This window comes from Mycobacterium sp. M23085 (genome assembly GCF_045343915.1).
GTDB lineage: Bacteria > Actinomycetota > Actinomycetes > Mycobacteriales > Mycobacteriaceae > Mycobacterium.
The window spans coordinates 1,826,898-1,884,568 of the sequence record NZ_CP174280.1 but is presented as its reverse complement, the minus strand read 5'-3'; the positions used below and the strand labels follow the sequence as shown (position 1 = coordinate 1,884,568).

The 57,671-nt window shown below is 66.4% G+C and carries 38 protein-coding genes, 1 tRNA gene and 2 pseudogenes (2 of these 41 cut by a window edge); 28 read left to right on the top strand and 13 right to left on the bottom strand.

Annotation, left to right across the window (positions count from 1 at the left end; all coding sequences use genetic code 11):
- On the bottom strand, nt 1-773 hold the 5' portion of the coding sequence (locus ACIUM1_RS08425) for a hypothetical protein (protein ID WP_406816739.1). 13 nt of this gene lie to the left of the window's left edge; the window shows 773 of its 786 coding nt (coding positions 1-773); its start codon is at nt 771-773; the stop codon falls past the left edge of the window.
- Between the two features lie 354 nt (nt 774-1,127).
- On the opposite strand from ACIUM1_RS08425, the gene ACIUM1_RS08420 reads away from it, so the two are divergent.
- Nucleotides 1,128-1,364 (top strand): DUF2510 domain-containing protein, encoded by a 237-nt coding sequence (locus ACIUM1_RS08420; protein WP_406816738.1) that lies wholly within the window; start codon nt 1,128-1,130, stop codon nt 1,362-1,364.
- Nucleotides 1,365-1,370: 6 nt separating this feature from the next.
- Here ACIUM1_RS08420 and ACIUM1_RS08415 read toward each other — a convergent pair whose 3' ends face one another.
- From ACIUM1_RS08415 to ACIUM1_RS08405, 3 genes and pseudogenes are all read right to left on the bottom strand, one after another.
- Nucleotides 1,371-1,544: a DUF3761 domain-containing protein gene (locus ACIUM1_RS08415; protein WP_406816737.1), complete on the bottom strand. Its 174-nt coding sequence runs from the start codon at nt 1,542-1,544 to the stop codon at nt 1,371-1,373.
- Between the two features lie 44 nt (nt 1,545-1,588).
- A pseudogene (locus tag ACIUM1_RS08410) lies at nt 1,589-2,182 on the bottom strand (cyclodehydratase); the annotation flags it as partial.
- 36 nt (nt 2,183-2,218) lie between these two features.
- On the bottom strand, nt 2,219-3,613 hold the full coding sequence (locus ACIUM1_RS08405) for a zinc-dependent metalloprotease (protein ID WP_406816736.1): 1,395 nt from the start codon (nt 3,611-3,613) through the stop codon (nt 2,219-2,221).
- A 104-nt stretch (nt 3,614-3,717) separates the two neighbouring features.
- Here ACIUM1_RS08405 and ACIUM1_RS08400 point away from each other — a divergent pair, with 104 nt between their 5' ends.
- Nucleotides 3,718-4,740, top strand: coding sequence for a PDZ domain-containing protein (locus ACIUM1_RS08400; RefSeq protein WP_406816735.1), 1,023 nt, complete (start codon nt 3,718-3,720; stop codon nt 4,738-4,740).
- A gap of 74 nt (nt 4,741-4,814) precedes the next feature.
- The gene (locus ACIUM1_RS08395; protein WP_406816734.1) at nt 4,815-7,796 is read left to right on the top strand and encodes a UPF0182 family protein; all 2,982 of its coding nucleotides are present in this window, start codon (nt 4,815-4,817) and stop codon (nt 7,794-7,796) included.
- Between the two features lie 3 nt (nt 7,797-7,799).
- Here ACIUM1_RS08395 and ACIUM1_RS08390 read toward each other — a convergent pair whose 3' ends face one another.
- Nucleotides 7,800-8,780: a GlxA family transcriptional regulator gene (locus ACIUM1_RS08390; RefSeq protein WP_406816733.1), complete on the bottom strand. Its 981-nt coding sequence runs from the start codon at nt 8,778-8,780 to the stop codon at nt 7,800-7,802.
- Between the two features lie 100 nt (nt 8,781-8,880).
- Here ACIUM1_RS08390 and ACIUM1_RS08385 point away from each other — a divergent pair, with 100 nt between their 5' ends.
- The 3 genes from ACIUM1_RS08385 to ACIUM1_RS08375 all read left to right on the top strand — a co-directional run bounded on the left by ACIUM1_RS08385 (nt 8,881) and on the right by ACIUM1_RS08375 (nt 9,873).
- The gene (locus ACIUM1_RS08385) at nt 8,881-9,531 is read left to right on the top strand and encodes an HD domain-containing protein (protein WP_406816732.1); all 651 of its coding nucleotides are present in this window, start codon (nt 8,881-8,883) and stop codon (nt 9,529-9,531) included.
- A 33-nt stretch (nt 9,532-9,564) separates the two neighbouring features.
- Nucleotides 9,565-9,717, top strand: coding sequence for a hypothetical protein (locus ACIUM1_RS08380; protein WP_406816731.1), 153 nt, complete (start codon nt 9,565-9,567; stop codon nt 9,715-9,717).
- A gap of 79 nt (nt 9,718-9,796) precedes the next feature.
- Nucleotides 9,797-9,873, top strand: a tRNA-Met gene (locus ACIUM1_RS08375).
- 113 nt (nt 9,874-9,986) lie between these two features.
- On the opposite strand, the gene ACIUM1_RS08370 is transcribed toward ACIUM1_RS08375, so the two are convergent.
- Nucleotides 9,987-11,198, bottom strand: coding sequence for a hypothetical protein (locus ACIUM1_RS08370; protein ID WP_406816730.1), 1,212 nt, complete (start codon nt 11,196-11,198; stop codon nt 9,987-9,989).
- Between the two features lie 584 nt (nt 11,199-11,782).
- On the opposite strand from ACIUM1_RS08370, the gene ACIUM1_RS08365 reads away from it, so the two are divergent.
- The 3 genes from ACIUM1_RS08365 (at nt 11,783) to ACIUM1_RS08355 (ending at nt 15,579) form a co-directional block, all read left to right on the top strand.
- Nucleotides 11,783-12,244 (top strand): Hsp20/alpha crystallin family protein, encoded by a 462-nt coding sequence (locus ACIUM1_RS08365; RefSeq protein WP_406816729.1) that lies wholly within the window; start codon nt 11,783-11,785, stop codon nt 12,242-12,244.
- 89 nt (nt 12,245-12,333) lie between these two features.
- Nucleotides 12,334-13,305, top strand: coding sequence for an SDR family oxidoreductase (locus ACIUM1_RS08360; protein WP_406816728.1), 972 nt, complete (start codon nt 12,334-12,336; stop codon nt 13,303-13,305).
- A gap of 279 nt (nt 13,306-13,584) precedes the next feature.
- Nucleotides 13,585-15,579 carry an erythromycin esterase family protein gene (locus ACIUM1_RS08355; RefSeq protein ID WP_406817594.1) on the top strand — a complete coding sequence of 665 codons (1,995 nt, stop codon included), beginning with the start codon at nt 13,585-13,587 and terminating at the stop codon, nt 15,577-15,579.
- Nucleotides 15,580-15,648: 69 nt separating this feature from the next.
- On the opposite strand, the pseudogene ACIUM1_RS08350 reads toward ACIUM1_RS08355, so the two are convergent.
- Both ACIUM1_RS08350 and ACIUM1_RS08345 read right to left on the bottom strand, forming a co-directional pair.
- Nucleotides 15,649-16,136, bottom strand: a pseudogene (locus ACIUM1_RS08350) (glutathione peroxidase).
- A gap of 20 nt (nt 16,137-16,156) precedes the next feature.
- On the bottom strand, nt 16,157-16,693 hold the full coding sequence (locus ACIUM1_RS08345) for a hypothetical protein (RefSeq protein ID WP_406816727.1): 537 nt from the start codon (nt 16,691-16,693) through the stop codon (nt 16,157-16,159).
- Nucleotides 16,694-16,910: 217 nt separating this feature from the next.
- Between ACIUM1_RS08345 and ACIUM1_RS08340 the strand changes: the two genes are divergently transcribed.
- The 5 genes from ACIUM1_RS08340 to ACIUM1_RS08320 all read left to right on the top strand — a co-directional run bounded on the left by ACIUM1_RS08340 (nt 16,911) and on the right by ACIUM1_RS08320 (nt 34,758).
- Nucleotides 16,911-18,209 carry an MCE family protein gene (locus ACIUM1_RS08340; RefSeq protein ID WP_406816726.1) on the top strand — a complete coding sequence of 433 codons (1,299 nt, stop codon included), beginning with the start codon at nt 16,911-16,913 and terminating at the stop codon, nt 18,207-18,209.
- A 260-nt stretch (nt 18,210-18,469) separates the two neighbouring features.
- Entirely contained in the window at nt 18,470-19,783 is a 1,314-nt protein-coding gene (locus ACIUM1_RS08335) for an MCE family protein (RefSeq protein WP_406816725.1), read from the top strand.
- Between the two features lie 396 nt (nt 19,784-20,179).
- Nucleotides 20,180-21,118: a methionyl-tRNA formyltransferase gene (locus ACIUM1_RS08330; protein ID WP_406816724.1), complete on the top strand. Its 939-nt coding sequence runs from the start codon at nt 20,180-20,182 to the stop codon at nt 21,116-21,118.
- Nucleotides 21,115-22,629 (top strand): DHA2 family efflux MFS transporter permease subunit, encoded by a 1,515-nt coding sequence (locus ACIUM1_RS08325; RefSeq protein WP_406816723.1) that lies wholly within the window; start codon nt 21,115-21,117, stop codon nt 22,627-22,629. The genes ACIUM1_RS08330 and ACIUM1_RS08325 overlap by 4 nt, the downstream gene beginning before the upstream one ends.
- 72 nt (nt 22,630-22,701) lie before the next feature.
- A complete protein-coding gene (locus ACIUM1_RS08320; protein WP_406816722.1) occupies nt 22,702-34,758 on the top strand; it encodes an amino acid adenylation domain-containing protein in 12,057 nt (4,018 codons plus the stop codon).
- 20 nt (nt 34,759-34,778) lie between these two features.
- Here the strand turns inward: ACIUM1_RS08320 and ACIUM1_RS08315 are convergent, their stop codons facing one another.
- Nucleotides 34,779-35,696, bottom strand: coding sequence for a DMT family transporter (locus tag ACIUM1_RS08315; RefSeq protein WP_406816721.1), 918 nt, complete (start codon nt 35,694-35,696; stop codon nt 34,779-34,781).
- A 113-nt stretch (nt 35,697-35,809) separates the two neighbouring features.
- A complete protein-coding gene (locus tag ACIUM1_RS08310) occupies nt 35,810-36,691 on the bottom strand; it encodes an oxidoreductase (protein ID WP_406816720.1) in 882 nt (293 codons plus the stop codon).
- Between the two features lie 194 nt (nt 36,692-36,885).
- Between ACIUM1_RS08310 and ACIUM1_RS08305 the strand changes: the two genes are divergently transcribed.
- The 7 genes from ACIUM1_RS08305 to ACIUM1_RS08275 all read left to right on the top strand — a co-directional run bounded on the left by ACIUM1_RS08305 (nt 36,886) and on the right by ACIUM1_RS08275 (nt 47,082).
- The gene (locus ACIUM1_RS08305) at nt 36,886-37,878 is read left to right on the top strand and encodes a diacylglycerol/lipid kinase family protein (RefSeq protein ID WP_406817593.1); all 993 of its coding nucleotides are present in this window, start codon (nt 36,886-36,888) and stop codon (nt 37,876-37,878) included.
- A 383-nt stretch (nt 37,879-38,261) separates the two neighbouring features.
- Entirely contained in the window at nt 38,262-41,507 is a 3,246-nt protein-coding gene (locus ACIUM1_RS08300) for a thioester reductase domain-containing protein (protein ID WP_406816719.1), read from the top strand.
- A 49-nt stretch (nt 41,508-41,556) separates the two neighbouring features.
- Nucleotides 41,557-42,465 carry a metal-dependent hydrolase gene (locus tag ACIUM1_RS08295; protein WP_406816718.1) on the top strand — a complete coding sequence of 303 codons (909 nt, stop codon included), beginning with the start codon at nt 41,557-41,559 and terminating at the stop codon, nt 42,463-42,465.
- Between the two features lie 2 nt (nt 42,466-42,467).
- Nucleotides 42,468-43,394 carry an alpha/beta fold hydrolase gene (locus ACIUM1_RS08290; protein WP_406816717.1) on the top strand — a complete coding sequence of 309 codons (927 nt, stop codon included), beginning with the start codon at nt 42,468-42,470 and terminating at the stop codon, nt 43,392-43,394.
- Nucleotides 43,395-43,396: 2 nt separating this feature from the next.
- Nucleotides 43,397-44,479 (top strand): PDR/VanB family oxidoreductase, encoded by a 1,083-nt coding sequence (locus tag ACIUM1_RS08285; protein ID WP_406816716.1) that lies wholly within the window; start codon nt 43,397-43,399, stop codon nt 44,477-44,479.
- 33 nt (nt 44,480-44,512) lie between these two features.
- Entirely contained in the window at nt 44,513-45,697 is a 1,185-nt protein-coding gene (locus tag ACIUM1_RS08280; RefSeq protein ID WP_406816715.1) for a cation:proton antiporter, read from the top strand.
- 98 nt (nt 45,698-45,795) lie between these two features.
- Entirely contained in the window at nt 45,796-47,082 is a 1,287-nt protein-coding gene (locus ACIUM1_RS08275) for a hypothetical protein (RefSeq protein ID WP_406816714.1), read from the top strand.
- 20 nt (nt 47,083-47,102) lie between these two features.
- On the opposite strand, the gene ACIUM1_RS08270 is transcribed toward ACIUM1_RS08275, so the two are convergent.
- Together ACIUM1_RS08270 and ACIUM1_RS08265 are read right to left on the bottom strand one after the other, a co-directional pair.
- Complete coding sequence (locus ACIUM1_RS08270) at nt 47,103-47,834, bottom strand: PAS and ANTAR domain-containing protein (protein WP_406816713.1); 732 nt, start codon at nt 47,832-47,834, stop codon at nt 47,103-47,105.
- Between the two features lie 135 nt (nt 47,835-47,969).
- A complete protein-coding gene (locus tag ACIUM1_RS08265) occupies nt 47,970-48,416 on the bottom strand; it encodes an Hsp20/alpha crystallin family protein (protein WP_406817592.1) in 447 nt (148 codons plus the stop codon).
- Between the two features lie 157 nt (nt 48,417-48,573).
- On the opposite strand from ACIUM1_RS08265, the gene ACIUM1_RS08260 reads away from it, so the two are divergent.
- Both ACIUM1_RS08260 and ACIUM1_RS08255 read left to right on the top strand, forming a co-directional pair.
- The gene (locus ACIUM1_RS08260; protein WP_406816712.1) at nt 48,574-48,939 is read left to right on the top strand and encodes a helix-turn-helix transcriptional regulator; all 366 of its coding nucleotides are present in this window, start codon (nt 48,574-48,576) and stop codon (nt 48,937-48,939) included.
- Nucleotides 48,940-49,003: 64 nt separating this feature from the next.
- Nucleotides 49,004-49,540: a DUF1360 domain-containing protein gene (locus tag ACIUM1_RS08255; protein WP_406816711.1), complete on the top strand. Its 537-nt coding sequence runs from the start codon at nt 49,004-49,006 to the stop codon at nt 49,538-49,540.
- A gap of 23 nt (nt 49,541-49,563) precedes the next feature.
- Here the strand turns inward: ACIUM1_RS08255 and ACIUM1_RS08250 are convergent, their stop codons facing one another.
- Entirely contained in the window at nt 49,564-50,874 is a 1,311-nt protein-coding gene (locus ACIUM1_RS08250) for an NAD(P)/FAD-dependent oxidoreductase (protein ID WP_406816710.1), read from the bottom strand.
- A gap of 306 nt (nt 50,875-51,180) precedes the next feature.
- On the opposite strand from ACIUM1_RS08250, the gene ACIUM1_RS08245 reads away from it, so the two are divergent.
- The 5 genes from ACIUM1_RS08245 to ACIUM1_RS08225 all read left to right on the top strand — a co-directional run.
- Nucleotides 51,181-51,888, top strand: a complete 708-nt coding sequence (locus ACIUM1_RS08245) for a GAF and ANTAR domain-containing protein (protein WP_406816709.1) — start codon at nt 51,181-51,183, stop codon at nt 51,886-51,888.
- 114 nt (nt 51,889-52,002) lie between these two features.
- The gene (locus ACIUM1_RS08240; protein ID WP_406816708.1) at nt 52,003-53,184 is read left to right on the top strand and encodes a zinc-dependent alcohol dehydrogenase; all 1,182 of its coding nucleotides are present in this window, start codon (nt 52,003-52,005) and stop codon (nt 53,182-53,184) included.
- Between the two features lie 91 nt (nt 53,185-53,275).
- Nucleotides 53,276-55,426 carry a glycogen debranching protein GlgX gene (gene glgX / locus ACIUM1_RS08235; RefSeq protein ID WP_406816707.1) on the top strand — a complete coding sequence of 717 codons (2,151 nt, stop codon included), beginning with the start codon at nt 53,276-53,278 and terminating at the stop codon, nt 55,424-55,426.
- Between the two features lie 191 nt (nt 55,427-55,617).
- Complete coding sequence (locus tag ACIUM1_RS08230) at nt 55,618-57,372, top strand: diguanylate cyclase domain-containing protein (protein WP_406816706.1); 1,755 nt, start codon at nt 55,618-55,620, stop codon at nt 57,370-57,372.
- 92 nt (nt 57,373-57,464) lie between these two features.
- Nucleotides 57,465-57,671, top strand: partial view of an SDR family oxidoreductase gene (locus tag ACIUM1_RS08225; protein WP_406817591.1) — the 5' end (the start) only. It continues 561 nt past the right edge of the window; only the first 207 of its 768 coding nucleotides appear in the window; the start codon lies at nt 57,465-57,467; its stop codon lies beyond the right edge, outside the window.

The window sequence follows — 57,671 nt, the reverse complement described above, 5'->3', positions numbered from 1 at the left end:
ATGTTCCCGGTCGCCACGGGGTCGATAAGGCCATTCAAGACGAATGATTCGCAGATCGTCATCCGTCGACCGAGGTCGACCGTACTCATTGGCGGAGCGGCGCCCGCTGCCCATTCCGTGACGTCGATTTCGTTCGTCAAGGCGTCGCTGATGTCCATATGCTCCCTGACCTGAAATACCTCCCAGTCCGCCGGAGCCTCGAAGTCAATGATTGGCATGGGTGCCCACTCGTCGATCGGTACGCGCTGCGTGGCCAGCTGCGGCAGATGTTGGCTGATAAGTCGCAGCGGTGGTTTCAGTCCGATACGCGATTTGACGATATGCGGGGCGAGAGCATGTCCACGACGGTGCCGATCGATGCGCGCCAATTCCTCCAGCCACCACAAGACATTGGCGCGGTGGTCGGGGTGCGCGTTGAACGGCTGTACATAACGCAGGTGCCCGAATGTCGTATCCGATAGCGCTTGCAGCTTTCCGCGGTGGTCGGTGCCGTCGTATTTCACGGAGTCGAGCATCACGGGGAATTGGAGGCTGCGCTCGGCGGGCGGCGGGTTCTGCCCGCTGTCGCGCACACCGAGGTAAAAGACGAATCCGTCGAGCGCCGCTCGGAGCTGGTACAGCCATTCGCCGAACAGGGTGCTCAACCGGACCGGCATGGGCACATGAGTTTTGACGAAGAACGTCCAGGTGTTAGCTTCCGTATCGGATTTGGCGAGGTCGAATTGGCGCGGTCGTTCATCCGCGCCCATGTACTCGTTCCACCCATCGGTCATTTGCCGCCGGGTTTCCGCTGCGCGCTTTACACGATCACGACAGATTTCGAGGTACCAAGCGAGGGGGTTGCTAGGGCTCACGTTGTCGGATGGTACGGCGAACGTCCGACCGTCCTATCCCAGGCGTGCCGGGTTAGTGCAGGCCCTCGTCCTTCTGGTCTGAGGCGTTCATCCGAGACCGCTCGAGGAACCGGCGGCCCGCAGTGACCCGGCAGGTGGGCCGGTCCGACCAGACCAGCGACTGAACCGCGGGGGCGTCGAGCAGGCACCGCTCGCGCACCAAGGGCCCCCGGATGGCGCCCCGCCCCCACGGCTGGGAGTAGCCTTCAACCGGTCAACCGAAGGGTGGGGATGATGAGCCCGTGGCACTGGGTGATTCTGCTGCTGCTGTTTGCCGTGATTGTAGCGGTGATCAGCGGCATTGTTCTAGTGATCGTCAAGCTGGCCAAGCCCAAAGTGCCCCAGGGTCAGCGAGTCTCCGGCGTGCCCAGTGCGAGCGTGCCCGGCTGGTACCCCGACCAGCAAGATCAAACTGTCGAACGCTACTTCGATGGTGATGCGTGGACGCCCTCTACGCGCCCCCGTTGCTGACGGAATTCACGCAAGGCCACCGTGGTGGGAGCACGCGCCCTGGCGATGCGTCGAGTGCGTGTAGGTCCCATCCCAACATGGAAGCTCAAGCCCACCACCGTGGGACCTGTCGGAATTCGGCGATAGTCGGCACTGATTGTCGACATCACGCCGGTTGGGAAAAGTGTGGGCTCCCGCCAACTCGGTAAGGGACCCCTTGGGGCCGTGTGTACTTCCCCCTAGTAACAGCCCAGACAGCTGGTCACACCGGGAATCACCAGCGGACCCACCAGCCCGATGCCGTCGCGCACCCGTACCAACAGATGCGCGACGCCCCGGTGGTGCAGGTCGCGCACCACCCGCGGGTCGGCGACCAGGAAGTCCGCCAACACCACCAGGTCGACGTCGTCGGCCGCCACCGCTGCGTGCGGTTGGCTACTGTGTGCGATCCGGGCGCCCGAGCAGCGCAGCGCTTCCATTAAGAGCTCGGACAGCGGGCCGCGGCCGTGGATCCGCACCGAGGCCGCCCGGGCGCGCGGCCGCCCGCATTCGGTCGCGACCCCGGCATCGACCAATTGCGCGACCAGGTTCCGCAGACCGTCGGCGTCGGTCAGGCCGCGCTCGAGCGCGCGGCGCCGCAACTCGGGGAGCGGGGTCGGCGACCACATGGTCCGCAACAGCGCGGCCAGCTCGGCCGCGGCCAAGCCGCCGGGCGGGCGGACCAGCACGGCGCGGCGCGGATCCCAGCCCACCTGGACCGCGCCGTCGGGCCGCAGCAGCACCGGCAACGCCGGATCCAGCGCATAGCTGGAAAGGACGGCCTGACACCGCTGAGTCACCGCGCAACTGTGTCACGGCGACGGCGACGACTCCCGTCAGTTATCCACAGAGCCGCTGTCGGGTCCGGGGCCGTCGGGACCCTGGCCCTCGCGCTCGAGTTTGGCGATGGCCTCGTCGATTCCGCTGGTGTCACCGCCGATGACGCGGTCGATGAAGCCCGCCGGCTCGTCGAGGTCGTCGGCGTCGGGCAGCAGGTCCGGGTGTTGCCAGATGCCGTCGCGGGCGTCGATCCCGGCGGCCTCCGTCAGGCGCTCCCAGAACGCGGCGGCCTCCCGCATCTTGCGGGGCCGCAGCTCCAGCCCGACCAGCGTCGCGAAGGTCTGCTCGGCGGGGCCGCTGCTCGCCCGGCGGCGGCGCATCGTCTCGCCCAGCGCGGCCGCGCCGGGAATCCGGTCGCCGAGCGCGCCGGCCACCACCACCTGCACCCAGCCCTCGATCAGCGCGAGCAGTGTTTCCAGGCGTTCCAGCGCCTGGGTCTGCGCGGGTGTTGCCTTGGGCTCGAAAACGCCCTGCCCGAGCAGGTTTTCGATAGCGGCCGGATCGGACAGCGACGCCGGATTGAAGTCGCGGGCCAGCTCCTCGATGCCGGACATGTCGATCTGCATGCCCATCGCGTATGCCTCGACGGCGCCCAGCAGTTGGCTCGCCAGCCACGGCACGTGACTGAACAACCGGTGATGGGCGGCCTCCCGCGCGGCCAGGAACGTCAGGACCTCGCTGCGCGGCCGCTCCAGCCCGGAGGCGAACGATTCGACGGCGTCGGGCATTACCGCGGCAATCCCCTTGGGCCCCAACGGCAAACCGATGTCCGTCGACGTCAGCACCTCGCGGGACAACCGGCCCAACGCCTGTCCGAGCTGCGAGCCGAACGCCATGCCGCCCATCTGCGACATCATCTGCAGCAGCGGCCCGGCCATGCTCTTGGCTTCTTCGGGCAGCGAAGCCGCCCACACCGTCGAAATCTGTTGGGCCATCGGGTCGCACAGCCGCTTCCACGTTTCCAGCGTGTTGTCGACCCAGTCGCCCGGTGTCCACCCCACCGCCTTGGTGGTGCCCGCCGGCAGCGCCGTGGCCCCGTCCAGCCAGGTCTCGGCCAGGTGCACCGCGTCGGCGATCGCCGAGTTGGTGGTGTCCGGGACCGGCGCCACGAAGCCGATCGAATTCGTCGCAACGCGGCGCGCCAAGTCGTAGTTGACCGGTCCCGACGCGGATCCGCCGGGCCCGACAGTGCCCGCGCTGCTGAACATCTGACCCAGCTGGGTGAAGATCTGCCCCAAGTCGCCCATGCCGAATTCGCCGCTCATGCCGAAGGCCGCGAACGGGTCGGACGGGTTCGAGCCCGAATCGGGATCTTTTTTCCCGTGTTTGTCGGGGTCGTCTCCGGAGGAGAAGCCGAAAGGCAGGTCAGCCATACCCTCAACGGTACTCACCACAAGGTCAGACGGCGCGACCTCGGGTCAGCTTGTAGCTGAACCCTCCGCACCGGACGTTGTGGCTGAACACCGCGCCGCGAGCGCCGTCTAGTGTGATCGGCGTGAACAGGCGCATCCTGACCTTGGTGGTCGCGCTGGTGCCGATCCTGGCGTTCGGCGTGTTGCTGGCGGTGGTCACGGTGCCGTTCGTGTCGCTGGGCCCCGGGCCCACCTTCGACACGCTCGGCGAGGTGGACGGCAAGCAGGTGGTGGCGATCGAGGGCACCCAGACGCACCCGACGACCGGCCACCTCAACATGACCACGGTGTCCCAGCGCGACGATCTGACGCTGGGCGAGGCGCTGACGCTGTGGCTTTCCGACCAGGAACAGCTGGTGCCGCGCGATCTCATCTATCCGCCGGGCAAGTCGCGGGAGGACGTCGACAAGGCGAACAACGCGGACTTCAAGCAGTCCGAGGACAGCGCCGCCTATGCGGCCCTGGGCTACCTCAAATATCCGGCAGCGGTGACGGTCGCCAAGGTCCCCGAGCCGGGTCCGTCTGCGGGCAAGCTCAAGACCGGTGACGCCATCGACGCGGTCAACGGCGTCCCGGTGGCCACCGTCGACGAGTTCACCGGATTGCTGAAGAACACCAAGCCCGGCCAGGTCGTGACGATCGACTACCGCCGCAAGAATGAGCCGGCCGGCGTGGCACAGATCACGCTGGGCGCCAACAAGGACCGCGACTACGGCTTTTTGGGCGTCGCGGTGCTCGACGCGCCGTGGGCGCCCTTCACCGTGGACTTCAACCTGGCGAATGTGGGCGGGCCGTCCGCCGGACTGATGTTCAGCCTGGCGGTGGTCGACAAATTGACCACCGGCGACCTGGCCAAGTCGAACTTCATCGCGGGCACCGGGACCATCTCCTCCGACGGCAAAGTCGGCCAGATCGGCGGCATCACCCACAAGATGGTCGCCGCGCACGCGGCCGGCGCCACCGTATTTCTGGTGCCGGCGAAGAACTGCTACGAGGCCAGCACGGACAATCCGTCCGGCCTGCGGTTGGTCAAGGTCGAGACGCTCGCCCAGGCAGTGGATGCGTTGCACGCCATCGGGTCGGGTGGGCAGCCGCCAAGCTGCTAGCGAACCGTGGCGATCACAGGTAGTGCCATGCGTAGAGTTGTCACCGTCTAGCAATCGATCAGGGAGCGTAGCCAGTGGGGATGCGGCCCACCGCACGGATGCCGAAGCTGACTCGGCGTAGCCGGATTCTGATCCTGATCGCACTGGGTGTGATCGCTCTGCTGCTCGCGGGTCCGCGGCTGATCGACGCCTACGTCGACTGGCTGTGGTTCGGTGAGCTCGGCTACCGCTCGGTGTTTTCCACCGTGCTGGTCACCCGGTTCGTGGTGTTTTTGATCGCCGGTCTGCTGGTCGGGGGCATCGTGTTCGCCGGGCTCGCGGTGGCCTACCGCACCCGCCCGGTGTTCGTGCCGAGCAACGACAACGATCCGGTGGCGCGCTACCGCGCCCTGGTGCTGTCCCGGCTGCGGCTGGTGAGCGCCGGAATCCCGGTGGCGGTCGGCCTGCTGGCCGGCATCGTGGCCCAAAGCTATTGGGTGCGCATTCAACTGTTCCTGCACGGCAGCGACTTCGGCATCAGGGACCCGCAGTTCGGCAAGGACCTCGGCTTCTACGCGTTCGAGCTGCCGTTCTACCGGCTGCTGCTGAGCTACCTGTTCGTCGCGGTCTTCCTGGCGTTCCTGGCCAACCTGTTGGCGCACTACATCTTTGGCGGCATCCGGCTGTCGGGTCGGGCCGGTGCGCTGAGCCGTTCGGCGCGGATCCAGCTGGTCACCCTGGTCGGGGTGCTGGTCGTGCTCAAGGCGATCGCGTACTGGCTGGACCGCTACGAGTTGCTGTCGCACACCCGCGGTGGCAAACCCTTCACCGGCGCCGGGTACACCGACATCAATGCGGTGCTGCCGGCGAAGCTGATCCTGATGGCGATCGCGCTGATCTGCGCGGGCGCGGTGTTCTCGGCGATCGTGCTCAGAGATTTGCGGATTCCGGCGATAGGGCTGGTCCTGTTGCTGCTGTCGTCGCTGATCGTGGGAGCCGGCTGGCCGTTGATCGTCGAGCAGATCAGCGTCAAACCCAATGCCGCGCAAAAGGAAAGCGAATACATCAGCCGCAGCATCACCGCGACCCGGCAGGCCTACGGCCTGACCGCCGACCAGGTCACCTATCGCAACTACACCGGCGACGCGCAGGCCACCGCCCAGCAGGTCGCCGACGACCGCGCGACCACGTCGAACATCCGGCTGCTCGACCCGACGATCGTCAGCCCGGCGTTCACCCAGTTCCAGCAAGGCAAGAACTTCTATTACTTCCCCGACCAGCTGTCCATCGACCGGTACCAGGACCGCACCGGGGCGTTGCGCGACTATGTGGTGGCGGCGCGGGAACTCAACCCGGATCGGCTGATCGACAACCAGCGCGACTGGATCAACCGGCACACCGTCTACACCCACGGCAACGGCTTCATCGCCTCGCCGGCCAACACCGTGCGCGGAATCGCCAACGACCCCAACCAAAACGGCGGCTACCCCGAATTCCTGGTCAACGTCGTCGGCGCCAACGGCGGCGTGGTGTCCGACGGTCCGGCACAACTCGATCAGCCGCGGGTCTATTTCGGGCCGGTCATTTCCAACACGTCGGCCGACTACGCGATCGTCGGCCGCAACGGCGCCGACCGCGAATACGACTACGAGACCAGCAACGAGACCAAGAACTACACCTACACCGGGCTCGGTGGCGTCCCGCTCGGCGACTGGCTGTCGCGCAGCGTGTTCGCCGCGAAATTCGCCGAACGGAACTTCTTGTTCTCCAACGTGATCGGCTCGAACAGCAAGATCCTGTTCAACCGTGACCCGGCGCGGCGGGTGGAGGCGGTGGCGCCGTGGTTGACCACCGACAGCGCGGTGTACCCGGCGATCGTCAACAAGCGACTGGTGTGGATCATCGACGGCTACACCACGCTGGACAACTACCCGTACTCCGAACTGACCTCGCTGGAATCGGCGACCGCGGACTCCAACGAGGTGGCGTTCAACAAGCTGGCACCGGACAAGCGGGTCTCCTACATCCGCAACTCGGTGAAGGCCACCGTGGACGCCTACGACGGCACAGTCACGCTGTACCAGCAGGACGAACAGGACCCGGTGCTGAAAGCCTGGATGCAAGTCTTCCCGGGCACCGTGAAACCCAAGAGCGACATCAGCCCGGAGTTGGCCGAGCACCTGCGCTATCCCGAGGACCTGTTCAAGGTGCAGCGGATGCTGCTGGCGAAGTATCACGTCAACGATCCGGTGACGTTCTTCTCCACCTCGGACTTCTGGGACGTGCCGTTGGATCCCAACCCGACGGCCAGCAGCTACCAGCCGCCGTACTACATCGTCGCGAAAAACATTGCTAAGAACGACAATACGGCGTCGTATCAGCTGACCAGCGCGATGAACAGGTTCAAGCGTGATTATCTGGCCGCCTACATCAGCGCCAGCTCTGATCCGGCGACGTACGGCAAGATCACCGTGCTGACCATCCCGGGACAGGTCAACGGGCCCAAGTTGGCGAACAACGCGATCACCACGGATCCGGCGGTGTCGCAGGACCTCGGCGTGATCGGGCGCGACAACCAGAACCGGATCCGGTGGGGCAACCTGCTCACCTTGCCGGTGGGGCAGGGCGGGCTGCTCTACGTCGAACCCGTGTATGCCTCCCCGGGGGCCAGCGACGCGGCGTCGTCGTACCCCAGGTTGATCCGGGTGGCGATGATGTACAACGACAAGATCGGGTACGGCCCCACCGTGCGTGACGCGCTGACCGGGTTGTTCGGTCCGGGTGCGGGTGCGGCGGCGACGGGCATTCAGCCCACCGAATCCGGTACGCCAGTTGCGAGTCCGCCGGCCACCGCGCCGGCGCCGGCTGCGACGCCAGGAGCACCGCCACCGGTGGCCGCACCGCCGGTTTCCGACGGATCGGTGACGCTGTCTCCGGCCAAAGCCGCTGTGCTACAAGAGATTCAGGCGGCGATCGGCGCGGCGAAAGACGCGCAGAAGAAGGGTGATTTCGCCGGCTACGGCGCGGCGCTGCAGCGACTCGACGACGCGATCACCAAGTACAACAACACCAAATAGCTGTCAGACGTAGGCCGTTCGGAACCTGTCCCGATAGGCCTTCGGGCTGATGCCCAGGTGGTTGACGAAGACCCGCCGTAGCGTCTCGATGCTGCCGAAGCCGGCCATGCCGGCGGTCTCGGAGACCGAGCGGCCCGATTCCAGTTCATTACGGGCGAAATCAATCCTCACCAATTCGACGTAACGCGCGGGGCTCATCCCGAGTTCGGATTGAAACAGTCGGGTCAACTGGCGGGTGCTCAAAGATGCTAGGGCCGCAAGCCTTTTCACGCTGTAGTCGGCGCCGGGATTTGCCGCGATCGCGTCGGTGACCGGTCGCAGCGGCGACTGTGGCGGGGGATCGGCTTCGAGCAACACCGAGAATTGTGATTGGCCGCCGGCGCGTTTGAGGTAGACGACCAGCCATCGGGCCACGTCGCGGACCAGTTCTGTCCCGTAATCCATTTCGACGAGTGCCAGTGCCAGGTCGATGCCCGACGAGATGCCTGCCGAGGTGAAAATGTCGCCGTCGCGGACGAAGATCGCGTCCGGCTCGACGGTCACCTCCGGGAATGCCCGCGCCAATAACCGGGTGTCGTGCCAGTGCGTGGTGGCGCGCCGCCCGTTGAGCACGCCGGCCTGCGCGAGGACAAACGACCCCGTGCAAATGGACGCCAGGCGCCGGGTCCGGGCCGACACCGATCGAATGGCGTCCACCAAGGCAGGGTCGATGGGTCGACCGGGCACGTCGTCGCTGCCGGCGACCATGACGGTATCGGCGGAATCGATCGCCGAAATGCTGTCGGTGACGCCCAGTCGGGCCCCGATCGAGCTGGTCACGTCGCACCCGTCCACGGACGCGATCTTGACCCGGTAGTCCGCGCCGAACCGGTTGGCCTCGACGAACACCTCGCCCGCCCCCGCCACGTCCAACAGGGTCACCCCGTCGAAAACGACGATCACCACCACCCGCGTACGCGCTTTGGCTGCAGCCACGCAAGCCATTGTGTCGCGTTCTGTGGACAGGACGGCCAGAACACCCGGGGTCGGTTCGCCCGTGCCGCCGCACACTCGTAGTAACAGTCCCTCGGAAGGAGACGAGAACATGACCACCGGCTCAATCGACACCATCGCCGGCATCCCCGTACCCGACACCGCACTGGTGCGCGAGGCCACCGAGTTCATCCGCGACACCGAGGACGAGTTGCTCTTCAACCATTCCCGGCGGGTGTTCTTCTTCGGCGCGCTGCAGGGCCGGCGCCGCGGACTGCAACCGGATGTGGAGCTGCTCTACGTCGGCGCGATGTTTCACGACATCGGCCTGACCGAGCGCTACCGCGGCTCGCAGATCCGCTTTGAGGTCGACGGCGCCAACGCGGCCCGGGACTTCTTGACGGCCCATGGCATCGACGACGCCGCCGCCGCGAAGGTGTGGCTCGGCATCGCCTTGCACACCACCCCCGGCGTGCCCGAGTTCCTGGCTCCCGAGGTCGCGCTGCTGCAGGCCGGGGTGGAAGTCGACGTACTCGGCGTCGGGCGCGAGCAGTTGGCTCCCGAGGCGTTGGCCGCGGTGACGGCCGCCCACCCGCGCCCGCAATTCAAGCAGCGCATCGTGGCGGCGTTTTACCACGGCATGAAGCACCGGCCGCAGACCACCTTCGGCACCATGAATGCCGACGTGCTGGCCCACTTCGATCCCGCCTTCGAGCGCGTCGACTTTGTTGACCAGATCCTGCACAACAGCTGGCCGGAGTAGCGAAATGCGTGGCGGCCAATCGCCCTCCCGTGCATGAGGTTTCACCCGGAAACGGATACGGGCAAGCCGCTGCACGAGTTGGCCGAGCTCGGCGAGCTCGCCGACAGGTACGGGCTGACCTACGGGTCGCCGCAGTGGATGGACGATATCGCGCAGCGGTATCGGCTGAACCCGCCGTCGCACTGAGCCGGACCCGTGCCTCCCAGGCCGCTGAGCGGGCGATTTGGTCGCCGTAAGAGCGATTCGGTAACCTGGCATTTACCAACGCGGGGTGGAGCAGCTCGGTAGCTCGCTGGGCTCATAACCCAGAGGTCGCAGGTTCGAATCCTGTCCCCGCTACCAGGTGAAACGGCCCCCGGAGACCTCTCCGGGGGCCGTTTTGATGGCATTTGTGAACACGCATCCGGGCAGGGATCGAGAGCTGGGTGGCGTGTCGAGGACGAAAGCTGGCACAGTCAGATGACCTCGCCAGTGTTCCGATCGACGCGGTAAACGCGCGCCTGGTAGATGGCCGATTGAATGACCTCGACGGGCCGGGCACAGGTGGTCATCTCCATGTGCGGTGCGCGCGGCGAGGATTGCAGTGTGGCGGGCTCGACGAGATGACGGCAGCCGTTGCCGATGTCCTCAGACCACACCGCGACGTAGTAGTCGACATGGTAATCGCGGAAAACCCGTTCCAGCGGTTGACGATTTCGAACACGGTCCACGAAGTCATGCGACATCATCAACCCTTCGAGCTGCACGATCGGCTGGTGAATAAGCCATCCCGGCACGCCCGCCGCGTCACCCATCGCGTAAACACCGGGCCGGTCTTCCGAGAAGGACTGCAGTTGACGGGCCATCGTTGCGATCTGCACCTGATGCTTTTCCGGCGTGACGCCGTAGACCACCCCTGCCGCCGTGATCGCCGCGGCGCCTAGTGACAGAGGTATCGCCACACGTCGCGACACTGTGCCGAACCGGGCCACAACCAGCGCCGCCGCCAGGCCGAGCGTCATGACAATGAAGTAGAAATACCAGGGGAACAGCATCCAGCCGCTGAACAACGCCTGAGCGCCGAGCTGGAGAAGCGGCGCAACAGCCAGCGCCACGGCGATCCGCCGCAGGTCCGCGTTGTCGCTGCGGCGCAGCACGATCACCACCAAGGCTGCTGCGAGGACTGCGAGGATCTCCATCCCCGGGATCGGCTTCTCCACCGCCAGGAAATGCCAGTTCGGCGGCCAGTAGACCCCGAGGGACTTCGCGGCCATCGACGTAGTGCCGATATGGCCGAAGATCAGCCGGTTGAAAGCCAGGTAGACGACGACGGGCGAGGCGCCGGCCGCCGCTGCCGCCCATCGCTTCCAGTCCCAGCGGGGCGCGACCGCCATCACCAGACCCGGCGCCAGCATCACGGCATCGAGGCGCGACAAGACGAGGAACGCCCCGAGCAGGCCGACCACGGCCGCGTCTTTCATGCGCTGCTCCGCGAGTGGCTTGCGGGTGAGAACGTCCAGCACCATCGCCGCGGCGAAAACAGTCAGCGCCAACTCGACGCCAGACGTTGCCATCAGCGCCAACGGTATTGCGGCGCAGCCGGCCCCGACCACCGCGGCGAACGGCTGGCCGGTCACCCTCCGCAGGAACCGCTCGAACACTGCGAAGAACCCGACCATCAGCGCCATCAGGCTCAGGTCGATGAGCGCGAAGAAGACCGTTCCAGCCCCGGCGATCCAACACAGCAGCGCCACCCACAGAAACCACAGCGGGTGGTAGCCGTTTGTCGGCTCATTGGGGAAGTAGGTGGAACCGGCGCCGCGGACCCAGTTCAGGGCCGGCTTCGCGTAGTAGAAGAAATCATCGAAGAAGCGGACGGTCGGGTCGATGCCACCGAATATCTGCTGCAGATAGACGCCGACGATTACCGCCGGTACGGCGAAGCGTAGGGCGCGGACGCTGTTGGCTGCGGCCGTGCGGGTGCCAACGGCAGTCAAAGAGTCTGCCGTCCTTTATCTCCGGTCTCCTGCAGTGGCACGTCCATCACCAGAATCCCCTCTGAAACTTTGTGCGTAGGCAAAGATACTGGCGCGGGCGGCGTCGTCGCGGGCATATCCGGCATCTATGACCCGGATGCTGAAGGTCGGGGCAAGGAAGATTTGACCCCCCAGTGCGAAATCGCGGAGCCGGAATCGCCTTGACAGTACGACGCGCTCATCCGTGTCAGCAGCGCACTCTGGAACCAGAGCGATACGAGTAAGGAGATTGAGTAATGACGCTGCCTGTGCGACGTACCAGCGCTACCCCGACGGCGTGGCGCCCATTCCGTGGGTTCGAGGATATCTATTCGGAGTTCGACCGGCTCGTGCAGTCGCTCGTCGGTGGCACGGGCGCAGACGGTGCATGGTTGCCCGCCGCTGATGTGTCAGAGACTGAGGCTGCCTATCTCGTGGAGATCGAGCTGCCCGGTGTGCGCCGTGAAGACATCGATGTGGAGTTGGACGGCAACGAACTCGTGGTGACTGGCGAAGTCAAGGAACGTAAGCGCGAGGGTCTGATGCGGCGTCGCACCCGTCGCATCGGAAGCTTCGAGTATCGCGTGACCCTGCCTGGCGACCTCAGGGCCGATGACGTCGAGGCCTCTCTTGCATACGGTGTGTTGACCGTGATGGTTCCCAAAGCGCAAGCCACCAAGCACAGCAAGATTGAAGTGTCGGAATCGGACAGCAGTTAAGACCCATTCCACGACCGCTTGCGATTCCAGATCGGCTTTGAGACAGGGGAATTCATTTCGGTGTACCGACGTGTCCAAGGGTATGAATCATGGCTGACACCAACGTTCTGGTGACGGGTGGTTCCGGCTTCATCGGATCGCATTGCGTTGTCGCGTTGTTGAATGCGGGTTACGGGGTCCGTGCGACTTTGAGATCGACCGAACGCGAAGCCGACCTGCGGGGCATGGTGTCGCGTGCCGGTGCCAATGCCACGGACGCACTAACTTTCACCGTCGCCGACCTCACGTCCGACGACGGATGGCCCCAGGCGGTCGACGGCACCGACTTTGTGCTTCACGTCGCCTCGCCCTACCCACCGGACGAACCCAACGATGAAGACGAGGTCATCGCGCCGGCCCGCGACGGCACCATCCGGGTGCTCCGCGCCGCGCGGGATGCGGGCGTCAAACGGGTAGTTCTCACATCGTCATTCGCCGCCATCTGCCGTGGCCACGGTGCGCCGGAACGCGAGTTCACCGAGGACGACTGGACCGACATCGACGGCAGCGACGTCACGGCCTACGTCAAATCGAAGGTGCTCGCCGAACGCGCGGCATGGGCTTTCATGAAGAACGAAGGCGGCCAGACTGAACTCAGTGTCGTCAATCCGACGGCCACCTTCGGGCCCACGTTGGGCGGTGATATCTCCGCTTCGCTGATCCCCATATTTACTCTGCTCACCGCTGGTGCCGCACAAATGGCGAACATCAGCTTTCCGGTCGCTGATGTGCGCGACATCGCCGATATCCACGTGCGGGCAATGACTCACCCCGCGGCGGCCGGTGAGCGCTTCATCGCCTGCTGTGACGGAAGCCCGATCACGATGGGCGATGCCGCCCGCATCCTGCACGAGTGGACCGGCGTCGAAGTGGGTATCGGGTCGCCCGTCCTCGGTGAAATACTTAGACCAATAAACCGAAAAGCTAAGGCAGTACTGGGATTTAATCCGCGCCCGATCGACGAAGCGTTGTTGTCCACGGCTGGAAGCTTGGTCCGCACCGGGCTAGTACCCGCACCTTAGGGACGACCCATCAACGCCAGAAGCTGTCACCTGAAGCACTGGCTGGCAAGGACGCTGGGCGACCAGATCACTCCCGCTCGTCCTTTCAGGCCGAACAGGACGCAGAATCTTCGTCTTATCGGGCGCACTCATCCGGCTGTATCAGCATGCGAGAATTAGTTTCTCGCGGGCATCGATGACCATCGCAGTCGGGTCGCGTGTCCATCCAATCATTGCCTGAGAAGACGAAGCCCCAAGGATTGACCCTTGACTCAAACGACGACAACCACAGCTCCGCGCATGTTCCGCGACCGCCGCGAGGCCGGTCGAGCCCTGGCACATCTGCTCGACGCGTACCGAGGAAAGAGCGACGTCGTCGTGCTTGGGCTGGCGCGGGGCGGCATCCCGGTGGCGTGGGAAGTGGCGGCCGCACTCGGCGCCCCACTAGACGCGTTCATCGTGCGCAAGCTCGGCGCACCCGGACAAGAAGAACTCGCCGTGGGGGCAATGGTGCTCGGCGGTCGGGTGGTGATCAACGACGACGTGGTCCGGGCCTTGCGAGTCAACCCTGGCCAACTTCGCGCGGTCGCCAAACGCGAGGGCCGCGAGCTGATCCGGCGCGATGCGGCGTATCGCGGCGGTCGCCCGCCGGTAGAGGTGACCGGCAAGACGGTGATCCTCGTCGACGACGGCCTGGCAACCGGGGTCACTATGCTCGCCGCGGTGCAGGCGCTGCGGGAGAAGGAGCCGGCGCAGATCGTCATCGCCGTACCTGCGGCACCCGAATCGACGTGGCGGGAATTCGCCGGCCTGGTCGACGACTTCGTGGTCGCCACCATGCCGCAGCCGTTCGTGGCAGTCGGCGAATCCTATTGGCGCTTCGACCAAACCACCGACGAGGAGGTGCGCCAACTGCTCGCTACCCCGACGAACCCGGCCGCGGCGATCGCCGCGGAGGCCCCGGCCGATCAGGTTCGCCGCATCTCGATTCATGCGCCGGGCGGTGTCCCGCCCCGCGAGGTGCTGGCCGATCTGATCGGCGACGCCCGCGTGGTACTGATCGGCGAGAGCAGCCACGGCACGCACGAGTTCTACCAAGCACGCGCCGAGATCACGAAATGGCTTATCGCCGAGAAGGATTTCTGCGCGGTCGCCGTCGAGGGAGACTGGCCCGACGCGTATCGCATCAACCGCTTCGTCCGCGGTATAGGTGATGCGACCGCCGACGAGGCACTGAACGGGTTTGCGCGGTTTCCGACGTGGATGTGGCGCAACACGGTCGTCCGTGACTTCGTCGACTGGCTGCGAAAGCGCAATCAGCGCGTCGGTGCCAGGCACCAGGCCGGTTTCTACGGCTTGGATCTGTACAGCCTGCACCGATCGATGCGGGAGGTCATCGCATATCTGGACACCGTCGATCCTGCGGCCGCTGTCCGTGCGCGGCAACGTTATTCGTGCTTCGACCACGTTTCGGCCGAGGACGACGGGCAGGCATATGGATTCGCGGCGGCTTTCGGCGCCGGACAGTCCTGCGAGCAGCAAGCGATTGATCAGCTTGTCGAGCTGCAGCGCAACTCGTTGGAATACATGCGCCGCGACGGGTTGCTCGGCGAGGATGAGCAGTTTTATGCCGAACGTAACGCGATGGTGGTGCGCAACGCCGAAGCGTACTACCGCACCATGTTTTCCGGGCGGGTTAACGCGTGGAACCGGCGCGACGTCCACATGGCGGACACGTTGGACACGTTGCTCACGCATCTCGATGACGAGGTCGCGCCGCAACAAACGTCGCGAATTGTGGTGTGGGCGCACAACTCCCACGTCGGCGACGCGCGGGCAACGGAGGTTTACGCGGATGGGCAGACCACACTCGGCATGCTCGCCCGCGAAATGTATCGGGGCGAGACGCGTCTCATCGGGTTCAGCACCTACACCGGAACGGTCACCGCGGCCAGCCAATGGGGCGGAATCGCCGAACGCAAGACCGTTCGGCCGGGCTTGCCCAACGGCATCGAGGAACTATTCCACGAAGTGGGGACCGACGCGTTTTACGTCGCGATGCGCCGCGAGGGCAGACCAGCCGTAGAACCGCTCGACGAGGTCCGCTTGGCCCGTGCGGTCGGAGTGATCTACCAGCCGGATGCCGAACGGCAGAGCCACTACTTCCATGTCCGGCCGTCCGAGCAGTTCGACGCGATGATCCACATCGACACCACCCGCGCCCTGGAGCCGCTAGACGTCACAAGCAAGTGGATCGCGGGAGAGGTACCAGAGACTTATCCGACCGGCCTCTGAAAGCCGTGCGGCTATCGATCGGTACCAGCGAAAGTGGCCCCCGGGAATCTCCGGGGCCCGGTTTCACGCCTATCGGGGCAGCACGGCCTCGATGGCGCTGATGACCTCGGGGGCGTCGGGTTCGGTGCGGGGCCGGAACCGCTGCACCACCTCGCCGCCTGGGGACAGCAGGAACTTCTCGAAGTTCCACTGGATGTCTCCGGCCTGGCCGTCGGCGTCGGCGGTTTTGGTCAGCTCGGCGTACAGCGGGTGGCGGCCGTCGCCGTTGACGTCGGTCTTCGCCAGCAGCGGGAACGTCACCCCGTAGGTCCTCGAGCAGAACTCTTGAATCTCCTCGGCCGTGCCCGGTTCCTGGCCCATGAATTGGTTGCAGGGCACACCGATGACGGTCAGGCCGCGCTCGCCATAGTCCTTGGCCAGCTTCTCCAGCGCCGCGTACTGCGGAGTCAGCCCGCATTTGAGGCTACGTTGACGACCAGCGTTGCGCCGTCGGACAATTCGGCCAGCGTCGTGGGCCGGCCGTCAAGGGTGGTCAGGGCGATGTTTTTCAGGGTCACCCCGACGACGCTAACGCACTTCAGAGCCAGCCGGTGCGGGCGGCGGCAACCGGCTCGGCGGGGGCCGGGGCCAATTCGCCGTTGCGCACGCCGTCGAGCAACCGTTTCACCGCGGCGACGATGTCCGGGGCCGCCGCGGCGAGTCCCGCAGTGTCGGCTTCGCTGACCTCATCGGGGTCGACGCCGGCCCGGGCCAGGATGGCGGCCGGGTCGGCCAGCTGCTCGGTCAACCAGGTCAGCGGGTCGGCGGACAGTTCGGGGACGAAGTGCCGGCGACTGGGTTCCCAACCGTTGAACCGCGGGTGGTGATGGGCCCGGTCCAGCGTTCCGGGCGGGCTCTCGGTGGACCCGAACAGGTCCACCCGCCACACCGGGCGGGTGAAGGCGATCGGGACGCCCGCGTAGATCGAGCCCTGTGGCTCGGCCCGGTCGACGAGGCGCAGTTCCAGCCTGACGCCCCGTTCCGGGGTTTCCTGACCTTCGAGCGGGGAGGGGTCGATGAAGTACATGTCCCCGACCACCACACCCAGGGATTCGAATCCGAACGCTGCGAGCATCGCGCCCCTTTCCTTGTCCTTCTCGAGGGTAGACCCGGCCCGGAAATGGGGGATCGTCATCACCGGTGCGCGGGCGACACGGTACATTCCACTGGTCTTCGTAATTGCATGGGTGAAGAGCCCCTGGCAACGGCCGGGGTGATTGGTCGCGGTTGCCGCGGCGCGGACGTGAGGGGCGGCGGCGGTCTTGTCGGCACAGTCAGGTTCCGGCTCACCTGTGCAGATCAACTCGCAGCGGACCCCGCCGTACAAGTGGATTGCCGTCGCCGTGCTCGTTGTGTGCGCGCTGATTTTGGCACTGATTTACGGGCAGTTCCGGGGCGACTTCACGCCCAAGACGCAGCTGACGATGTTGGCGTCGCGGGCTGGGTTGGTGATGGATCCGGGTTCGAAGGTGACCTATAACGGGGTGGAGATCGGCCGGGTGGGGTCGATTTCGGAGACGGTGCGTGATGGTAAGCCGGCGGCGAAGTTCGCCTTGGAGGTGTATCCGCGGTATTTGGCGCTGATTCCGTCGAATGTGAATGCCGACATCAAGGCGACGACGGTGTTTGGTGGCAAGTATGTGTCGTTGACGACGCCGGCTCATCCGTCGCCGCAGAAGATTTCGACGCACACGGTGATCGATGCCCGTTCGGTGACCACCGAGATCAACACGTTGTTTCAGACGATCACCTCGATCGCGCAGAAGGTTGATCCGGTGAAGTTGAATTTGACGTTGAGCGCGGCGGCGCAGTCGTTGTCGGGGTTGGGGGAGAAGTTCGGTCAGTCGATCACCAACGCCAACGCGTTGTTGGATGATGTGAATCCGCAGATGCCGCAGGCGCGCAAGGACATTCAGGGGTTGGCGGCGTTGGGGGATACGTATGCCGACGCGGCGCCGGATCTGTTGGATTTTTTGAACAATGCGGTGATCACGGCGCGCACCATTAATGCTCAGCAGAAGGATTTGGATCAGGCGTTGTTGTCGGCGGCCGGGTTCGGCAACACCGGTGCGGAGCTGTTCAACAAGGGCGGACCGTATCTGGCGCGTGGGGCCGCCGATCTGGTGCCCACCGCGCAGCTGCTGGACACCTACAGCCCGGAAATCTATTGCACGCTGCACAACTACCACGACATCGTCCCCATCACCGGTGCCTCGGAGGGCGGATTCAACGGCTACTCGTTGAACATGGACACCGAGGTGACGTCCGGGCTGGGCCTGGTGGCCAACCCGCTGTCGCTGGCCGCTGTCGCCGCGCTGACGCTGGGCCTGGGCGGTGTTGCCGGTCTGGTGGGCGGTGCGCCCAACCCCTACATCTATCCGGAGAACCTGCCGCGGGTGAACGCGCGCGGCGGACCGGGTGGCGCGCCGGGATGCTGGCAGCCGATCACTCATGACCTGTGGCCCGCACCGGAGTTGGTGATGGATTCCGGCAACAGTCTCGCGCCGTACAACCACCTGGACACCGGATCGCCGTATGCGATCGAGTACGTCTGGGGCCGCCAGGTAGGCGACAACACCATCAACCCGTAGACCCCGCCCGGCGGGCAAACTGCTTGCCAGACAATACATCTCGCTTGCCCGCCCGGTTGTGCGCCCACCGGTTCCGCCGGTGCTTTGTTTGTGCCGCTGCGGCGCGGTACATTTCACTGGTCTTATTGCATGCGTGTACAGGGCAGCGTCGGTGGAGATGAGGGCAGGGTTGGCAACCGTGGGTTACCTGGATGACCAACCGTGCCGGTGGCTGCCCGCCGGCCCATCCTCGATGATCTCCGGGCTCGCGGTCTAACGCCGTGCAAGGTTCACCCGTCCAGATCAACGACTCGCGCGAGCCGCCCTACAAGATCATCACCGTCGTCGTGGTGGTGGTGCTCGCGGTGATCTTCACCCTGGTCTACATCCAGTTCCGCGGGGGTTTCACGCCCAAGACGCAGCTGACGATGTTGGCGTCGCGGGCTGGGTTGGTGATGGATCCGGGTTCGAAGGTGACCTATAACGGGGTGGAGATCGGCCGGGTGGGGTCGATTTCGGAGACGGTGCGTGATGGTAAGCCGGCGGCGAAGTTCGCCTTGGAGGTGTATCCGCGGTATTTGGCGCTGATTCCGTCGAATGTGAATGCCGATATCAAGGCGACGACGGTGTTTGGTGGCAAGTATGTGTCGTTGACGACGCCGGCTCATCCGTCGCCGCAGAAGATTTCGACGCACACGGTGATCGATGCCCGTTCGGTGACCACTGAGATCAATACGTTGTTTCAGACGATCACTTCGATCGCGCAGAAGGTTGATCCGGTGAAGTTGAATTTGACGTTGAGCGCGGCGGCGCAGTCGTTGTCGGGGTTGGGGGAGAAGTTCGGTCAGTCGATCACCAACGCCAACGCGTTGTTGGATGATGTGAATCCGCAGCTGCCGCAGGCGCGTAAGGACATTCAGGGGTTGGCGGCGCTGGGGGATACGTATGCCAACGCCTCGCCGGATCTGCTCGACTTCTTGAACAATGCGGTGATCACTGCGCGCACCATCAACGCCCAGCAGAAGGATTTGGATCAGGCGTTGTTGTCGGCGGCCGGGTTCGGCAATACCGGGGCGGAGTTGTTCAACAAGGGTGGGCCGTATCTGGCGCGCGGTGCCACTGATCTGGTGCCCACCGCGCAGCTGCTGGACACCTACAGCCCGGAAATCTATTGCTTGATGCGCAGCGAGCACGATGCGCTGCCGGCCACCGGCGCGGCCGAGGGCGGATTCAACGGCTACTCGTTGAACATGGACACCGAGGTGACCTCGGGCCTGGGCCTGGTCGCCAACCCCCTGTCGTTGGCCGCCGTTGCCGCGCTGACGCTGGGCCTGGGTGGTGTCGCCGGTCTGGTGGGTGGCGCGCCCAACCCCTACATCTATCCCGAGAACCTGCCGCGGGTGAACGCGCGCGGCGGGCCCGGCGGTGCGCCGGGGTGCTGGCAGAAGGTCACCCGCGACCTGTGGCCGGCACCCGAGCTGATCATGGACACCGGCAACAGCATCGCGCCGTACAACCACCTGGACACCGGGTCGCCGTATGCGATCGAGTACGTCTGGGGCCGCCAGGTCGGCGACAACACCATCAACCCGTAACGGTGCGCGCTGGGCTACGCCGCCCACTCGGCACCAAAGCTGCAAATGCTTGGAACAGACACAATTCGCTTGCGCCGGCACGCCGCTGTGCGGTGGTTTCCTGTCGCCGACGCAGTCACCACTCTGTCGGCTTGCGCCTTCCACTCTAACTGCGGATCCTGACTACGCTACCCGACTTGATAAGCCTGCCAACGGGATTGAATTTCACCACCCTCTGGATCATGCATTTCGGCATCATCGATGGACCGCGTTCGCGGGTGCGCTTCTTCGGCCCGTCCACGCCCCGGGTGGAGTACTTAGGTTAGGCTAACGTAAGCTCATGTCCCGGTGGGCGCCGTTGCCTCGATCAAGGGCGCAGTCGCGGTCGGTCGGTAACGATTGAGAAGGGTTCTGCGCATGCGCATCGTGTTCTTCGGATTCCAGACCTGGGGCTACAAGACCCTGAAAGCGCTCACCGAGATGGACCACGAAGTCGTCCTGGCCGTCACCCACCCCTCCAGCCAGGAATCGTATAGGGCGATCTGGTCGGCGCCGGTGGAAGACCTCGCACGTGAGCACGGCATCCCCTTGCATGTCACCGAGACGGTGGACGCCGAGACCATCGACCTGGTGAAGCGGGCCGAACCCGACGTCATCGTCGTCAACAGCTGGTACTACCGGATGCCGGCGGAACTATATACCCTTCCGCCGCACGGAACGCTGAACTTTCACGACTCGCTGTTGCCGCGCTTTACCGGGTTCTCCCCGGTGCTGTGGGCGTTGATCAGCGGCGAGTCCGAGTTCGGCTTGACCGTGCATCGCATGGATGACGGTCTGGACACCGGCGACATCCTCGTCCAGCGTTCGGTTCCGATCGGCCCCACCGATACCGGCACCGAATTGGTGCTGCGAGGCATGGATCTGATACCGGATGTGCTGGCCGAGGCGCTGGACGCGCTGGAGTCCGGCAACGCGGTCTGGCGGCCGCAGGACAAGAACGAGCGGACGTATTTCCACAAACGCTCGGAGCGCGACAGTTTGATCGACTGGAACTGGTCGGCCGAGGAACTCGAGCGCTTTGTGCGGGCACTGTCCGATCCCTATCCCCGCGCCTTCACCTTCTACCGCGGTAAGCGGATCGAGGTCCTCGAGGCGCGTGTCTCCGACGCCGGTTATGGCGGCACACCGGGCCGGGTGATCGCCCAGGAGGAGGGCGGCGCCGTGGTCTGCGGAGCCAATGCGTACCGGGGCCGCAACCGCGGCCTGGTGGTCACCCGCCTTCGTTCCGCGGACGGGGTCGAGTGCAGCGGAGAAAAGTTTTTTCGGCGTGGTGGCTACCTGACCAGTCAGCCATGAGAAGTCAGGCGCCGCAGGCTTGCCTTCTCGGCAACGCCATGGACAACGCATCTGACGCCACTTCAGCGTCGGTGATTCGCACCGTTTCCCTCGGGTCATCAAGTGACAGCGCGCTTGAATACCCGGACAAGATCGACGCGAGGCTGCTCTGGATCGGCGCGGTATGCGGTCTAGCCAGCATGATGGGACACCTGGACGGCACCGCGGTCGCCGTCGCTCAACGGACCTTCGCCGCGGAATTCGGATCCACCCAGGCCGTCGTCTCGTGGACGGTGGCCGGCTACATGCTGGCGTTTGCCGCCGTGGTCCCGGTAACCGGTTGGGCGGCAGACCGATTCGGCACAAAGCGGCTCTTTGCGGGCGGTGTCATGGTGTTCACCCTCGCGTCACTGCTGTGCACGATGGCTCCGAATGTGCTGCTACTCATCGTTTTCCGTGTCCTGCAGGGTTGCGGTGCTGGAATCATGACCCCGCTGTGCTTTGTGATCCTGACCCGCGAGTCGGGTCCCAAGCGGCTCGGCCGCCTGGTTGCGATAGGAGCAGTTCCGTTCCTGCTCGGCCCGGTCGGTGGGCCGATCCTGGGCGGTTGGTTGATCGGCAGCTACGGCTGGAAGTGGATATTTTTGATCAACCTGCCGATCGGGCTCAGCGCCTTCGCGGTTGTGGCGCTGATGTTTCCGAAGGATCGTCCTGCGCCGTCGGAGACACTCGACGTAATGGGCATGTTGCTGTTGTCACCGGGCATGGTGATCTTGCTGGCCGGGCTGTCATCCATCCCGGGACGTCGCGCGATGACCGATCACCATGTGTTGGTCCCGTCACTCATCGGCCTGGCATTGATCGTCGCCTTCGTTCTGCACGCCTGGCGCCGGACCGACGCCCCGCTGATCGACCTGCGATTGTTCAAGAACCGAATGGTCAGACAGGCGAACTTGACGTTGCTGATCTTCGCTGCCACGTATGTAGGAATCTTGCTACTGGTCCCCAGCTATTTCCAGGTCGCTCTGCACCAAACCCCGATGCAGTCGGGAATGCACCTGATCGCGATGGGGATCGGCATCGTGTTGACCACACCGTTCGCCGGCGCATTCATGGACAGATACGGACCCAGCAAGATTGTTCTGATCGCCTTCCCCCTGATGGCGGCAGGCCTGGGCGTCTTCACCATTGGAGTCGCCCGGCAGACAGGGTATTCGCCGACGCTGTTGGTCGGCCTGATGCTTGTCGGGATGGGAGTGGGCTGTGCCGCCACGCCACTTTCGGCCGCGTGCGTGCTGCCGTTGGCGCCCCATCAGATCGCCCGTGGCACAACGGTGCGCAGCGTCAACAACCAGTTGGGCGGCGCCTTCGGAGCCGCCTTGGTGACGGTGCTGTTGACGAACCAATTGGGCATCGCGAACGCCGCTTCCCACCTGGTGCACGCCTACACCGTGGTGTTCGTTGCGGCCACCGCACTGGCGGTGTGCGCGATCGTCGCGGCGGCGTTTCTGCCGAGGGGGACAGCCGGGTGACAGCGAGTCGGCTCAACGATGCCAACGTTGCGGGCGCTGAGTCGCTCGCCTAACGAGAAAGTCCGTCGCCATATGCTCAATTACGGGACGCAACCAGACCTGCTGGGGTCGTTGACCGTTGCGCAACGTTCGATATGGGCCGCCCAAGAACTCCGGCCGGAAGTGCCGTTCAACTTTGCCGGGTTCCTCGCGATCGATCACGATGTCCACGCCGAAAAGCTCATGGCCGCATGTGAATCGGCGGCCACCCGATTCGGCTCGCCCTGTGCGCGAGTGGCGCTGGTCGACGGCGAGCCGGTTTTCGTACTCGATCACTCGCTTCCGCAGACCCTGAACACTCTCGATCTACGTGCCGAGCCCGACCCGGTCGCCGCCGCCCGCGCCTGGATGGACGAAGATTACCGACGCCCGGTCGATCTGGTCGGCGACCGGCTCACCAATTTCATGCTGCTACGGATCGCCGACGGTCTGTGTTACTTCTACCTGCGCACCCACCACGTTCTGCTGGACGGGTATGGCACCAACAACTTCATCCGGCACATCGCCGACGTCTATTCCGGCGCGGCCCCGGCAACCGGTGAGGTCGATTTCTCGGGCTTCGACGTCATCCGCGGCGCGGACCTGAAATATCAGCAGTCGTCGCGCAGCACAGCCGATGCCGAGTACTGGAAGAGCATCGTCCGCGAGCCGCTGGAAATCGTCGACCTGGCCGGCACCCAGCGGTCAGTGCCACCGCGGCATCAGCTGGTGCGTGAGCTCGAGTGCACGCAACGGCTGGCGGAGAATCACCAGTTCGACATTGCCCGGGTCGTCGCGGCCATGGCCGTGTTCATCTCGAAAACTACTGGGCGCCAGACTGTCTCGCTGTCACTGCCGGTTTCGGCGCGCACCAGCGTGGCCCTGAAAAACTGTGCGGGCATGGTGTCGAACATGGTGCCGCTGGTCATTCGCGTCGAAGACCACGACACGATCGGCGCCCTGACCGACCGAGTCGGCACGGCCCTGGTCGGCGCGCTGCGGCACCAGCAGTTCCGGGGCTTCCCGGACATCATCGGCGACGGGGCCCGGCTGGACACCAACGTCGAATTCGGCCCGGTGATCAACGTCCTCGGCTTCGCGGCCCCCATTTACTTCGGGCCCTCGCTGGCGACGTGCAACATTTTGACCAACTTCCCCATCCAAGACGTCGCGGTCAACATCTATCCGCAGTTGGACGACGGCGCACCGCAGGTTCACTTCGGATGGAATCCCGACCGCTACAGCGACGACGAAATCGCTAGGCACATAACCCGTCTGGAGTCCATCTTCGAACGCCTTCTGGTGGCGGACCCGTCGGCGTCGTTGCGCGAGGTGTCGGTCCTCGACCACGGCGAGCGTGATCTGGTCACCTCGGTGTGGTCCGGCGCGGGTGCTACCGCACCCGTGGGCGTGGCACCGGAGTTGTTGGCCGCGGCGGCGTCGGCCGATCCCGACGCGATGGCGGTCGTCGACGGGGGCCGAGGGCTGTCGTACCGCGAGCTCGATGAGTCCTCGACGCGGCTGGCCCGGGCGCTGATCGAGGCCGGGGTAGGTCCGGAGTCCGCCGTGGGCGTGGCGATGGATCGCTGCCTGGAACTGGTCGTGGCGTGGTGGGCGGTGCTAAAAGCGGGCGGAGCATATGTGCCGCTCGATCCGGCGCATCCGGCCGAGCGGATAAGCACGGTGCTGGACACGGTCGCGGCGGTCTGTGTGCTGACCCGCGGCGCCGATACGGTGATCGGGGCCGGCGGGCGCCCGGTGTTGCCCGTCGACGCTCTCGACGTGTCCGCGCGGTCAGCGGAACCGATCACCGACGCAGACCGATTGGCCCCGCTGCGGACCACCAACACCGCCCATGTGATCTTCACGTCCGGATCTACCGGTGTACCGAAGGGTGTGGCGGTCAGTCACGCCGGTCTGCTCGGGGTGGCCGCCCACCACGACGCATTCGGCCTGACCGCCGGCGAGCGGTTGCTGATGGTCGCGTCACCAACCTTCGATGTGTCGGTTGGCGAACTGTTGCTGGCGGTGGCGGCGACGGCGACGCTGGTGGTGGCACCACCGGAAGCGTCCGCCGGCGAACCGTTGACCGCATTGCTGCGCGAACAGCGGATCAGCGCGGCGGTGCTCACCCCGACGGTGCTCGCGTCGCTGGACCGCACCCGGCTGACCGGCGTACGCACCCTGATCGCCACCGGGGAGGCCTGCCCGGCCGAGGCGGCCACCGCTTGGGCGCCCGGCAGGCGGATGTTCAACGCCTACGGCCCCACCGAAGCCACCATCTGGGCCACCTGCAGCCCGGCGCTCGAACCGGGTCAGCCGCTTGGCATCGGCGTCCCCATTCCGGGGGTGCGGGCCCTGGTGCTCGACGCGCAGCTGAACCCGGCGCCCGTCGGGGTGGTCGGCGAGCTACATCTGAGTGGCGCCGCGCTGGCGCACGGCTACCTGGGACGCGCCGACCTGACCGCGGAACGCTTCGTCGCCAACCCATTTGGCGACGCCGGATCACGCATGTACCGCACCGGCGACAGGGCGTGCTGGGGTCCGGACGGCCAGCTGCGCTACCGCGGGCGTGCCGACGGCCAGGTCAAAATCCGCGGCCACCGCATCGAAGTCGGCGAAGTCCAGGCCACGCTGGCTGCACTGGACGGAGTGACGGCGGCGGTGGTGATTGCCCGCGAAGACCCACCCGCCGCCCTGCGTCTTGTCGCATACATCACCGGCGGCGCCGACCCCGCCCAGATCCGCACCCGGCTGGGGGAGCGGCTGCCCGCCTACCTGGTCCCGGCGGCGATCGTGGCGATCGACGCGCTGCCGCTGACGCGCAACGGCAAGCTCGACATCAGCGGTCTGCCGGCCCCCGAATATGCTGCCGCGACCTATCGGCCCCCGGCCGACGCGATCGAGGAGATCCTGGCCGGCATCTACGCCCAGGTTCTGGGGCTGCCGCGGGTCGGGGTCGACGATTCGTTCTTCGACCTGGGCGGCGACAGTATCATGTCGCTGCAGGTGATCGCCCGCGCGCGTGCTGAGGGCGTAATGTGCCGCCCGCGTGACATTTTCGTCGAGCAAACCGTGGCCCGGCTCGCCCGCGTCGTCACGGTCGCGATCGCCGACGACGACGACACGGCTGTCGGCGAGGTGGTTGCGACTCCGATCATGCGGTGGCTGCAAAGCATTGACGGCCCGGTCGATCAGTTCAACCAAACCATGCTCGTCCAGGCACCCGTGGGCGTGGACGAGGCCGACGTGGTGGCCGTGCTGCAGGCCCTGCTGGATCGGCATGCCATGTTGCGGCTGCACGTCGACGACGACGGCGCGGCGGGATGGTCGCTCTCGGTGCCCGAACCAGGTTCGGTGGACGCCCGTGCATCTGTGCGATCGGTGCAGGAGTTGTCCGACGAGGCACTCATCGCCGCACGGTCGCGGCTGAATCCGGGTGCCGGGACGATGCTCAGTGCGCTCTGGATCGCCTCGACCAGTCAATTGGTGATGATCATTCATCATCTGGCCGTCGACGGCGTGTCATGGCGAATCCTGTTGGAAGACCTGAATATCGCCTGGGCCCAGCGTCGCAGCGGACAGCCCGTGTCGTTGCCGCCGGGGGGCACCGCGTTCGTCCGGTGGTCGTCGCTGCTCGATGAACACGCGCGCCGTCCCGAGGTGGTGGCTCAGGCCGTCGCGTGGCGGCAGGTGTTGGCCGCCGCCCCCGCGCCCTTGCCGGCCGCGCAACGCGTCGATACCCACGCCAACGCGGGCCGCTTTTCCGCGCCGCTGGATGTGGAGACGACCCGCGTGCTGCTCGGCGGCGTACCCGCGGCGTTTCACGCTGGGGTGCAAGACATTTTGTTGATCGCTTTCGGGCTGGCCATCGCCCAGCTATCGGGTGGCGGCGAGACGACTATCGGCATCGACGTGGAAGGCCATGGTCGCCACGGCGAGCTGAGCGCCAACGTGGACCTGTCGCGAACCGTGGGCTGGTTCACCGCCAAATACCCGGTGGCACTCGACGTCGGCGGCCTGGACTGGGCGAAGGTCGTGGCCGGTGACGCCGGACTGGGGGCGGTAATCAAGCGCGCCAAAGAGCAGCTGCGCGCCCTGCCCGAGGCGCTCAGCTACGGGCTGCTGCGCTACCTGAATCCCGATGTCGAACTGGGTGATTGCGACCCAACGGTCATGTTCAACTATCTGGGGCGGCTGACCGGCACGGCCGGGCTTCCCGATGAGGTTTGGCGGCCGGCCCTCGACGGTCTGTCGGCGACCGCCGTCGCGACCGCGGTGCCGATGCCGCTGACCCATAGCTTGGCGCTCGACGCCGGCACCATCGACGGTGAGACCGGCCCACAGCTACACGCCAACTGGACGTGGGCGACCTCCGCACTGGACCATGCTCAGGTAAATCGGTTGAGCCAGTTATGGTTCGAGGCGCTGACCGGCATCTGCGCGCACGTGCGCCGGGGTGGGGGCGGGCTGAGCCCGTCGGACGTCTTCCCCGCGCGTCTCACCCAGCAGCAGATCGACGACCTCGAACAGCACGACCGCGTCGCCGACGTGCTGCCGTTGACCCCGCTGCAGCAGGGGCTGCTCTTCCATGCCGCGACAGCGCAAGCCGACGGGGCCGACCTGTATGCCATTCAGCTGACCATCGGCATCGCAGGCCCCATCGATCCGCACCGGCTGCACGAGGCGGTGCGTGCCGTGGTCAACCGACATCCCAACCTGGCCGCCCGCTTCTGCCCGGACATCGACCCGCCCGTGCAGATCATCCCCGCCGAACCCGTGCTGCCATGGCGCTACGTCGATCTCGGCGCCGACCGGGTCGACGTCGAGGATCGGGTTCACGGGTTGTGCGCCGCCGAACGCGCCGCGGTGTGCGATCTGGCCGGCCCGCCGGTCTTCCGGGCGGCGCTGATCCGCACCGCCCCGGACCAGCACCGGTTCGTGCTCACCAACCACCACGTCGTGCTCGATGGGGCGTCCCTGCCGATCCTGCTGCACGAGATCTTCGCCGCCTATAACAGCCAGCACCTCCCCGCCCCGGCGCCGTACCGGAGATTCGTGACCTGGCTGGCCGGGCGGGACCTCGATTCCGCGCACGCGGCATGGCGAGAGGTGCTGGCCGGCTTCGACACACCCACGCTGGTGGGCGCCCCGCACCGGCACAGGCTTGGACGGCGGGGGATGGAATCGCGCAGGCTCTCCGAGCGGGCCACCCAGGCGCTGGACCAACTGGCTCGAGCGCACCGCACCACCATGAATACCGTGCTGCGGGCCGGCTGGGCGCAGCTGCTGATGTCGCTGACCGGGCAGCGCGACATCGTCTTCGGCGCCGCGGTCTCAGGCCGCTCGGCCGACGTGCCCGGGCTCGAATCAATGGTCGGCCTGCTGATCAACACGGTGCCGGTGCGGGCGCAGGCGACCGCCGACACCACCATTGCCGACCTGCTCGGTCAGCTGCACAACGCCTACCAGCGGACGTTGGATCACGAACACCTGGCGCTGACCGACATTCACCGCGTCACCGGTCACGACCAGCTGTTCGACACCCTGTTCGTCTACGAGAACTACCCCCTGGGCGCCGCCGCCTCGATGGAGCTCGGCGAGCTGGCCATCACGGGGCTCACCGGTCACGAATCCACCCACTACCCACTGACCCTGCAAGCCACGCCCGGCCCCGAATTGGCGCTGCGAATCGAGTATGACTCCGACGCGTTCGACGCGGAAAGCGTTGCGGCTCTGGCGGATCGGCTGGATCGGATCCTGACGGCGATGACGGCCGATCCGGCCCGGCGGTTGTCGTCGGTGGATCTGCTCGCCGCGACCGAGCGGGAGCGCCTCGATGAATTCGGCAATCGAGCTGTGCTCGGCCGCCGGGTGACCGGGCCCTCGATTCCGGAATTGTTCGCCGCGCAGGTGCTTCGTACACCCGAGGCGGTGGCGCTGAGTTGCGGGCAGAGTTCCTGGACGTATCACGAGGTCGACCTGGCTGCTAATCGATTGGCGCACTCGTTGATTGCTCGCGGTGCGGGCGCCGGGCAGTGCGTGGCGGTGATGTTCGCAAGATCGGCGGAGGCCATCGTCGCGATCTTGGCCGTGCTCAAGTCGGGGGCGGCGTATCTGCCGATCGATCCCGCGGTACCCGATGCGCGGATCGAGTTCGTACTCGGTGACGCCGCGCCGATCGCGGCGGTGACGACGACGGAGTTCGCCTCGCGGTTCGGCGGGCGCGGGCTGACCGTGATCGATGTGAACGGGCCTGTCGACGTCCAGCCCAGCTTCGCGCCACCGGTTCCGGCCGCCGACGACGTCGCCCACATCATTTACACCTCGGGTACGACCGGGGTTCCGAAAGGCGTTGCGGTCACACATCACAACGTCACCCAGCTGATGCAGGAACTGGACGCCGGCCTGACCGCACCGGGGCCCGCGAAGGTGTCGACGCAGTGGCATTCCTACGCGTTCGACGCGTCGGTCCGTGAGATCTGGGGTGCGTTGCTGCACGGCGGGCGGTTGGTGGTGATACCCGAGGCGGTCGCGGGATCACCCGACGAACTGCGCACCCTGTTGATCGACGAACAGGTCGGCGTGTTGAGCCAGACTCCCTCCGCGTTGGCGGCGTTGTCGCTCGAGGGTCTGGAGTCGGCGGCGTTGATCGTGGGCGGCGAGGCTTGCCCGGCCGAATTGGTGGATCGGTGGGCACCGGGGCGGGTGATGACGAATGCCTACGGACCCACCGAAACCACCGTCGATGTGACGATCAGCGCCCCGCTCGAGGCGGGGGCCGCAGTGGTGCCCATCGGCGCGCCGGTGGCCGGCGCGGCGTTGTTCGTGCTCGACAGTTGGTTGCGGAGGGTACCGCCCGGCGTTGTCGGTGAGTTGTACGTCGCCGGACGCGGCGTGGGGGTCGGATACCTGCACCGGTCATCGTTGACCGCGTCGCGGTTTGTGGCATGCCCCTTCGCGGGCCCGGGATCGCCCGGTGCGCGCATGTATCGCACCGGCGATCTGGCGCGGTGGCGCGCGGACGGGCAGCTGCACTACGTCGGGCGCACCGACGAGCAGGTCAAGGTACGCGGCTACCGCATCGAGTTGGGCGAAATACGCACTGCCTTAGCGGGTTTGCCCGGCGTGAACAGCGCGACGGTCGTCGTCCGCGAGGACAACCCCGGGGACAGACGTCTGGTGGGCTACATCACCGGCGCCGCGGACCCGGCCGTCGCACGTGCAGAGCTGGCCAAGCAGCTGCCGGCCTACCTGGTTCCGGCCGCGGTCGTGGCGATCGATGCGTTGCCGTTGACGGTCAACGGCAAGCTGGACAGCCGTGCGTTGCCGGCACCGGAATACCGCGACACGCACTACCGCGCGCCGGGCAACCCCATCGAGGAGGTCCTGGCGAATACCTACGCCGACATCCTGGGCCTGCAGCGCGTAGGAGTCGATGACTCTTTCTTCGACCTCGGCGGCGATTCGCTGACGGCGATGCGCCTGATCGCCGCGGTCAACAAAGCCCTGAACACCCGCCTGAGCGTGCGTACCCTGTTCGACGCACCCGCCATCACCCAATTGGCGCCCCGGGTTCGCGCGGACGGCGGCGGACTGCAGCCGCTGGTGGCCCGCGAGCGGCCCGCCGTGATCCCGTTGTCATTCGGTCAGAGCCGGCTGTGGTTCCTCGACCAATTCCACGGCGCTTCACCGGTTTACAACATGGCGGTGGCGTTGCAGCTGGACGGCCGACTCGATGCCAAAGCGTTTAGCGAGGCGATTGCGGACGTGGTGGGCCGGCATGAATCGCTGCGCACGGTCTTCCCGCATAGCGACGGTGTGCCCTACCAGGAAATCGTGGCGCCCGAGCGCGCGGACTTCGGTTGGGAGGTTGTCGATGCCAGCGCATGGTCGTCCGCCCGATTGGACGAGGCCGTCGGCGCCGCCGCGCGTCACACGTTCCAGCTGGATACGCACATTCCCTTGTTCGCCAAGCTTTTCCGCGTCACCGATTACCAGCACGTGCTGGTGGCCACCGTGCATCACATTGCGGCCGATGGCTGGTCGGTGAGCCCGCTGGTACGCGATCTGGAAGCCGCCTACACCAGCCGGTGCGCGGGGCGTGCCCCCGGCTGGGCCGCATTGCCCGTGCAATACGCCGATTACACGCTCTGGCAGCGCGCCCAGTTCGGCGACCTCGAGGACAGCGGCAGCCCCATCGGAGTCGAGCTGGCCTATTGGCAGGAGGCGCTGGCGGGAATGCCCGAGCGGTTGCAACTCCCCACCGACCGGCCCTACCCGTCGGTCGCCGACTACCGTGGGGCGAGCGTGGCCCTGGAATGGCCGGCGGAGTTGCAACAGCGGGTGCGCGCGTTGGCTCGTCAACACAACGCCACCAGCTTCATGGTCATCCAGGCGGCCCTGGCCGTGCTCCTGTCCAAAATCACTGCGACCAATGATATTCCGATGGGCTATGCCGTCGCTGGTCGTAACGACACCGCGCTGGACCAGTTGGTGGGATTTTTCGTCAACACCTTGATTCTCCGGGTTGATGTCGGTGGACAGGCCACCGTCGCCGAGCTTTTGGCCCAGGTTCGCACCCGCAGCCTGGAGGCGCTCGAGCACCAGGACGTGCCCTTCGAGTTGCTGGTGGAGCGGCTCAACCCGATCCGCTCCCTGAGCCACCACCCGCTGGTTCAGGTCTCGATGACCTGGCAGAACCTGCGTGAGCACGGCAACGACCCCGCCGCGGGAGTGGACTTGGGTGACCTGCAGATCACCCAGCTGCCGCTGGAGACCCGCACCGCCCGCATGGATCTGACGTTTTCGCTCGGCGAACGCTTCACCGCGGACGGCGAGCCCGCCGGCATCGGCGGCGCGGTGGAGTTCCGCACCGATCTGTTCGACGCGAAAACCATTGAGGGGTTGGTGGATCGCCTGGAGCGGATATTGGTGGCGATGACGGCCGATCCGTCGGGACGGGTGTCCTCCGTGGATGTGCTCGATGCCGCCGAGCATGCGCGGTTGGACCTGCTGGGCAATCGGGCGGTATTGAGCGCGCCCGTGGCAGGGGTGTCGATTCCCGAGTTGTTCGCCGTACAGGTGGCCCGTACCCCGGAGGCGGTGGCGATCAGTTGCGCCGGTGCGTCGATGACGTACCGTCAATTGGACGATGCGTCTAATCGGTTGGCGCACTTGCTGGTTGGCTACGGCGCGCGTCCGGGTGAGTGCGTGGCTGTGTTGTTCGAACGCTCGGCACAGGCGATCGTGGGGATCTTGGGGGTGCTCAAGTCGGGCGCGGCGTACCTGCCCGTGGACCCGGCGGTCCCCGACGCACGCATCGAGTTCATGATCGGTGATGCCAGGCCGGTGGCGGCGGTCACCACGGCGGGGTTGGCCGATCGGTTCGCCGGGCGAGGGGTGCGGCTCATCGATGTGAATGGCCCTGCGGTACAAGCCCAGCCGTGCTCCCGGCTGCCCATGCCGGAGCCCGAGGACATCGCCCACGTCGTCTACACCTCGGGCACCACGGGGGTGCCAAAGGGCGTGGCGACCACGCATCACAACGTGACGCAGTTGCTGGGGTCGTTGCACGTGGGCCTGCCCTCGGGGTCCGGACAGGTGTGGTCACAATGGTATTCGTATGCCTTCGATGCCTCCGTGGAGGAGATCTGGGGTGCGCTGCTGCACGGGTCGCGGCTGGTGATCGTGCCCGAGTCGGTGGCCGCACTGCCAGAAGACCTGCAGGCCTTGCTGATTGACGAGCGGGTGACGGTGTTGCATCAGACTCCCTCCGCGGTCTCGGCCCTGTCGCCGCGGGCGTTGGCGTCCTCGGCGTTGGTGGTTGCCGCCGAGGCGTGTTCGGCCGAACTCGTGGATCGGTGGGCGCCGGGCCGGGTGATGACCAACGCCTATGGGCCGACCGAGACCACGATGTGCGTGGCGGTCAGTCCACCCCTGAGCGCCGGGGCGGGGACACCGCCGATCGGTGCGCCGGTGCCCGGGGCGGCGTTTTTCGTTCTCGACCCGTGGTTGCGACCGGTGCCGGTGGGCACCGTGGGTGAGTTGTACGTAGCCGGGCTCGGACTCGGCGCCGGCTATCTTCGCCGGGCCGGGTTGACCGCATCGCGGTTCGTGGCCTGCCCGTTCGGCGGAGCCGGACGGCCCGGCCAACGGATGTATCGCACCGGGGATCTGGTGCGCTGGGGCCCCGACGGGCAGTTACGCTACCTCGGCCGCATCGACGAGCAGGTCAAGATCCGTGGGTACCGCATCGAGCTCGGCGAAATCCAGGCAGCGCTCAACCGTTTGGATGCGGTGGATCAGGCCGTGGTGATCGTGCGCGAGGACCGCCCAGGCGACAAGCGTCTGGTGGGGTACGTCACCGAGTCGGCACCGGGGGCGCTGGATGTGATTACCGCGCGGGCCCGGCTGCGAGAGGGATTGCCCCCCTACATGGTTCCGGCCGCCCTGGTGGTGATCGATGCGTTGCCGCTGACGGTCAACGGCAAGCTGGACACCCGCGCCCTGCCGCCACCCGCCTACCGCGACGCCGAATACCGCGCCCCGGGCAACGACATCGAACAACTCCTCGCTGACACCTACGCGGAGGTTCTGGGCCTGGACCTGGTGGGGATCGATGACTCCTTCTTCGACCTCGGCGGTGACTCCCTGTCCGCGATGCGCCTCATTGCCACCGTCAACAAAACCCTGCACACCCACCTGACCGTGCGGACCCTCTTCGATGCCCCGACGGTCGCCGGCCTGAGCGGACGCGTGGACGAACACGCCGACGATCCGCGCTTCGTGGCCGTGCACGGCTCCGTGCCCGCCGAGGTGTACGCCGCCGATTTGACGCTGGACAAGTTCATCGATGCTGCGACGCTGGCCGGTGCTTCGTCGTTGCCGCGACCCGGCGCCGAGGTGCGGACGGTCTTGCTGACCGGGGCAACCGGATTCCTCGGGCGGTATCTGGTGCTGCAGTGGCTCGAGCGCCTGGAACTGGCCGACGGGAAGTTGATCTGCCTGGTGCGGGCGGGCTCCGCCGACGAGGCCCGCGCCCGCCTGGAGAGGACCTTCGACAGCGGCGACCCGCTGCTGCTGCGGTGTTTCCGGGAACTGGCCGCCGATCATCTCGAGGTCATCGCCGGCGACAAGGCCGAACCGAACCTGGGCCTGGACGAACAAACCTGGCAGCGGCTGGCCGAGTCCGTCGACCTGATCGTCGATCCCGCGGCCGTGGTCAATGGCGCGTTGCCCTACAGCGAGTTGTTCGTGCCCAACGTGGTGGGCACCGCCGAGCTGATCCGGTTGGCGCTCACCACGAAACTCAAGCTCTTCAGCTATGTTTCGACGGCCAACGTGGGCGATCAGATCGCGCCCGCGGCATTCACCGAGGACGCCGACATCCGGTCCATCAGCCCCAGCCGGAAGAACGACGGCAGCCGCGTCAACGGCTACGGCAACAGCAAGTGGGCCGGCGAGGTGTTGCTCCGGGAGGCCAATGACCTGTGCGGGCTGCCGGTCGCGGTGTTCCGCAGCGGAATGATCTTGGCCGGCACCACGTATGCGGGACAGCTCAACCTGTCGGACCTGGTTACCCGGATGGTGCTCAGCGTGGCCGCCACCGGTGTCGCGCCGCGTTCGTTCTATCGCCTTGACGCCCAAGGCAATCGACAGCGCGCGCATTACGACGGTCTGTCCGTGGAATTCGTCGCCGAGGCGATCGCCACGCTGGGTGCTCAGGTTGTCGACGGGTTTGAGACCTATCATGTGATGAATCAGCACGACGACGGCATCGGGCTCGACGAGTACGTCGACTGGCTGATCGAGGCCGGCTATCCCATCGAGCGCATCGATGACTTCGGCGAGTGGCTACGCCGGTTCGAGACCGGGCTGCGCGCCCTGCCGGATCGACTGCGCGAACATTCGGTCCTCGGGGCGTTGCTGTCGACGAATTCGCTTCAGTTGCAGCCCGCGGAGCCGATCTGGAGTCCCGTGGTCTCGACCGATCGGTTCCGCGCCGCGGTGCAGGACGCGAAAGTGGGTCCCGACAACGACATTCCGCACGTCTCGGCGTCCGTCATCGTCCAATACGCCGCCGGCTTAGAGCTGCTCGGTCTGCTGTGACGCGGGGAACCGTCGGCCGCTCAAGCTTGGGTGGCCGCCTTCGGTCGCGCGCCGGATTTCACGTCACGCCCCGCGCCGGCGGACATGGAGGCGGCCTCGCCGCGAGCCAGACCGACCGTCGCCACGATCACCACCACGAGCGTCACTGCGAGGACTACCCAATCCCAGCCGCCGGCTTCCAACGTCTCGGCGAGCACGATGATGCCGAGGATCCCGCCCACCACGGGCTTCGCCACGATGATCGTCGGCAGCGACGCGGTGAGGGCACCCGCTCGATAAGCCGATTGGTGATAGATCATTCCGGCCGCCCCGCAGAACACCAGCGCGTAGAGCTCGAAGCTCTGCCACAGCTGACCCGGCTGGTGTTCCAAAATGTCGACGACGCCTTTCATCAGGACCGCGAACACCGCCAGCAGCGTGCCGGCCACGGCCGCCAGCAGCAGCGCCGCGAGCGGGCGATCCGCCCAGATCCGCGCCCCCAGCAAACCGAGCAGTAACAGGGGGCCGATTACCACGGCCACCACGATCCAGGTGTGCAGCGGCGCGCGCTGTTGGCCGCCGGTCGGATCTCCGACCGCGATGAGCACCGCCAGCGCCACCGCCAGCACCAGCGCCCAACTCCACTCTCGTCGGGTGATCCGGTTACCGGTCATCCGCGAATAGATCGGCAGGGCGAACAGCAGCGCCGTCACCTGCAACGACATCACGAGCAACACCGAGCCCTTGTCCAGCGCGGCGGCCAGCAGCACGTAACTGCCGATGTCCCCCAACCCGCCCAGCCACCAACGCTTATCGCGCAGCAACATGCCGAACAACGTCAGGTGGCCCACCCGTTTGTCGGTGACCTCCTGCGCGGAACGTTGCCGGACCACGTTGCCGATCGCGGATGCCAGTGCGGCGCACAGGGCGAGAATGGCCGCCAGAGTTGCCTCCGACATGGCACTACCTCCTCGCTTGGGTGCGGTGACGCTACCCATCCAATCTAGCCACGCCCTCAGCGGCGGGCTCGGCGACGGTTGCCCGGGCCGGCCGGCGACGCCGCCGGGCTGCCTCAGAGCGGAAATTTCGTCCCGGTCAGCCGCTCGGACAGTTCCCAGAGGGCGGTGGCCGTCCCGGCGCGCTTTGCCGGCCAGTTGCGCCACGTCGGCTGGGTGCGGCCGTACAGTCCGAATCGCGGGCCGACGAAGGTGTCGCCCGGCAAATCCTGCGAGGCGGCATACAACGTCTGCCGGGCGCCGAAGTCGGCATCGGTGGACACGATCCGGTCGACCGCCAGGACCGCCGCGTCGCCCAGCTTGCGGCCGGAGTTGCCCTGCAGGCTCGTGTGCGACCAGCCGGGGTGGGCGGCCAGCGCGCGCAGCGACGTGCGGACGCCGTCCAGCCGCCGCTGCAACTCCTTGGTGAACAACAGGTTGGCCAGCTTCGACTGGCTGTAGGCCAGCCACGCCGAGTACGGACGCGACTGAAAGTTCAGGTCCTTGAGGCTGATGTAGCCGAAATGGTGCATCAGCGAGGACACCGTCACCACGCGGTCGGTCAGCTTGGGCAACAGCAGGTTGGTCAGCGCGAAGTGGCCGAGGTGGTTGGTGCCGATCTGGCCCTCGAAGCCGTCGACGGTGACGGCATGTTTGGTGGCCATGATGCCGGCGTTGTTGATCAAGACGTCGACACTGTCGATGCCCTCGGCAAAGCGCCGCACCGAGGACAGGTCTTGCAGGTCGAGTTGCCGTACCTCGGCTTTCCCGGTTGCCGAGGCGGTCATCCGCGCGGCGGCGGCGTGACCCTTGTCGGGGTTGCGGACGGCCAGGATCACATGCCCGCCGACCCGGACCAACTCGCGCGCGGTGACCTCGCCCAGCCCGGCGTTGGCACCGGTGATGACGACGGTTCGTCCGGTGAACGAGGGCAGCTCCGCTGCGGTCCAATCGGCCATGGCAGACACCTTAACTTCGCAATTGCGACGGCGGCCGCCGGGCCGCGGGGCCTTGCGGCGGCGTGCGGGAGCCTTACTGGTCCACAGTCGCGCACGGGTATCGTGCCTGGGATGACCAGCGAAATCCCACCTGGACGGTTGCCGCGCGCAAGGCAAGGGCGGGATTTTGTCAGGTGCGCGTCGGGGATCACCGGATGTATCTAGGCATCATCGTCAATCCGAAAGCGCGGAAGAATCGCACCGCTTCCGCCGACCGCATCGCCGAACTGCGTCGCATCGTCGGCTCCCGCGGAGAGGTGCACTCGACCCACTCGATCGAGGAGCTGCGCGACACCATCCGGCAGCTCGCACCGCGGGTCACCCACCTGGTGGGCGACGGTGGCGACGGTGCGCTGCACTGGTTGATCAACGAGATCGAGCGCTGCATCAGCGATCCGCAACATTGGCCGGCGTTCGTCCCGACCAACGGCGGCAGCGTCAACGCCGTCGCGCGCAAAGCCCGGGTGCGCGGGCGGCCCGAAGCGATCATCCGCGCGCTGACGGCCGCCGCGGAGGCGGACCGACCTCCGCCCGAGGTGAGCCTGGACACGCTCGTGCTCGATGGCCAGACCGCCGACGGCGCCGCGTTTCATCGGCTCTGCTTCGGGCTGGCGGCCGGGGGCGTCGGGAACCGTTTCTACGACCGGTATTACGACTCACCCGATCACGGTCGGCTGGCGGTCGCCCGGGTGATCGCTCGCAGCTTCGGCGACTACATCACCTCCAAGGTCGCCCCGGCCCGCGTGAAGACGCCGAATTACGCCTCCATCCTGTTCACTCCGACGCGGGCGCGCGTGGTGATCGACGGCGATGAGGTCCCCTCCCGCACGCACAGCTTGCTGCACGCCGGCGCGATCGACCTGCGTATCGGCGGCCCGCTTCGGTTGTTCCCCAAGGCTTCCGAGCCCGGTGCACTGCACTTCCAGGCCGGAAACCTACGGCCATCCAAAATCGTGGCGCAGCTTCCGACCGCCCTTACCAACGGCATGCTCCGCGGCAACGGGCTCCGCGATGTCAACGGCCACGAGATGCTCATCGAAGCCGAGGACGAGCCGCTGTCGCCGATCATCGACGGCGAGCGTTTCCTCGGCATCGTGAAACTGGTGGCCCGCGCCGGCCCCCGCATCCGCATCGCCCAGCCCGCCTAGCCGACGCCCAGAATTGCGTTTCGTGCTTTGCGATTTCGGCCAATAGATGTGACGAAGTTAAAAGCGTCATTCCAGCCAGACAAGCATTTGGCGGAAATAGTAAATGCGCGAATTCTGAGATACGTAGTTCAGTATCTCAGGGGCATTCACGGTAATAGTGCCTGGTAGCCGACCACTGAAGTACTGAAGTCCGTAGGCGCGTAGCTCAGCATTCGCGCAATTAATTTCGACGCCTAAGTTTATCCTGTGAATGTGGTGCGGAACGGCCGTTAATGCCGCTCGATGTTTTGCTCGGGGCGGGCACACAGCGCTACATTGGATTTATATTTACGACGAAAGTCGTTGTCGGGCTAAGCCAACCTGGAAGGGGGATCACTCCTACGATGGAGACGCTGATCGATTACCTGCAGATGTGGGAAGCGCGCAGGCCGGACCAGACCCTCTTCCGGTTCGTCGACGCCGACGGGCGCGAACTCGAGCACTACACCTACCAGGCCTTCGCGGAGCGCACCCGCGAACTGGCCGCCTACCTGGCCACAGAGGCCGGCCTCAAGCCGGGCGATCGTGCGTTGCTGGTCTACCCACCCGGTCCGGAAATGATCGCGGCGCTGTACGCATGCGCGCGCATCGGGGTGATCGCCGTTCCGGTCAGCCCTCCCTTGCCGATGTCGTTTGATTCGGGGCTGGCCAAGCTCAGCTTCATCGCCCGCGACTGCCAGGCCGTGGCCGTGCTGTCGACCAAGCAGTTCGAGTACGACTTCCGCCTGCTGCTGGGTCAGCGCGGTGCGCAGGTCTGGACAGGCGGCCCGGACGCCGGCCTGCCGGAGCTGCCCTGGTACGCGACCGACGCGGCCCAGGACTTCGGCGGCGCCCCGGTCGCGGACACTCCCGGCGAGGTGTTCTTCCTGCAGTACACCTCGGGCTCGACCAGCGATCCCAAGGGCGTGATCGTCACCCACGCCAACGTGATCGCCAACGGCTCCGCCTTCACCGGCGACGTGGTGCTGGCCTCCTGGCTGCCGCAGCATCACGACATGGGGCTGATCTCGGCCTACATGTTCATCGTGCTGCTGGGCGGATCGACGCATGCGATGTCGCCGCTGGACTTCCTCGCCCGGCCATCGTCGTGGCTGCGGCTCATCAGCGACGTGCACGCCACCCACACTCCGGGACCGAACTTCGCGCTCGAATACTGCCTGCGCGAGGACAAGCTGCCGACCAGCGAATTGGCCGGCGTAGACCTGAGCAGCCTGGAATGCATCGTGGTGGGCGCAGAGCCGCTGCGCGCCAAGACGTTTGCTCGTTTCCGGCAGCGGTTCGCCGAGTATGGCTTGCGACCCGAGGCGCTCACCGGCGCCTACGGTATGGCCGAATCGACCCTGATCGTGTCGATCCGCGGGCGCCAGACCATCGCGGTGAACAAGCGCGGACTGGAGCGCAACGTCGCTCGCGTCGAGAAGGCGCTGCCGGAGAACAGCAACCAGGTCCCGTTGGTCAGCTGCGGCAAGCCTATCGAGAGCAGCCTGGTTCGCATCGTCGATCCCGAATCGCGGCAGGCGCTGCCCGACGGGCGGGTCGGCGAGGTCTGGCTGGCCGGACCGTCCAAGGGTGCCGGCTACTGGAACCGTCCGGAGCTCACCGCGGAGATGTTCGGCGCAAGCATTTCCGGCGATGAGGAGCACACCTACCTGCGGACCGGGGATCTGGGCTTCCTCTACGAGGGCGAGCTGTTTGTCTGCGGCCGCAGCAAGGACCTGATCATCGTCCGCGGCGTCAACTGCTACCCGTCCGACATCGAAGCCATCGTCGAGCGCACCGCCGCGCACGTCCGCAGCGGCTGCGTCGCCGCCTTCTCGGTCGAACACGACGAGTCCGAGGCGCTGATCGTCGTCGCCGAGGTGCGCGACCAACACAACCCCGACCCGAAGGCAGTGGCCCGCGCCGTCCGGCGGCACTGCCACATCGACCCGCACGCGATCGTTTTCGCGCCGCCGCGCATCATTCCCAAGACCACGTCGGGGAAGATCCGGCGGGCGTCGACCCGGCAGCTGTGGCTGGACGACAAGCTGCCGGCCTTCACGACCTGGATCAACCAGTCGGCCAACCGGACTCACGATGGTCTGGCCGCGGGTCCGCTGGAGCGGTTCCGCAACCTCATCGAGAGCTACGACCTCACCGGCGACGAGGACTGCTCGTTCGCCGACCTCGGCATCGACTCGCTGGCGTTGGCCGAGCTGCGCACCGACCTGCAGGCCCTGCTGGAGGAGAACGGCGCGGGGGAGCTGGCCGAAGAGGTCAACACCCGCCTGCTGCAGCGGCTGACGGTCTCCGAATTCTTCAGTCTGGTAAGCCAATTCGGGGACGGATCCGGCCAAGCGCTGGCCGCCCTGCGCCGCGCGTTGGATCAGATCTCCGCCGACTACGAGGCCCGCGAGGCCGCCCAGATGCGCGCCGACGCGGCACTGCCGTTGCCGGAGCTGGCACCCGCGCGCCCGGGTGAGCCCACCGATCTCCTGCTGACCGGCGCCACCGGATTCCTGGGGCCGTTCCTGGTGAGCAGCCTGCTGGCGCGGACCTCCTACACGGTGCATGCACTGGTCCGCGCGACGGACGCCGCGCACGGCCTGGACCGCATCGTCGCGTCGCTGCGCCGCGCCCAGCTCTGGACGCCGGCACTGGAGGCCGACGTGCGGGCCCGGGTCCGCGTCGTCTGCGGTGATCTCGCCGAGCCCGCACTGGGCATCGGGGAGGCGGCCTTCCAGCAGCTGGCCCAGGACGTCGACGTCGTTGTGCACAACGGCGCCCTGGTGAACTACGTCCGGACCTATGACGCCCTGCGTCCCGCGAACGTGGAGGGCACCCGTGAGCTGTTGCGGCTGGCGATGATCAACCACCGCAAGGCTTTTCACCTGGTCTCCAGCACGTTCATCTACGGCTGGAGCACCCAGCCGGTGGTCGGCGAGTGGGATGCCAACGAAAAGATGGCCGGACTGGACTTCGGCTACTCGCAGACCAAGTGGGTCGGCGAGCAGCTGGCGCTGGCCGCACAGCGCAAGGGACTCGACGTCCGCATCTACCGGCCCTCGCTGATCTCGCCGACCCGCGCGGGCTTCGGCAGCCAGGACGACATCCTGGTGCGGCTGACGGCGTTCATGATCGAGCACGGTGTCGCCGTCAACGCGCTCAACCAGATCAGTCTGCTGCCGGCAGACTTGATCGCGGATCACATCGTCACGCTGATGGGCCTGCCGGACGAGTCGGGCAGCGTCTTCAACATGACCGCCGACGACTACTACAACCTCACCGACGTCACCCGGATCCTGTCCGAGCGGTACGGGTATCGCTTTGAATACCATGACATCCCGTCGTTCACCGAGCAGCTGAACCGCCGCTGCACGCCGAACGACCAGATGTACCCGCTGGTCGATTTCCTCACCCGATCGGCGGACAAGATCGCGGCGATGCGGGACAAGCGCTACGACAACACCCAGTACCGTCACCGGCGGGGGCTGGCCAAGGTCCGCCTGCGCGAGCCGGCCCTGACCGAAACGGTCGATCATCTGGTCCGCTTCTTGCGCAGCGAACGGTTGATCACCGAGGTAGAGGGCGACGCGCAGCGCAGCGCATAGCCTTACGATCTGGCGGATCGAACCGGCGACGGAAAGGGGATGGCACACGATGTTCACCGTCGATGACAAGGCAACGGGACCGCACGACGCCCGGCTCGACCATGAGCGGATCGTCCTGCAGGCGCGTGACGTCGACTTCGACTGGTCGACGCTGCCGTTCTACTACGTGCCGAACGAACCCTTCACCACCCACTTCTGCAACGTGCTGCACCTGTTGCTGCCGGCGGGTGAGGAATTCATCGTCGCCGCCTTCAAGGACACCTTGCCGCTGATCAAAGACGACCAACTGCGCCGCGACGTGCAGGGATTCATCAGCCAGGAGGCCATGCATTCCCAGGCGCACGCGGGGGTGCTCGGGCATTTCGCGGTCAAAGACATCGACGTGACGCCGTTCACCGACCAAATGCGTTGGCTGTTCACCCAACTCATCGGTGACCGGCCGCAGTGGAGCCCGCGCAGGCGCCAGAGCTGGCTGCTCGAGCGGGTGTCGATGGTTGCCGCGCTCGAGCACTACACCGCCATCCTGGGCGAATGGATTCTCGACACCCCGCAGCATGACGCCTTAGGCACCGACCCCGTCATGCTGGACCTGTTGCGCTGGCATGGCGCCGAGGAAGTCGAGCATAAAGCGGTCGCCTTCGACACCATGAAGCACCTGCGTGCCGGTTATTGGCGGCAGGTGCGCACCCAGCTGCTGATCACGCCGGCGTTGCTGTGGTTGTTCGTCCGTGGCGTGCGGTTCATGTACTCGGTCGACCCTTACCTGCCGCCCGGCACCAAGCCGCGCTGGCGGGACTACTTTCGCGCCGCGCGACGGGGTTTGGTGCCCGGGCCGTTCCAATTCCTGCGGGTCATCGGCGCCTACTACCAGCCGAGTTTCCATCCGTCCCAGCTGGGCGGGGTGGGCCGCGCGGTCGACTACCTGGCCTGCTCACCGGCCGCCCGCGCGTCGCACTGACGATGACGACCGAAATGGCTTCAACCTCTGTCGTCGCCTCCGACGGCGTGCGACTGGCGGTGCATGCCTACACCGACATCGACCCCGGGCGGCCGACCATCCTGGCCATTCACGGCTATCCCGACAACCACCACGTGTGGGATCCGGTGGCGACGATTTTGGCTCGCCGATTCAATGTGGTGGCCTACGACGTCCGGGGCGCCGGCCAATCCTCAACGCCGGCAGGCCGTTCGGGGTATCGGCTGCCGCAGCTGGTCGCCGATGTCGGCGCGGTGATCGAGCGCCTGGGCGTGGACACCGTGCACCTGCTCGCCCACGACTGGGGATCGATCCAGGCGTGGGCGGCGGTCACCGACGACACGGTGATGCCCAAGATCGCCTCGTTCACGTCGGTCTCCGGGCCGCACTTGAATTACGCGGGCAAGTTCCTGCGGTCAGCGCGCACGCCGCGCGCGATCCTCGACGTTGTCAAGCAGATTCTGGCCTCGTCCTACATCTGGTTTTTCCTGTGCCCGGCACTGCCCGAGCTGGCGATCCGGTCGGGGGTGACGGTGAAAATCTTTGAGGCGGTTGAGCGTATCGGTGGATCGAGTACCGGCGGCGGGCGCGGTGCGGCGTACCGCTCGGTCGATGATTACCTCAACGGGCTCAACCTGTATCGGGCGAACATGCCCGCACCGATGCTGTCTCCCCCGGCGACGTTGCCGCAGACCACCGTTCCGGTCCAGGTGCTCATCGCCCGCGACGACTACTTCGTATCGCCCGCCCTGCAACGGTTTACCGGCTCTATTCCCGACGGCAGCCGGGTCGTCCCGATCGAGGGCGGCCACTGGGTGGTCACCGCCCACCCCGACGTCATCGCCCGGCTCACCGCCGACTGGGTCGACTCGATCGACCCGTCCGCCGACCGCGGCACCGGACAGATGTGAGGATGATTGTGGCACAGACCATTTGGGACAGCATTCCGGCAGACCTGTACGGCCGCCGCAAACGTGATCGTATGTACACCGCGTTGTACGGGGTCGGCACGCTGTTCGGCGGCCTGGCGTCGGCATCGCGGTGGACGTCCTCGCGGGTGCAGCCCGTCCGGCGCACAACCACCGCGATCGTCACCAACCGTGAGTTGGTGGCGCCCGATGTGGTCGCGTTGACGTTGGCCGACCCCGCGGGTGGATTGTTGCCCGGCTGGACTCCCGGTGCGCATATCGACGTTCGGCTGCCGTCGGGCCGTCGCCGACAGTACTCGCTGTGTGGTTTACCGGCCCGCCGCACCGACTACCGCATCGCGGTGCGCCGCATCGCCGACGGCGGCGGGGGCTCGGTCGAAATGCACGACACCTTCAAGGTGGGCGACAAGTTGGAGTTCGAGGGGCCGCGCAACGCGTTCTACCTCGTCACCGACGAGCGCGAGGTGCTGTTCGTGATCGGCGGCATCGGGGTGACACCGATCCTGCCCATGATTCAGACGGCGCAGCAGCGCGGAATCGATTGGCGTGCCGTCTATGCCGGCCGAAGCCGGGAGTACATGCCGTTGCTGGACGAAGTGGTGGCGGTGTCCCCCGACCGGGTCACCGTGTGGGCCGATGACGAGCGCGGTGGATTCCCCACCGCCTCCGACTTGCTCGCCGACGCAGGCGCGGCGACGGCGGTCTACGTGTGCGGCCCCACCGCCATGCTGGAAGCGGTGCGCACCGCGCGTAACGAACACGTAAACGCGCCGCTGCACTACGAACGTTTCGGCCCTCCACCGGTGGTCGATGGGCTCCCCTTCGAGCTGGAACTGGCCCGCTCGAAGCGGATCCTCAGTGTGCCGGAGAACCGGTCGGCGCTCGACGTCATGCTCGACCGCGATTCCACCACCGCGTACTCCTGCCAGCAGGGGTTCTGCGGCACCTGCAAGGTGAAAGTGCTTGCCGGACAGGTGGATCGGCGCGGGCGATGCGCAGAGGGAGACGACGAAATGCTGGTCTGCGTTTCCCGCGCGAAATCCGGGCGCGTGGTGATCGACGCCTGAGCGCTGAAGATGCGCCACGTTTGACCCCGTGCCGTGCAAAATGACCACGTGCAGGGATTCGGCTTTCCCACCCTGGCGTTGCTGACCGCCGTCGGTTTCGCCGGCCCGGTGCTGGCCTCGGTGCCGCGGCTGCGGATACCGGTGATCGTCGGCGAGTTCATCGCCGGTCTGGCCATCGGCAAGACGGGTTTCGGTGTGGTCGATGCCGCCGACCCCACCTTCGGTTTGTTCGCGAACATCGGCTTCGCGCTGGTGATGTTCGTGGTGGGCAGCCACGTCCCGGTCCGCGACCCCGCGATGCGTTCGGCGGTGCCCAAGGCGCTGGCGCGAGCGGTGCTGGCCGGCGCCGCCGCGGCGGCCCTGGGGGTCGGGCTGGCCGCGCAGTTCGGTACCGGTCACGCGGCGCTCTACGCGGTGCTGATGGCCTCGTCCTCGGCGGCGATGACGTTGCCGATGATCGATTCGCTGCGCTTACGCGGCCCGCAGGTGCTCTCGCTGACCGCGCAGATCGCCATCGCGAATGCGGCCGGTATCGTCCTGCTGCCCTTGGTGATCGACTTCCATCACGCGGCGACGGCGGCGCTGGGTGGGTTGGCGATCACTGGCTGCGCGGTGCTGCTCTACGCGCTGCTGCGCTGGGTCGACCGCAAGGGCTGGCGGCAGCGCATGCACGACTATTCGCACAAGAACGAGTTGGCGCTGGAACTGCGGATCAATCTGCTGGTGCTGTTCGGGCTCGCGGTAGTGGCCGTCAGCACCGGCGTGTCGATCATGCTGGCGGGCTTCGCGCTGGGTTTGGTGATCGCCACGGTCGGCGAACCGAGGCGGCTGGCGCGTCAGCTCTTCGGCATCACCGAGGGTTTCTTCAGCCCGGTGTTTTTCATCTGGCTCGGCGCCTCGCTGCAGGTGCGTGAGCTGGCTTCGCAGCCGAAATACCTTCTGCTCGGCGCCGGACTGGGCCTGGGCGGCGTGCTGGCGCATTGCGTGGGACGGCTGGTCGGCCAGCCGCTCAGCTACGCGGTGATGTCCTCCACGCAGCTCGGTGTGGCGGTGGCCGCCGTCACCATCGGCACCCAGCAGCACCTGCTTGCCGCGGGTGAAGCGTCGGCGTTGATGTTCGGCTCGCTGCTGACCATCGCCTGCACATCGATAGCGGGTGCTGTCGCGGCGAGTCGGCAACGCGCCGAACCGGATCAGCCCGCCAAGGCCGCCACCTGACCGGCGTCGCCCACTGCGGCGGACCGTAGGTCGACAAAACCATCGAAACCGCGTTGCGTACCGGGTTCAATCTCCTACCCCTGGGTCATGCTTAGGCAATGCCGAGGAAAATGCTGCGGGCGAAGCCGCGACAAGAGTCCGGGTCGAAAAAGCCCGCGCTGGGTATCTGGCGGGCCGCCGGCCTGAGCATGGCCGTGATCGTAGCCGCGGCGGTGCACGGATTGGGCGCCCTGGTCGGCGCGGCGGTCGTGCTTCCGGCCATCTACGCGTTGGCGCGACTGCATGCGCATACCCCAGACGCACGCAACACCGCCGAGTTGATCGGCGCCACCCTCGGCCGGCGAGCGGCGACGGCCGCCGGCATCGTCCAGTTGTGCGCCTACCTGGTGCTGGCGGGGAAGTTCGCCACTACTCTCGGATTGGAACTGCTGCAACTGTTTTCGCCAAGCGAAGACCCGGTGAGGATTGTTTCATGGTTACCGTTCGCCGCCGTGGGGGCCGCGGTCGTCGTCGGTGCCGCCGCCTGTGGGTCTCCGACTGGAGGCGTCGCGTCGCTTGTGGCACTGCTGGTGATCGGGGGCCTGCTCGTCTACGTCTACCTCGCCGTGGCGGTGACCGCCCGCATCGCGGCCGGCAGTGACGCGGTCGTCATCGGCACGGCCGCAACGCAGAGCCAATTATCCGGCCAGCTCGTCGGCTTCGGCCTCGGAATGGTGGGCGTTGAACTGATCACGGTCCGCAGTGCGCGCATCGCCAGGCCTGGGAGGTCCATGTCGCTGGCCGTCGCGTTGGTGTCGGTGGCGGCGGTGGTGCTGTGGGTCGGTGATCACCAGGGGGTGGTGGGGCCGTGGCGATGGAGCGCCAAACATCTGGCCGAAGCGGTGCCACAGTTCTACGCCGCCCCGGGCCAGAGGTGGATGGTCATCGCAGGCCTCAGCCTGGCGGTGGCCGCCGCGTTGTCCTCGGCGTGGGCGGCGGTGCGCGCCGCCGCGGGTATGGCGGTCATGCGCGGCGCGACGCCTCATGCCGGGTTGCGACTGGCGATGCTCGGGCTCGTCGCGGTGATTGCCGCCGTAATCTCGACGCACGGCACGCGCTGGATCGGCCTGATCCTCCTGGGCGCAGCGCCCCTGTTGTTGATGGCGCTGTATGTGTTTGCCACAGAGGCTAATTCGCGGATACCCGGCGACAGCGTGGTGGCCTGGTGGGTCCGGCTGCTGATGCCGGCGGTGGCCGTGCTGGCCGTGGTGAAACCGCTGGTGGACTCCCGGTTCGCCCCGGTGGAGGTGGCGACGGTGATCACCGCCGCGATCGGGGTGTGCGCCGCGGGCGCCGCGGCGGCGCTGCTGAGGCGGTCTCCGGATCGCACCGCGAAATCTGCGTAGTCTTACGGAATCCGGGCCGGCTACTCACCCTCGACGCGTAGAGCGCGCAGGTTCGCGTCCGTGCCATCGGCAACGCCATCACCGGAGGGGTGGACCCGTTGGTGCGCCGTCAGCAACAGGTGATCGAATTCCGACTGGGTGTTCAGCGGCAGGCCGGCGCGGCGGAAATCTTGGGCGATCTGCTCGGCCAGCGGCCGTAGCTTGACATTCGCCTCCTGGGACAACCATTTGAGCAACTCGAAGGCCGCCTGGTCGTTGATGCCGTAGACCAGCATCAACATGCCTTTGGCTTGCTCGATGCCGGCCCGATTCTCGCTGATCTCAGCGAGTTTCGCGCTCATCCGGTCTTCCTGCACTTGTTCGTGCGGTCCGGAGACGTCGATGTAGAACCCGTATGTTCCGATCACGTCGCCGTCGTCGTCGAGGATCTGGTCACCTACGACCACGACGTGGTGCACGTCTCCGCGGGTATCGACGATCCGATGGCGTGTGCTGAATGCCTGGTGCGTATCCACCATTTCATCGATCGTGGCCGCGACGTGTCCGCGGTCGTCGGGATGCTTGTGGGACAGCACCAGTTCGGTGGTCGGAGTGACACTGCCCGGCTCATACCCGTGCATTCGTTGCACTTGTTCCGACCATTCCCAGCGCTGGTCGGTGAAATAGAAGCGGAACCAGCCCGCCGGTTGTGCGTCCCCGCCGGCCAACGCTTGTTCGACGTTGGCCGTCTGGCCGTCGAGTTCCCATTTCATGGTGTATCCGCTCTTCCCGGTGCCGGGCGAGGCGTTCGTTCGCACCGGTGGCCTGGGGCCGGCGGCGGGCGGCGGTTGGAGGAGTCCGCGCACGCGGGCGCGTGCGAGAGGACCGCCGCCCGGCCCGCCGGTCAGTCAGGCGTTGATGACCTCGCGCTGGGCGCCCTCACGGACGGCCCGGGGTGAGTCGCCGCGTCCGACGGTGATCTTGCGCGGCTTGGCCTTCTCTGCCACCGGAACGTGCAGGCGCAGAACGCCTTCGGCGTAGGAGGCCTCGATCTTGTCGGTGTCGAGGTTCTCGCCGAGCACGAGCTGGCGGCTGAACACGCCGCGCGGCCGCTCGGTGGCCAGCATCTCGCGGTTGGGGTCGACGGCCGGCCGTTCGGCGCGCACCGTCACCACATTGCGCTCGATGTCGATGTCCAGCGAGTCGGCATCGATGCCGGGCAGGTCGAACTCGACGACGAACTTCTCGCCTTCCCGCCAGGCGTCCATCGGCATCACCGCCGGCCGGGCGGCGGTACCTAGGACCTGGTGCGCGAAGCGGTCGAGCTCACGGAAGGGATCTGAACGCATCAGCATGGTGGTCACCTCTCACTCCAATCTAGGCGGTGGGTCGGCAATTTCCTATGTCTAATGACATAGATTTGATATAGCATCCTCGACAGAATGATGCAAGTGTGCTAGATAGATTTTTGGGCCGATAGCCGGAGGAGCCGGTAGCTGAAGGAGATGGCTGATGGTCGACTACCGCGGCGACGCGGGTGCCCCCTCGTCCGACCATGGTGTGTATGGCATCTCGGTGGCCGCCGAGCTGTCCGGGATCGCGGTGCAGTCGCTACGACTCTACGAACGCTACGGCTTGATCACACCGGCGCGTAGCCGAGGCGGAACTCGCCGGTACAGCGCCGATGACCTGGTGCGGCTCAAGCGCATCAGTGAGCTGGTCGACGCCGGGGTGAACCTGGCCGGCGTCGCACGCATCCTCGATCTGGAAGACCACAACGCCACGCTGTCGGCGGCCAACACCGACCTGCGCTCCACCAACCGCACCTTGCGGGCAGCCGCGAAGGCAAGCAAGCCCGTCGAGCCGGACACCGTCTGAGCCGATCGCGGATTGCACCGACCCAGGTCGGGTACCCGTCCCGCTATGCGTTCAAGGAGAAGCGATGGGTGAGTTCACGGAAACCGGTGCTCAGGTGGTCGATGGTGCACGACAGGAAGCGGACGCCTACCGCGGCGACCACGATCGACCGTTGGGCGGCTATCTGGCCGTGATGGTCGTCTACGGCGCGGTGGTGGTCGGTGCGGTGCTGGTCGGGCTGGCCACCGGCCGCACGTTGCCGACCCGGTGGCGGGTCCAGGACTTGCTCATCCTGACCCTGGGCACCCACAAACTGTCGCGAACCCTGAGCAAGGACGCGGTGACCAGCCCATTGCGCGCGCCGTTCACCCGCTACGCGGGCACCGGCGGCCCGGCCGAAGTTCAGGAGGAGGTCCGCGAACACAGCCAGCTGCGGCACAGCCTGGGGGAACTGCTGACCTGCCCGTTCTGCCTGGACATGTGGGTGGCGACGGGGTTTGCCATCGGCCTGGTATTCGCGCCCCGGTTCACCCGGTTGATCGCGGGCGTGTTCAGCGCCCTGGCGGGCGCGGACTTCCTTCAGCTGGCCTACGCGGTGGCGCAACAGTCGGCCGAAGGCTGACGTCCCTCCGGATAAGGGGTGCCTCAGCTCGTCTTCGGCATCGGGATACCTTCGCTGGCGGTGAATTGCGCGTCGTCCTCCGAGGACAACCCGATCGAAACGACCGAACGGGCGAACAGCGCGTCGGTCAGGTAGGCCAGCGACACCGCCCACCGATTGACGCCCCGTGGAATCGCATACAAGTGGTACGCCCTGGTGACGGCTTTGGCGGCCAACCCGGACAAATGGATGTTGAGCGGGTTGGCCACCGCGTAGCGCGGTCCGAGGTCGACCACCAGGCCGAGGTTGCGGTGCTTGTAGTCCTTGCTGCTGCCGTAACCGAGGCTGGCGGCGACATTGCGGGCCAGCGCCTTGCCCTGCCGGGTCGCGTGTTGGGCGGTCGGCGGTGTGACCTTGCCCGGTTGGGTCAAATCGGGAACCGCGGCCGCGTCACCGGCCGCGAACACCTCGGGGTGATCCGGCACCTGGAGATCGGCCTGCACGGTGAGCCGGCCCTTTCCGGTCGGTAGCCCCAGGTTCTGGATCAACGGTGCGCCGGTCACGCCCGTCACCCAGGCGATCGTGCGCGTCTCGATGCGCGAATTATCGCTGAGCACAACGTGATCGGCGTGTGCCTCCTTGAGGGTGGTGCCGAGCCGGACGTCGATGCCGCGCTTGCGTAACACCTTGAGCGCGGCATCACCCAGCTTCTTTCCCACCTCGGGCATCACCTGGTCGGCCATGTCCAGCAGCAGGAACCGCACCTCGGCCGGGTTGAAGGCCATCTGCTTGGCCGCCGCGTCGGCCAGCGCCCGCAGCTGCGCCACCAGCTCAGTGCCCGAGTAAGAAGCGCCGACCACCACGACCGTGCGCCGGGCCGCGGCGACCCGCGCATCGTCTTCGATATTGGCCAGCTCCAGCTGCTCGACGAAATGGTCTCGCAGGTAGAGGGCCTCGGCGGTGGTCTTCAGTCCGCGAGCGTGCCTGGCCAGCCCCGGGACATCGAACAACCGTGTCACCGAGCCCGGCGTCAGCACCAGCCGATCCCAGGACATCGAATGGCTGCGCTCTTCGGGATCGCAATATGTCAGCGTGCGCCGGGCGAAGTCCACGCCGTCCACCCGGCCGCGCACGGCGCGTATCCCCTTGAGCGAATTGGCCAGCGGGACAGCGACAAAGCGGGCGTCGACGACGCCGCCGGCGACGTCCGGCAGCAGCGGCGTGTACAGCATGTAGTCGACGGGCGAAATCATCGTGATGTCGACCGACGCACGCCGCCGGCGCAGAATCCGGGCCAGTCGACGCGCGCAGGTGAACCCGGTGAAGCCGCTTCCCACGATCACAATGGAGGTCACCGAACCGAGTGTAGGCGGCCTCCGGAAGCGCGACGGGGGCCCGCCTGGGTGCGTCAGGGCTGCCGGGCGTGAAAGGCGTTGTCCAGCAACGATTTTGACGATAGCTAGAAAAGCAGCAGCTCCTGGGGCATCCTGTCCCCGGCGCATAAGCCCGCCGCACGCCTCGACCCGTTCGTTATCTGACCTTGCACTTCGCTCAATGGCTCATAGACTTGGATGGGCGTTGGCAATCGCACGGTGTCAATTTCGTCGTGACGCCAGTGGAAAATGGTTCCGCGGCCGAGACGGGCTTCAGGGGTGATGGTTATGCGAGACGGCAGCGCCACGATCGTGAACCAGCTCGTGGAACTGGTGACGAACCTGGAGTGGAACAACAGCGACACCGCGGCCGGGCTGCACGAGCTCATCGACAACGGGGTCCAGCACGTCACCGGTTCTGAATATGCGGGGATCACCCTGGCCGAGAAGAGCAAGTCCGTCAGCAGTGTGGTCGCCACCCACCACTACCCGAAGATCCTGGACGCGATTCAAAACAGGTTCGGGGAGGGGCCGTGCCTGGCCGCGGCCTGGGAGCATCACGTCATGCACATCGCCGACCTGAGCGCAGAGCAGCGCTGGCTGCGCTACCGGCGGCATGCGCTCGAGCAGACCCCCATCCGCTCCATCCTGGCTTTCGAGTTGTTCGTCGATGGCAGCAGTATGTCCGCGCTGAACTTCTACGCCAACCGCCCGCACGCCTTCGACCAGGAGGCTGTTGAGTTGGGCACCGTGTACGCCACCCATATCGCCCTGGCGTGGTCGATGATGCGGCGCCAGGACCAGTTCCGCAGCGCCCTGGCCTCGCGAGACGTCATCGGGCAGGCCAAAGGGGTCATCATGGAGCGCTTCAATCTCGACTCCGTCGAAGCGTTCAGGTTGCTCACCCGGCTTTCACAGCAGTCCAACACCCGGCTGGTCGACGTTGCGGCCGCACTCATCGACAGCGAACACCCGCTCAAGCGTCCCCGGCGTTAACGCCTTCCCCGACAACGTTTTCCGCTGTCGTGCAACCCCACCGACGTGACGGGCCCATCCTTTCCGTCGCGCCGATGGCGTTTCGACAGGTGCGAGACGGGTATCGCATTTCACATGAAGGCTGTCACGTGGCACGGCAAACGCGATGTACGGGTGGAATCGGTGCCCGACCCCAAGATCGAGCAACCCACCGACGCGATCATCGAGATCACCTCGACCAACATCTGCGGGTCCGACCTGCACCTGTACGAGATTCTCGGGGCGTTCATGAACCCCGGGGACATTCTCGGTCACGAACCGATGGGAATCGTACGTGAGGTCGGCGGCCAGACGGGTGACCTGCGAGTGGGGGACCGGGTAGTCATCCCGTTCCAAATCTCCTGCGGCAGTTGCATGACGTGCAAAGAGCAGCTCTACACGCAGTGCGAGACCACTCAGGTGCGCGAGCAGGGCATGGGGGCGGCGCTTTTCGGTTATTCGGAGCTCTACGGGTCCGTCCCCGGCGGACAGGCCGAGTTGCTCCGCGTCCCGCAGGCGCAGTTTACCCACATCAAAGTCCCTGTGGGGCCGCCGGATTCACGGTTCGTCTACCTGTCGGACGTGCTGCCCACCGCCTGGCAGGCGGTCGACTACGCCAACATCCCGCCCGGCGGCTCGGTCACCGTGCTCGGGTTGGGTCCGATCGGCGACATGGCCGCGCGGATCGCCGATCATCTCGGCTACCGCGTCATCGCCGTCGACCTGGTGCCCGAGCGGCTGGGCCGCGCGGCGAAACGCGGAATTCACACCGTCGATCTGGGGCGGCTGGACTCCTCCCTTGGTGACGCGATCCGTGACCTGACCGACGGTCGGGGAACCGACTCGGTCATCGACGCGGTCGGCATGGAGGCGCACGGCTCGCCGGCCGCCAAACTGGCGCAGCAGGTTGCCGGGTTGCTGCCCGATGCGCTGGGCAAGCGGGTCATGCAGACCGCCGGCGTGGATCGGTTGTCCGCCCTGTACTCCGCCATCGACATCGTGCGGCGTGGCGGGACGATCTCACTGATCGGCGTGTACGGCGGTATGGCCGACCCGCTGCCAATGCTGACCCTGTTCGACAAGCAGGTGACCCTGCGGATGGGACAAGCCAACGTCAAGCGCTGGGTGGACGACATCATGCCGCTGCTGACCGATGAGGACCCGCTCGGTGTCGACGACTTCGCCACTCATGTGCTGCCCCTGGACCAGGCCCCGCACGCCTACGACATCTTCCAGAAGAAGCAGGACGGTGCGGTGAAGGTCATACTCCGGCCGTGATCGGCTACGGCACAAAGGTTTTCGTTCGGCCAGGGTGAGAAGGGGTGCCGTCACAGTTTGACGGCTGTGTAGGCAGGGTATTGAATCCGCCATGACCACCGCAGACGCCCTCGCTCCCACGCCCACCGGAGAGGTGTGGCCGGGCAGGGCCTACCCGCTGGGTGCCACGTACGACGGAGCGGGCACCAATTTCGCCGTGTTCAGCGAGGTGGCTGAGCGAGTGGAATTGTGCCTGTTCGATGCCGACGGCACCGAAAGCCGCATCGTCCTTCCGGAGGTCGATGGCTTCATCTGGCACGCTTACATCCCCAACATCGAACCGGGCCAGCGCTACGGCTACCGGGTGTACGGTCCGTACGACCCGCAGGCCGGGCTGCGGTGCAACCCGAACAAGCTGCTCGTCGACCCGTATTCGAAGGCCATCGACGGCTCCTTCGAGTGGAACCAGTCGCTGTTCAGCTACAACTTCGGCGACCCCGACAGCCGCAACGACGACGACTCGGCGGCCAGCATGCCCAAGTCGGTGGTGATCAACCCCTACTTCGACTGGGGCAATGACCGGCCGCCGGACCACCAGTACGCCGACACGGTCATCTACGAGGCGCATGTCAAGGGCCTGACCATGACCCACCCGGACATCCCGGAGCCGTTGCGCGGCACCTACGCCGCGGTGGCGCACCCGGTGATCATCGAGCACCTCCAAAGTCTCGGTGTCACGGCCATCGAACTTATGCCGGTACACCACTTCGCCAACGATTCCACCCTGGTGGACAAGGGGTTGTCGAACTACTGGGGCTACAACACGATCGGCTTCTTCGCGCCCGACTTCAAGTACTCCAGCGCCACCACCCCGGGCGGCCAGGTCCAGGAGTTCAAGGCGATGGTCCGCTCGCTGCACGAAGCCGGCATCGAGGTCATCCTCGACGTGGTCTACAACCACACCGCGGAGGGCAACCACCTGGGCCCGACCCTGTCGATGCGCGGCATCGACAACGCCGCCTACTACCGCCTCGTCGAAGACGACAAGCAGTACTACATGGACTACACCGGCACGGGCAACAGCCTCAACGTCGGACATCCGCACGCGCTGCAACTGATCATGGATTCGCTGCGCTACTGGGTGACCGAGATGCACGTCGACGGCTTCCGCTTCGACCTGGCCGCCACGCTGGCCCGCGAATTCTACGACGTCGACCGCCTGGCAACGTTTTTCGAACTCGTGCAACAGGATCCGACGGTCAGCCAGGTCAAGCTCATCGCGGAACCGTGGGACGTCGGCCCGGGCGGATACCAGGTGGGCAACTTCCCGCCACAGTGGACCGAGTGGAACGGGAAGTACCGCGACACCGTGCGCGACTTCTGGCGCGGCGAGCCGGCCACCCTCGACGAGTTCGCCTACCGGCTCTCCGGATCGGCGGATCTCTACGAGCACACCGCACGGCGGCCGGTGGCGTCGATCAACTTCGTCGTTGCCCACGACGGCTTCACGCTGCGCGACCTGGTGTCCTACAACGAGAAGCACAACGAGGCCAACGGCGAGGACAACAACGACGGCGAGAGCCACAACCGGTCCTGGAATTGCGGAGTGGAGGGGCCGACCGACGACCCGGAGGTCAACGCGCTGCGCGCCCGCCAGCAGCGCAACTTCTTGACCACGCTGCTGTTGTCCCAGGGTGTGCCGATGATCAGCCACGGCGACGAACTCGGCCGCACCCAGAACGGCAACAACAACGGCTATTGCCAGGACAACGAGCTCACCTGGATCGACTGGTCCAGCGCCGACACCGGCCTGCTGGAATTCGCCCGCGCGGTGTCCGCACTGCGCGCCGAACACCCGGTGTTCCGCAGGCGACGATTCTTCTCCGGCAAGCCGCTGGGCCGCCGCGGTCAGGACGGACTGCCCGACATCGCCTGGTTCACGCCCGAGGGCACCGAGATGACCGACGAGGACTGGGGTACCGGGTTCGCCAAATCGGTCACCGTGTTTCTCAACGGTCATGGCATCCCCGACCGCGATCCGCGGGGGCAGCGGGTGCTCGACGACTCGTTCCTGCTGTGCTTCAACGCGCACTATGAGCCCATCGAATTCACCTTGCCGCCAAAGGAATTCGGGGCGTCCTGGCAGGTCGTCGTCTTCACCGGTCCGGACGAGGAGACGCCGGCCGACGAGGTGCCCGGCGGCGGCACGTTCACCGTCGATGCGCACACCGCCGTAGTGCTGCAGGCCCCCGACGCCGGCTAGCGAGTCCACCCGGACAGGCGCGGACACCCGCCCAGGCCGGCGGAAGCGTCCGCTGATGCCGGCTGGCCGTAGCGGTCTTGCCGAAATTGCGGACACCGGTTGCCCTTTGCCGCAGAATATTGATGCCGCCGAACCGTCGGCGCCGCCGTGGACAGCGCGGCGAGATGCAGCGGGTAAGAAGGGGAGCGGCGATGGACCGGCTGGCCCACGGCGCACGCGCGGAAGCGGCGTTGATCCGGGCCGGGCGGGCGGCGGCGTTGGTGGTGCTGATCGTCGCCGCGCTGACGTGGGCGGGCTGGTCGGCCGGGATCGACGGGCTGACCCGGATCTACCCGAGCTGGCCGCCGATGACGCCCTGGACCGCGTTGTGGCTGGCTGCCCTGGGGGTGGCAATCCTGGCGCAATCGGGGCGGCCGTCGTCGACACGCATACGGATCGCGCGTGTTTCGGCAATCCTGGTGGGCGTCCTGGCCGTCGCGGTGTTGCTGGAGTACACGACCGTCGGGTCGCTCGGCATGGACCAGGCGCTGTTCGGCGAAGCGGTGCGCGGCCGGCAAACATCATGGCCCGGACGTCCGAGCCCCCAGACCGCCGCTCCGGTGCTGTTCCTGGCCGGCGCCGTCGCATGGATGCGGGTGGACCGCTGGACTCGCGTGGTCTGGCCGGTGTTGCTGATCAGCGCCGGGGCTGTCCCGTTGGTCACGGCCGGGGCCTATTTGTTCGACGCCTTGGCACTGGTGGGTGTGTCGGCGTCGACCGGCCAGGCGCTCTCGACGGCCCTGGCGCTGCTGTTGCTCATCGTCGCGGCGTCGCTTACCCGCCCTGATCGCCTCCCGGTTGCCTGGCTGCTCGCCCGTCCCGACTCACGGTCATTGGTGCGGTTGCTCGGCATCCTGGCCGGTTTTCCGGTTGTGGTGGCGCTGTCGAGGCCGGCCTTCCTGACGCTCGGCCTGGGGGAGCACGCGGTGTGGACCTTCTCGATCTTGTTCGGCACCGCCGTCGTCGGGGCGATCACGTTCTACTTCAGCCAGCGCGAACAGCAGCTGCTGATCTCGAAGGAGTTGGCCAGCAACGAACGCGCCGAGGCCGAGGCGCGTTACCGCATCCTCGCGGACAATGCGGTGGACGTCATCGTGCACTTTCGCGGGGGCGAGGTCGCGTGGGTTTCGCCGTCGGTGCAGGCCGCTCTGGGCGGCCCACTCCGGCGTTGGACCGGCTCGGTCTTCGCCGACCGCATCCATCCCGAGGATCGCGACGAACTCGTGGCCGCCGTGCGCAGGATCGCCGGCGGCGAACACGTGCTGCAACGATTCCGGGTATGCGCGTTCGACGGCGTCTATCACTGGGTCGACGGTCATGGAAAGCCCTACACCGACGCGGAGGGTAAAACCGATGGGCTGATCGCGGCGCTACGGGTCGTCGATGATCAGGTCGAGGCGGAACAGCGACTGGAACGGTTGGCGCGGTTCGACACCTTGACCGGGCTGGTGAATCGGGCCGAGGCCCTCAGCCGGCTCGAGTCCGCGCTGGGGCAACCGCAACCCGAGGGCACCCACGTCGGCGTCTTGTTCTGCGATGTCGACCATTTCAAAGCGATCAACGACACGTGGGGGCACGGCATGGGGGACTTCGTGCTCGCGACGCTGGCCGCGCGGATCCGGGCCAGCGTTCGCCGCGGCGACACGGTCGGGCGCACGGGTGGCGACGAGATGCTGGTGCTGTTGCCGGGCGTGCGCAGCGGCAACGAGCTCGCCCAGATCGCGGAAAAGATCCGCTGCCGTGTCGCTGAGCCAATCTACATATCCGGCAACACGATTCGCGCGACCTTGAGCATAGGTGCCACGCTTTCGGTTTCCGACGAGTCCGTCGACGCCGTCACGGCGCGGGCGGACGAGGCCATGTACCGCGCCAAGTCCGGCGAGCGGAACACCGTCGTCCCGATTTAACCGGCCGATGATCGCCACGCGGCGCGTCGCATCCGGTAGGTTTCTCGCGACAGCGTCTTGCGTTACAAGAGAGGGCGAATATGTCAAGGACAGTGGTGGTCGGTGCCTCCAGTGGATTGGGCCGTTGCATAGGTGTCGGTCTTGCGCAGCGCGGCGATCGGGTCGCGCTGCTGGCCCGGCGCCGGGAGCGCATCGAAGCCGCGGCCAGGGACGCCGGCGCCGACGCGGTCCCGATCGAGTGCGATGTGACCGACCAGGCGTCCTGCCGCTCGGCCATCGATCGTGCCGCCGAAGCTCTC

Excerpts from the sequence above, each read along its gene's own strand:
- ACIUM1_RS08260 (WP_406816712.1), top strand. The coding sequence starts at position 48,574 with ATGGTCGACTACCGCGGCGACGCGGGTGCCCCCTCGTCCGACCATGGT.
- ACIUM1_RS08360 (WP_406816728.1), top strand. The coding sequence starts at position 12,334 with ATGGCTGACACCAACGTTCTGGTGACGGGTGGTTCCGGCTTCATCGGA.
- ACIUM1_RS08330 (WP_406816724.1), top strand. The coding sequence starts at position 20,180 with ATGCGCATCGTGTTCTTCGGATTCCAGACCTGGGGCTACAAGACCCTG.
- ACIUM1_RS08380 (WP_406816731.1), top strand. The coding sequence starts at position 9,565 with ATGAGGTTTCACCCGGAAACGGATACGGGCAAGCCGCTGCACGAGTTG.
- ACIUM1_RS08270 (WP_406816713.1), bottom strand. The coding sequence starts at position 47,834 with ATGAAATGGGAACTCGACGGCCAGACGGCCAACGTCGAACAAGCGTTG.
- ACIUM1_RS08265 (WP_406817592.1), bottom strand. The coding sequence starts at position 48,416 with ATGCTGATGCGTTCAGATCCCTTCCGTGAGCTCGACCGCTTCGCGCAC.
- ACIUM1_RS08420 (WP_406816738.1), top strand. The coding sequence starts at position 1,128 with ATGAGCCCGTGGCACTGGGTGATTCTGCTGCTGCTGTTTGCCGTGATT.
- ACIUM1_RS08325 (WP_406816723.1), top strand. The coding sequence starts at position 21,115 with ATGAGAAGTCAGGCGCCGCAGGCTTGCCTTCTCGGCAACGCCATGGAC.
- ACIUM1_RS08240 (WP_406816708.1), top strand. The coding sequence starts at position 52,003 with ATGAAGGCTGTCACGTGGCACGGCAAACGCGATGTACGGGTGGAATCG.
- ACIUM1_RS08320 (WP_406816722.1), top strand. The coding sequence starts at position 22,702 with ATGCTCAATTACGGGACGCAACCAGACCTGCTGGGGTCGTTGACCGTT.
- ACIUM1_RS08255 (WP_406816711.1), top strand. The coding sequence starts at position 49,004 with ATGGGTGAGTTCACGGAAACCGGTGCTCAGGTGGTCGATGGTGCACGA.
- ACIUM1_RS08310 (WP_406816720.1), bottom strand. The coding sequence starts at position 36,691 with ATGGCCGATTGGACCGCAGCGGAGCTGCCCTCGTTCACCGGACGAACC.
- ACIUM1_RS08345 (WP_406816727.1), bottom strand. The coding sequence starts at position 16,693 with ATGCTCGCAGCGTTCGGATTCGAATCCCTGGGTGTGGTGGTCGGGGAC.
- ACIUM1_RS08305 (WP_406817593.1), top strand. The coding sequence starts at position 36,886 with ATGTATCTAGGCATCATCGTCAATCCGAAAGCGCGGAAGAATCGCACC.
- ACIUM1_RS08275 (WP_406816714.1), top strand. The coding sequence starts at position 45,796 with ATGCCGAGGAAAATGCTGCGGGCGAAGCCGCGACAAGAGTCCGGGTCG.
- ACIUM1_RS08295 (WP_406816718.1), top strand. The coding sequence starts at position 41,557 with ATGTTCACCGTCGATGACAAGGCAACGGGACCGCACGACGCCCGGCTC.
- glgX (WP_406816707.1), top strand. The coding sequence starts at position 53,276 with ATGACCACCGCAGACGCCCTCGCTCCCACGCCCACCGGAGAGGTGTGG.
- ACIUM1_RS08245 (WP_406816709.1), top strand. The coding sequence starts at position 51,181 with ATGCGAGACGGCAGCGCCACGATCGTGAACCAGCTCGTGGAACTGGTG.
- ACIUM1_RS08300 (WP_406816719.1), top strand. The coding sequence starts at position 38,262 with ATGGAGACGCTGATCGATTACCTGCAGATGTGGGAAGCGCGCAGGCCG.
- ACIUM1_RS08370 (WP_406816730.1), bottom strand. The coding sequence starts at position 11,198 with ATGGCGCTGATGGTCGGGTTCTTCGCAGTGTTCGAGCGGTTCCTGCGG.
- ACIUM1_RS08355 (WP_406817594.1), top strand. The coding sequence starts at position 13,585 with ATGTTCCGCGACCGCCGCGAGGCCGGTCGAGCCCTGGCACATCTGCTC.
- ACIUM1_RS08290 (WP_406816717.1), top strand. The coding sequence starts at position 42,468 with ATGACGACCGAAATGGCTTCAACCTCTGTCGTCGCCTCCGACGGCGTG.
- ACIUM1_RS08365 (WP_406816729.1), top strand. The coding sequence starts at position 11,783 with ATGACGCTGCCTGTGCGACGTACCAGCGCTACCCCGACGGCGTGGCGC.
- ACIUM1_RS08315 (WP_406816721.1), bottom strand. The coding sequence starts at position 35,696 with ATGTCGGAGGCAACTCTGGCGGCCATTCTCGCCCTGTGCGCCGCACTG.
- ACIUM1_RS08385 (WP_406816732.1), top strand. The coding sequence starts at position 8,881 with ATGACCACCGGCTCAATCGACACCATCGCCGGCATCCCCGTACCCGAC.
- ACIUM1_RS08285 (WP_406816716.1), top strand. The coding sequence starts at position 43,397 with ATGATTGTGGCACAGACCATTTGGGACAGCATTCCGGCAGACCTGTAC.
- ACIUM1_RS08390 (WP_406816733.1), bottom strand. The coding sequence starts at position 8,780 with ATGGCTTGCGTGGCTGCAGCCAAAGCGCGTACGCGGGTGGTGGTGATC.
- ACIUM1_RS08230 (WP_406816706.1), top strand. The coding sequence starts at position 55,618 with ATGGACCGGCTGGCCCACGGCGCACGCGCGGAAGCGGCGTTGATCCGG.